This window comes from Allobosea sp. CS1GBMeth4 (genome assembly GCF_900185715.1).
Lineage (GTDB): Bacteria > Pseudomonadota > Alphaproteobacteria > Rhizobiales > Beijerinckiaceae > Allobosea.
On the sequence record NZ_FYAS01000053.1, the window covers coordinates 1 to 53,194 of the forward strand.

The 53,194-nt window shown below is 69.4% G+C and carries 56 protein-coding genes and 1 tRNA gene; 32 read left to right on the top strand and 25 right to left on the bottom strand.

Annotation, left to right across the window (positions count from 1 at the left end; all coding sequences use genetic code 11):
- Positions 1-249 precede the first annotated feature (249 nt).
- The 3 genes from CS1GBM4_RS22835 to CS1GBM4_RS22845 all read left to right on the top strand — a co-directional run bounded on the left by CS1GBM4_RS22835 (position 250) and on the right by CS1GBM4_RS22845 (position 1,869).
- The gene (locus CS1GBM4_RS22835) at positions 250-453 is read left to right on the top strand and encodes a hypothetical protein (protein WP_186421063.1); all 204 of its coding nucleotides are present in this window, start codon (positions 250-252) and stop codon (positions 451-453) included.
- Between the two features lie 79 nt (positions 454-532).
- Positions 533-610: transfer RNA gene (locus CS1GBM4_RS22840), tRNA-Pro, on the top strand.
- A 443-nt stretch (positions 611-1,053) separates the two neighbouring features.
- The gene (locus CS1GBM4_RS22845; protein ID WP_186421064.1) at positions 1,054-1,869 is read left to right on the top strand and encodes a methyltransferase domain-containing protein; all 816 of its coding nucleotides are present in this window, start codon (positions 1,054-1,056) and stop codon (positions 1,867-1,869) included.
- Here the strand turns inward: CS1GBM4_RS22845 and CS1GBM4_RS22850 are convergent.
- The gene (locus CS1GBM4_RS22850; protein WP_186421065.1) at positions 1,842-3,086 is read right to left on the bottom strand and encodes an O-antigen ligase family protein; all 1,245 of its coding nucleotides are present in this window, start codon (positions 3,084-3,086) and stop codon (positions 1,842-1,844) included. The two genes, CS1GBM4_RS22845 and CS1GBM4_RS22850, sit on opposite strands and share 28 nt — an antisense overlap.
- Complete coding sequence (locus tag CS1GBM4_RS22855; RefSeq protein WP_186421066.1) at positions 3,083-4,624, bottom strand: undecaprenyl-phosphate glucose phosphotransferase; 1,542 nt, start codon at positions 4,622-4,624, stop codon at positions 3,083-3,085. The genes CS1GBM4_RS22850 and CS1GBM4_RS22855 overlap by 4 nt, the downstream gene beginning before the upstream one ends.
- A 627-nt stretch (positions 4,625-5,251) precedes the next feature.
- On the opposite strand from CS1GBM4_RS22855, the gene CS1GBM4_RS22860 reads away from it, so the two are divergent.
- Both CS1GBM4_RS22860 and mdtI read left to right on the top strand, forming a co-directional pair.
- Positions 5,252-5,608: a multidrug efflux SMR transporter gene (locus tag CS1GBM4_RS22860; protein WP_186421067.1), complete on the top strand. Its 357-nt coding sequence runs from the start codon at positions 5,252-5,254 to the stop codon at positions 5,606-5,608.
- Positions 5,605-5,943 carry a multidrug/spermidine efflux SMR transporter subunit MdtI gene (gene mdtI / locus CS1GBM4_RS22865; protein ID WP_244607366.1) on the top strand — a complete coding sequence of 113 codons (339 nt, stop codon included), beginning with the start codon at positions 5,605-5,607 and terminating at the stop codon, positions 5,941-5,943. Before CS1GBM4_RS22860 ends, mdtI begins: the two co-directional genes overlap by 4 nt.
- 79 nt (positions 5,944-6,022) lie before the next feature.
- Here mdtI and CS1GBM4_RS22870 read toward each other — a convergent pair whose 3' ends face one another.
- Together CS1GBM4_RS22870 and CS1GBM4_RS22875 are read right to left on the bottom strand one after the other, a co-directional pair.
- The gene (locus tag CS1GBM4_RS22870) at positions 6,023-7,186 is read right to left on the bottom strand and encodes a glycosyltransferase (protein WP_186421068.1); all 1,164 of its coding nucleotides are present in this window, start codon (positions 7,184-7,186) and stop codon (positions 6,023-6,025) included.
- 46 nt (positions 7,187-7,232) lie between these two features.
- On the bottom strand, positions 7,233-7,790 hold the full coding sequence (locus CS1GBM4_RS22875; RefSeq protein ID WP_186421069.1) for a polysaccharide biosynthesis/export family protein: 558 nt from the start codon (positions 7,788-7,790) through the stop codon (positions 7,233-7,235).
- A gap of 185 nt (positions 7,791-7,975) precedes the next feature.
- Here CS1GBM4_RS22875 and CS1GBM4_RS22880 point away from each other — a divergent pair, with 185 nt between their 5' ends.
- Positions 7,976-10,162: a GumC family protein gene (locus CS1GBM4_RS22880; RefSeq protein ID WP_186421070.1), complete on the top strand. Its 2,187-nt coding sequence runs from the start codon at positions 7,976-7,978 to the stop codon at positions 10,160-10,162.
- Positions 10,163-10,244: 82 nt separating this feature from the next.
- Here the strand turns inward: CS1GBM4_RS22880 and CS1GBM4_RS22885 are convergent, their stop codons facing one another.
- Positions 10,245-11,480 (bottom strand): GNAT family N-acetyltransferase, encoded by a 1,236-nt coding sequence (locus CS1GBM4_RS22885; RefSeq protein WP_186421071.1) that lies wholly within the window; start codon positions 11,478-11,480, stop codon positions 10,245-10,247.
- Between the two features lie 105 nt (positions 11,481-11,585).
- Between CS1GBM4_RS22885 and CS1GBM4_RS22890 the strand changes: the two genes are divergently transcribed.
- The gene (locus CS1GBM4_RS22890; protein WP_186421072.1) at positions 11,586-12,647 is read left to right on the top strand and encodes a polysaccharide deacetylase family protein; all 1,062 of its coding nucleotides are present in this window, start codon (positions 11,586-11,588) and stop codon (positions 12,645-12,647) included.
- 113 nt (positions 12,648-12,760) lie between these two features.
- Here CS1GBM4_RS22890 and CS1GBM4_RS22895 read toward each other — a convergent pair whose 3' ends face one another.
- The gene (locus tag CS1GBM4_RS22895) at positions 12,761-12,967 is read right to left on the bottom strand and encodes a DUF2842 domain-containing protein (RefSeq protein WP_186421073.1); all 207 of its coding nucleotides are present in this window, start codon (positions 12,965-12,967) and stop codon (positions 12,761-12,763) included.
- Between the two features lie 154 nt (positions 12,968-13,121).
- On the opposite strand from CS1GBM4_RS22895, the gene CS1GBM4_RS22900 reads away from it, so the two are divergent.
- Positions 13,122-14,156, top strand: a complete 1,035-nt coding sequence (locus CS1GBM4_RS22900; protein ID WP_186421127.1) for a COX15/CtaA family protein — start codon at positions 13,122-13,124, stop codon at positions 14,154-14,156.
- Between the two features lie 119 nt (positions 14,157-14,275).
- Here the strand turns inward: CS1GBM4_RS22900 and CS1GBM4_RS22905 are convergent, their stop codons facing one another.
- Both CS1GBM4_RS22905 and CS1GBM4_RS22910 read right to left on the bottom strand, forming a co-directional pair.
- Positions 14,276-15,553, bottom strand: a complete 1,278-nt coding sequence (locus CS1GBM4_RS22905) for an O-acetylhomoserine aminocarboxypropyltransferase (RefSeq protein ID WP_186421074.1) — start codon at positions 15,551-15,553, stop codon at positions 14,276-14,278.
- Positions 15,554-15,896: 343 nt separating this feature from the next.
- Complete coding sequence (locus CS1GBM4_RS22910) at positions 15,897-16,427, bottom strand: CoA-binding protein (RefSeq protein WP_244607367.1); 531 nt, start codon at positions 16,425-16,427, stop codon at positions 15,897-15,899.
- A 154-nt stretch (positions 16,428-16,581) separates the two neighbouring features.
- Here CS1GBM4_RS22910 and CS1GBM4_RS22915 point away from each other — a divergent pair, with 154 nt between their 5' ends.
- Complete coding sequence (locus CS1GBM4_RS22915) at positions 16,582-17,022, top strand: hypothetical protein (protein WP_186421075.1); 441 nt, start codon at positions 16,582-16,584, stop codon at positions 17,020-17,022.
- Positions 17,023-17,197: 175 nt separating this feature from the next.
- On the opposite strand, the gene CS1GBM4_RS22920 is transcribed toward CS1GBM4_RS22915, so the two are convergent.
- Positions 17,198-18,004, bottom strand: coding sequence for an enoyl-CoA hydratase (locus CS1GBM4_RS22920; protein WP_186421076.1), 807 nt, complete (start codon positions 18,002-18,004; stop codon positions 17,198-17,200).
- Between the two features lie 87 nt (positions 18,005-18,091).
- Between CS1GBM4_RS22920 and CS1GBM4_RS22925 the strand changes: the two genes are divergently transcribed.
- The 3 genes from CS1GBM4_RS22925 to rpsI all read left to right on the top strand — a co-directional run bounded on the left by CS1GBM4_RS22925 (position 18,092) and on the right by rpsI (position 19,631).
- Entirely contained in the window at positions 18,092-18,520 is a 429-nt protein-coding gene (locus CS1GBM4_RS22925; protein ID WP_244607368.1) for a PaaI family thioesterase, read from the top strand.
- 167 nt (positions 18,521-18,687) lie between these two features.
- Positions 18,688-19,149, top strand: coding sequence for a 50S ribosomal protein L13 (rplM, locus tag CS1GBM4_RS22930; protein ID WP_186421077.1), 462 nt, complete (start codon positions 18,688-18,690; stop codon positions 19,147-19,149).
- Between the two features lie 2 nt (positions 19,150-19,151).
- Positions 19,152-19,631 (top strand): 30S ribosomal protein S9, encoded by a 480-nt coding sequence (gene rpsI / locus CS1GBM4_RS22935; RefSeq protein ID WP_186421078.1) that lies wholly within the window; start codon positions 19,152-19,154, stop codon positions 19,629-19,631.
- Positions 19,632-19,695: 64 nt separating this feature from the next.
- Here the strand turns inward: rpsI and CS1GBM4_RS22940 are convergent, their stop codons facing one another.
- The gene (locus CS1GBM4_RS22940) at positions 19,696-20,577 is read right to left on the bottom strand and encodes a LysR substrate-binding domain-containing protein (protein ID WP_186421079.1); all 882 of its coding nucleotides are present in this window, start codon (positions 20,575-20,577) and stop codon (positions 19,696-19,698) included.
- A 117-nt stretch (positions 20,578-20,694) separates the two neighbouring features.
- On the opposite strand from CS1GBM4_RS22940, the gene CS1GBM4_RS22945 reads away from it, so the two are divergent.
- Positions 20,695-22,020 (top strand): aminotransferase class I/II-fold pyridoxal phosphate-dependent enzyme, encoded by a 1,326-nt coding sequence (locus tag CS1GBM4_RS22945; protein ID WP_186421080.1) that lies wholly within the window; start codon positions 20,695-20,697, stop codon positions 22,018-22,020.
- Positions 22,021-22,120: 100 nt separating this feature from the next.
- Here the strand turns inward: CS1GBM4_RS22945 and CS1GBM4_RS22950 are convergent, their stop codons facing one another.
- Positions 22,121-23,500, bottom strand: a complete 1,380-nt coding sequence (locus CS1GBM4_RS22950) for a serine hydrolase domain-containing protein (RefSeq protein WP_186421081.1) — start codon at positions 23,498-23,500, stop codon at positions 22,121-22,123.
- A 169-nt stretch (positions 23,501-23,669) separates the two neighbouring features.
- Between CS1GBM4_RS22950 and CS1GBM4_RS22955 the strand changes: the two genes are divergently transcribed.
- Complete coding sequence (locus CS1GBM4_RS22955; RefSeq protein WP_186421082.1) at positions 23,670-23,882, top strand: DUF3126 family protein; 213 nt, start codon at positions 23,670-23,672, stop codon at positions 23,880-23,882.
- 72 nt (positions 23,883-23,954) lie between these two features.
- On the opposite strand, the gene CS1GBM4_RS22960 is transcribed toward CS1GBM4_RS22955, so the two are convergent.
- Positions 23,955-24,674 carry a hypothetical protein gene (locus tag CS1GBM4_RS22960; RefSeq protein WP_186421083.1) on the bottom strand — a complete coding sequence of 240 codons (720 nt, stop codon included), beginning with the start codon at positions 24,672-24,674 and terminating at the stop codon, positions 23,955-23,957.
- Between the two features lie 171 nt (positions 24,675-24,845).
- Between CS1GBM4_RS22960 and CS1GBM4_RS22965 the strand changes: the two genes are divergently transcribed.
- The gene (locus CS1GBM4_RS22965) at positions 24,846-25,175 is read left to right on the top strand and encodes a hypothetical protein (RefSeq protein ID WP_186421084.1); all 330 of its coding nucleotides are present in this window, start codon (positions 24,846-24,848) and stop codon (positions 25,173-25,175) included.
- A gap of 54 nt (positions 25,176-25,229) precedes the next feature.
- Positions 25,230-25,760 (top strand): gamma carbonic anhydrase family protein, encoded by a 531-nt coding sequence (locus CS1GBM4_RS22970; protein WP_186421085.1) that lies wholly within the window; start codon positions 25,230-25,232, stop codon positions 25,758-25,760.
- Positions 25,761-26,048: 288 nt separating this feature from the next.
- On the opposite strand, the gene CS1GBM4_RS22975 is transcribed toward CS1GBM4_RS22970, so the two are convergent.
- The 3 genes from CS1GBM4_RS22975 to CS1GBM4_RS22985 form a co-directional block, all read right to left on the bottom strand.
- Positions 26,049-26,681 carry a transglutaminase-like cysteine peptidase gene (locus tag CS1GBM4_RS22975; protein WP_186421086.1) on the bottom strand — a complete coding sequence of 211 codons (633 nt, stop codon included), beginning with the start codon at positions 26,679-26,681 and terminating at the stop codon, positions 26,049-26,051.
- 447 nt (positions 26,682-27,128) lie between these two features.
- Positions 27,129-27,743 (bottom strand): PilZ domain-containing protein, encoded by a 615-nt coding sequence (locus CS1GBM4_RS22980; protein ID WP_186421087.1) that lies wholly within the window; start codon positions 27,741-27,743, stop codon positions 27,129-27,131.
- 63 nt (positions 27,744-27,806) lie between these two features.
- A complete protein-coding gene (locus CS1GBM4_RS22985; RefSeq protein ID WP_186421088.1) occupies positions 27,807-28,379 on the bottom strand; it encodes a PAS domain-containing protein in 573 nt (190 codons plus the stop codon).
- Between the two features lie 375 nt (positions 28,380-28,754).
- Here CS1GBM4_RS22985 and CS1GBM4_RS22990 point away from each other — a divergent pair, with 375 nt between their 5' ends.
- Positions 28,755-29,573, top strand: a complete 819-nt coding sequence (locus tag CS1GBM4_RS22990) for a rhomboid family intramembrane serine protease (protein ID WP_186421089.1) — start codon at positions 28,755-28,757, stop codon at positions 29,571-29,573.
- A gap of 167 nt (positions 29,574-29,740) precedes the next feature.
- Complete coding sequence (locus CS1GBM4_RS22995; RefSeq protein ID WP_186421090.1) at positions 29,741-30,172, top strand: CBS domain-containing protein; 432 nt, start codon at positions 29,741-29,743, stop codon at positions 30,170-30,172.
- Between the two features lie 152 nt (positions 30,173-30,324).
- On the opposite strand, the gene CS1GBM4_RS23000 is transcribed toward CS1GBM4_RS22995, so the two are convergent.
- The 3 genes from CS1GBM4_RS23000 to folE form a co-directional block, all read right to left on the bottom strand.
- On the bottom strand, positions 30,325-31,284 hold the full coding sequence (locus CS1GBM4_RS23000) for a patatin-like phospholipase family protein (RefSeq protein ID WP_244607369.1): 960 nt from the start codon (positions 31,282-31,284) through the stop codon (positions 30,325-30,327).
- A 206-nt stretch (positions 31,285-31,490) separates the two neighbouring features.
- A complete protein-coding gene (gene hisI / locus CS1GBM4_RS23005; protein WP_186421092.1) occupies positions 31,491-31,892 on the bottom strand; it encodes a phosphoribosyl-AMP cyclohydrolase in 402 nt (133 codons plus the stop codon).
- A 143-nt stretch (positions 31,893-32,035) separates the two neighbouring features.
- On the bottom strand, positions 32,036-32,677 hold the full coding sequence (folE, locus tag CS1GBM4_RS23010) for a GTP cyclohydrolase I FolE (protein WP_186421093.1): 642 nt from the start codon (positions 32,675-32,677) through the stop codon (positions 32,036-32,038).
- Between the two features lie 155 nt (positions 32,678-32,832).
- On the opposite strand from folE, the gene CS1GBM4_RS23015 reads away from it, so the two are divergent.
- Complete coding sequence (locus CS1GBM4_RS23015) at positions 32,833-33,282, top strand: iron-sulfur cluster assembly scaffold protein (RefSeq protein ID WP_186421094.1); 450 nt, start codon at positions 32,833-32,835, stop codon at positions 33,280-33,282.
- Positions 33,283-33,345: 63 nt separating this feature from the next.
- Here the strand turns inward: CS1GBM4_RS23015 and CS1GBM4_RS23020 are convergent, their stop codons facing one another.
- Positions 33,346-34,077 carry a phosphatase PAP2 family protein gene (locus CS1GBM4_RS23020; RefSeq protein WP_186421095.1) on the bottom strand — a complete coding sequence of 244 codons (732 nt, stop codon included), beginning with the start codon at positions 34,075-34,077 and terminating at the stop codon, positions 33,346-33,348.
- Between the two features lie 129 nt (positions 34,078-34,206).
- Between CS1GBM4_RS23020 and yidD the strand changes: the two genes are divergently transcribed.
- Complete coding sequence (yidD, locus tag CS1GBM4_RS23025) at positions 34,207-34,527, top strand: membrane protein insertion efficiency factor YidD (RefSeq protein ID WP_186421130.1); 321 nt, start codon at positions 34,207-34,209, stop codon at positions 34,525-34,527.
- Here yidD and CS1GBM4_RS23030 read toward each other — a convergent pair.
- The gene (locus CS1GBM4_RS23030) at positions 34,509-34,748 is read right to left on the bottom strand and encodes a cysteine rich repeat-containing protein (protein WP_186421096.1); all 240 of its coding nucleotides are present in this window, start codon (positions 34,746-34,748) and stop codon (positions 34,509-34,511) included. The genes yidD and CS1GBM4_RS23030 overlap by 19 nt on opposite strands.
- A gap of 236 nt (positions 34,749-34,984) precedes the next feature.
- Between CS1GBM4_RS23030 and thrS the strand changes: the two genes are divergently transcribed.
- From thrS to CS1GBM4_RS23065, 7 genes are all read left to right on the top strand, one after another.
- Positions 34,985-36,982, top strand: coding sequence for a threonine--tRNA ligase (gene thrS, locus CS1GBM4_RS23035; protein ID WP_186421097.1), 1,998 nt, complete (start codon positions 34,985-34,987; stop codon positions 36,980-36,982).
- Positions 36,983-37,030: 48 nt separating this feature from the next.
- Positions 37,031-38,317: a DUF2157 domain-containing protein gene (locus CS1GBM4_RS23040; protein WP_186421098.1), complete on the top strand. Its 1,287-nt coding sequence runs from the start codon at positions 37,031-37,033 to the stop codon at positions 38,315-38,317.
- Complete coding sequence (locus tag CS1GBM4_RS23045) at positions 38,314-38,937, top strand: GDYXXLXY domain-containing protein (RefSeq protein WP_186421099.1); 624 nt, start codon at positions 38,314-38,316, stop codon at positions 38,935-38,937. The genes CS1GBM4_RS23040 and CS1GBM4_RS23045 overlap by 4 nt, the downstream gene beginning before the upstream one ends.
- A gap of 216 nt (positions 38,938-39,153) precedes the next feature.
- A complete protein-coding gene (gene serS, locus CS1GBM4_RS23050; protein ID WP_186421100.1) occupies positions 39,154-40,713 on the top strand; it encodes a serine--tRNA ligase in 1,560 nt (519 codons plus the stop codon).
- A gap of 4 nt (positions 40,714-40,717) precedes the next feature.
- Positions 40,718-41,479, top strand: coding sequence for a 5'/3'-nucleotidase SurE (surE, locus tag CS1GBM4_RS23055; protein ID WP_186421101.1), 762 nt, complete (start codon positions 40,718-40,720; stop codon positions 41,477-41,479).
- Between the two features lie 11 nt (positions 41,480-41,490).
- Positions 41,491-42,150, top strand: a complete 660-nt coding sequence (locus tag CS1GBM4_RS23060) for a methyltransferase domain-containing protein (protein ID WP_186421102.1) — start codon at positions 41,491-41,493, stop codon at positions 42,148-42,150.
- A gap of 113 nt (positions 42,151-42,263) precedes the next feature.
- Complete coding sequence (locus CS1GBM4_RS23065) at positions 42,264-43,619, top strand: LysM peptidoglycan-binding domain-containing M23 family metallopeptidase (protein ID WP_186421103.1); 1,356 nt, start codon at positions 42,264-42,266, stop codon at positions 43,617-43,619.
- Between the two features lie 308 nt (positions 43,620-43,927).
- Here the strand turns inward: CS1GBM4_RS23065 and CS1GBM4_RS23070 are convergent, their stop codons facing one another.
- Positions 43,928-44,806: an ATP-binding protein gene (locus CS1GBM4_RS23070; protein ID WP_186421104.1), complete on the bottom strand. Its 879-nt coding sequence runs from the start codon at positions 44,804-44,806 to the stop codon at positions 43,928-43,930.
- 291 nt (positions 44,807-45,097) lie between these two features.
- On the opposite strand from CS1GBM4_RS23070, the gene yajC reads away from it, so the two are divergent.
- From yajC to CS1GBM4_RS23095, 5 genes are all read left to right on the top strand, one after another.
- Positions 45,098-45,367 (top strand): preprotein translocase subunit YajC, encoded by a 270-nt coding sequence (gene yajC / locus CS1GBM4_RS23075; protein ID WP_186421131.1) that lies wholly within the window; start codon positions 45,098-45,100, stop codon positions 45,365-45,367.
- Between the two features lie 57 nt (positions 45,368-45,424).
- Complete coding sequence (secD, locus tag CS1GBM4_RS23080; protein WP_186421105.1) at positions 45,425-47,035, top strand: protein translocase subunit SecD; 1,611 nt, start codon at positions 45,425-45,427, stop codon at positions 47,033-47,035.
- 27 nt (positions 47,036-47,062) lie between these two features.
- Positions 47,063-48,004, top strand: a complete 942-nt coding sequence (gene secF, locus CS1GBM4_RS23085) for a protein translocase subunit SecF (RefSeq protein ID WP_186421106.1) — start codon at positions 47,063-47,065, stop codon at positions 48,002-48,004.
- A gap of 90 nt (positions 48,005-48,094) precedes the next feature.
- Positions 48,095-48,475, top strand: coding sequence for an MTH938/NDUFAF3 family protein (locus CS1GBM4_RS23090; RefSeq protein WP_186421107.1), 381 nt, complete (start codon positions 48,095-48,097; stop codon positions 48,473-48,475).
- 110 nt (positions 48,476-48,585) lie between these two features.
- Complete coding sequence (locus tag CS1GBM4_RS23095) at positions 48,586-49,476, top strand: phytoene/squalene synthase family protein (RefSeq protein WP_186421108.1); 891 nt, start codon at positions 48,586-48,588, stop codon at positions 49,474-49,476.
- A 15-nt stretch (positions 49,477-49,491) separates the two neighbouring features.
- Here the strand turns inward: CS1GBM4_RS23095 and trmFO are convergent, their stop codons facing one another.
- The 4 genes from trmFO to CS1GBM4_RS23115 form a co-directional block, all read right to left on the bottom strand.
- A complete protein-coding gene (gene trmFO, locus CS1GBM4_RS23100) occupies positions 49,492-50,904 on the bottom strand; it encodes a methylenetetrahydrofolate--tRNA-(uracil(54)-C(5))-methyltransferase (FADH(2)-oxidizing) TrmFO (protein ID WP_186421109.1) in 1,413 nt (470 codons plus the stop codon).
- Positions 50,905-51,088: 184 nt separating this feature from the next.
- Positions 51,089-51,244, bottom strand: a complete 156-nt coding sequence (locus CS1GBM4_RS23105) for a DUF1127 domain-containing protein (protein WP_186421110.1) — start codon at positions 51,242-51,244, stop codon at positions 51,089-51,091.
- 448 nt (positions 51,245-51,692) lie between these two features.
- The gene (locus CS1GBM4_RS23110; RefSeq protein WP_186421111.1) at positions 51,693-52,193 is read right to left on the bottom strand and encodes an invasion associated locus B family protein; all 501 of its coding nucleotides are present in this window, start codon (positions 52,191-52,193) and stop codon (positions 51,693-51,695) included.
- Between the two features lie 117 nt (positions 52,194-52,310).
- Complete coding sequence (locus CS1GBM4_RS23115; RefSeq protein ID WP_186421112.1) at positions 52,311-52,613, bottom strand: c-type cytochrome; 303 nt, start codon at positions 52,611-52,613, stop codon at positions 52,311-52,313.
- Positions 52,614-53,194: the final 581 nt, after the last annotated feature.

The window sequence follows — 53,194 nt, forward strand, 5'->3', positions numbered from 1 at the left end:
CGGCGCCGGAACCCGCCACCGGCCCGCGGCCGCGCGTGCCGGCGAATCGACGGCGCGGCCGGCGCGGCTCGCGCCCCGCCCCGAAGCGCGGTTCGCGCCAGGCCGGGCACCCCGCCGCGAAGCTGGCTTGACGCTTCGACGCTCCGCCTGGAAAGTCGAGGTCATGATGAGCCGGCTGAACTCTGGATTGGCTACGGCGCAGGGCCTGCCCCTGCCGCCCCGGCCAGTCATGGCCGGGCGGAGGCCGGGATGACCGACCTCGCCCTCATCGCCGCGAGCATCGCCACCCTCGCGCTCTCGGTCTGGCTCGCCTTCGAGAACAGCGCTGCGCTGGCCCTGCCGCTGGTCATCGTCTTCGCCGGCCTGGTGCGGACGCTCGTCCGCCGCTCGGCCCGGCGCGGCATCACGCCGGCCGAGATCCGGCCGCCCTCGCACGAGGACACGCGCTCCTGAGAGCGCCGGCGGCGCTTCCGCCGACTCTCGCAATTGCCGCGTTGCATCGCGACGACGGGCCCTCTATAAGCCGTCGCGTCGGAGCGTAGCGCAGCCCGGTTAGCGCACTTGTCTGGGGGACAAGGGGTCGGAGGTTCGAATCCTCTCGCTCCGACCATTTCTTCATCCATCGCCGGTATCATGCGAGCGGCGGCTTCGCCGCCCGCGCCCGCGCGCCTTGCCCAATACGGATTCAGGCAGCGCCGATCGGGCGGAGCTGATCGCCCATGCTCGACGGAACGGCCGCATGTCTGTCCTGTCCAACAGAATCACGCTCCTCCTGCTGCTCGCCGCCTTCGCACTCTCGGCCTGCGCCGACAACGGGACCCGTCGAGCGACGTGCCATACCCACCGAGCCGGTCATGGCGAACTGACCGAATGCGGCTGATCGGCCGGGAGGCGTCGCGCCCGCGTCCGTGCCCGGCCGGAGGCGGCGAGCCGTCCCGTTTCGGGGCGGGTCACCTCGCCTCGCATTAACTCTCTCTTAAGGCTTCGATTGCGCGGGCCGGGCAGTGGGCGCAGGGTTCGGCCCATCACAGCTGGACAGCGAGGAGTGTCGCGATGTCGATGGCGTTGACCGACCGGCAGCCGCTTCGGCCGCGGGGCGCCGCCATCGCGGCCGGCAAGGGGTCGCTCGAGAGCTTTTTCGCCGGGCTCCGGCCCGATTGGCATTCCGCCTGGGCCTGGGACCATTACGAGGCGACGATCCTGGCGCTGATGCACCAGTTCGGCCTGCAGCGGCTCTGCGAGATCGGCGGCGGCCGCGATCCGCTCTTCACCGCCGAGGAAGCGCGCCGCTACGGGCTCGATCTCGTCGTCAACGACATCGATGCGGGCGAGCTCGCCTTGACGCCGAAAGGGCTGCGCACCGCCCGCTTCGACATCGCCGGCGACCTCTCCGAGCCGGACATCGCACGCGGCGGCTACGACATGATGGTCTCGCGCATGGTGTTCGAGCACGTCCATGACGTCGAGCGGGCCTGGAGCAACATCCACGCCCTGCTCGCGCCGGGCGGAATCGGCCTCGCCTTCGTGCCGACGCTGTGGGCGCCGGTCTTCGCCCTCAACCACATCCTGCCGGAAAAGGCCTCGCGCGCCATCGTCCATGCGCTCTTCCCGGCGCGGCGAGAGGGCGGCGGCGATCCGAAGTTTCCGGCCTTCTACGATTGGTGCCGCGGCAGCGAGGCCAGGCTCGCGCCGATGCTGCGCCGGGCCGGCTTCAGCGACTTGCACATCCAGCCCTTCTGGGGCCATGGCTATTTCGAGCGGATGCCGGGGCTGCGCGAGCTCGACGGCGCGTTCAACCGGCTCGCGGCCAGGGTCGACTGGCGCTTCGTCACGACCTACGCCTATGTGGTCGTCCGCAAGGAGCGCTGAGCGCCCGGCTCCGGCAGCGCCGCCAGCCCCCAGATCAGGCCGAGCATCAGATAGAAGTGGCGCCAATGGTCGGTGTCGATCTGCAGCCCCTGCAGGATCGTGACGAACAGCACCGACCAGAGCACGATCGCATCGCCCTGCCAGGGCCCGCGGCGGAAGACCGCGCGCCAGCCGGCGATGCAGGTCGCGACCGTCAGCGCGAGATAGGCGAAGCCGCCGATCCAGCCATAGGACGCGAAGGCGTTGATGTAGACGTTGTGCGGGTCTTCCGGGAAGGTGAAGCGGAAGCGCAGCGGCCCGAAGCCGTTCGGCAGGTCCAGCAGCATCGGGATCGAGCGCAGCTGGTTGCCGAAGCGGCCGGTGACGCCCTGGTCGTAGTCCTGGTCGAGGCTGGCGCGGATCTCGAAGACGCTGCGGATGCTCTCGAAGGAGAGTGCGATCAAGAGCGCCGCCGCCACCAGCACCAGCGTGACCAGCGTCAGGAAGACGATGCGGGCGCGCTGCGTGGCGCTCGTCGAGGTCAGGAAGGTCAGCCCCGCCATCATCAGCGCCGCGGCGACGAGGTTGCCCCAGGCGCCGCGCGAGAACGACAGGAACAGCGCCAGCAGCGGCACGCTCATCAGCAGCACGCCCCGGGCCAGCCCGATCTTGCCGATCAGCACGGCGTGCAGCAGGTAGATCAGCGGCAGCACCAGGAAGGGGCCGAGCACGTTCGGGTCCTTGAAGGTGCCGGAGGCGCGGCCGCTCAGCGTGAAGATCTCGCCCAGCCCGGCGATGTCGAAATAGCCGGCGATGGCGGCGAAGCCGGCGCACCAGGCGGCGAACAGATAGCCCTTGCGCAGGGTCGCGAGCCGGCCGAGCGGGTCCTCCGCCATGATCGCCGCGAAGAAGATCGCGGTCAGCATGAGGTAGACCGAGACGGCGGTGAAACGGACCGAGGCCGCCTCGTCCATCCAGGGGATCAGCGCGATCACGCCGCCGATATTGTAGAGCAGCAGCAGCAGCGCCATCGGCAGCAGCTTCTGCGAGAAGCGGATGCCGGTCAGCGCGAAGACGAGAAGCGTGACCGGGAAGACGAATTCATAGGGCGAGGGTTCGATCAGGGCGAGGAAGCTCACCGCCGTCAACAGCCACAGCACGCCGCGCTTGATCGCGGCATGGGAGATGGTCAGCCCGCGCCGGGCTCGCCCGTCCCGCCCGTGCGCCAGCGCGCTCAATAGGCGTTCTCGCTCTTGGTCATCAGCGAGAACGGCGTCCTGATCAGGATGTAGAGGTCGAGCAGCACCGACCAGTTCTCGATGTAGTAGAGGTCGTGCTCGACGCGGCGCTGGATCTTGTCCTCCGTGTCGGTCTCGCCGCGCCAGCCATGGATCTGGGCCCAGCCGGTGATGCCGGGCTTCACCTTGTGGCGGGCGAAGTAGCCGTCGACGACCTGTTCATAGGCGCGGTTCTGCATGGTGGCGTGGACCGCGTGCGGCCGCGGGCCGACCAGCGAGAGATTGCCCTTGAACACGACGTTGAGCAGTTGCGGCAATTCGTCGATCGAGGTCTTGCGGATGAAGCGGCCGACGCGCGTGACCCGCGGATCGTCCTTGGTCACCTGCTTGGCGGCGGCGAAGTCGCTCATCTCGTGATAGAGCGAGCGGAATTTCAGCACCTCGATCATCTCGTTGTTGAAGCCGTAGCGCTTTTGCCGGAACAGGATCGGGCCGCGGGAATCGAGCTTGACCGCGATCGCGGTCGCCAGCATCAGCGGCGAGAGGGCGACCAGCGCCAGCGTGCCGACGATCTTGTCGAACAGCCATTTGACGACGATGTCCCAGTCGGCGATCGGCCGGTCGAACACGTCGAGCACCGGGACCGCGCCGATATAGGAATAGGAGCGCGGCCGGAATCTGAGCTTCGACATATGGGCCGAGAGCCTGATGTCGATCGGCAGGACCCAGAGCTTGCGCAGCATGGCGAGCAGCCGCGTCTCGGCCGAGATCGGCAGGGTGAAGATCACGAGGTCGAGCTTGGTGCGGCGTGCGAACTCGACCAGGTCGTCGATCGTGCCGAGCTTGGGATAGCCGGCGACGAGATCGGGCGAGCGGTCGTCGCTGCGGTCGTCGAACACGCCGCAGATGCGCAGCCCGGTGTCGCGCTGGGCCTCGAGCGCCCGGATCAGTTCCTCGCCGGCCTGGCCGCCGCCGACGATGGCGGTGCGCCGCTCCAGCCGTCCCATCCGCGTCAGGCGCAGCACGATCAGCGAAACCGCCAGGCGCTCGACGAACAGCGCCGCCAGGCCGATGCCGTAGAAACCGGCGAACCAGACGCGCGAGACCTGCCCGCCGATCTTGAGGAAGAAGAAGCTCGCCAGCGCGAGCAGGAACAGCAGCGTCCAGCCCGCAGTGATCCGCACCGCCATGCTGACGACGTTGCGCAGCGCTCCGATGTGATAGAGGTGCAGCGCCTGGAAGGCGGCGAGCGCGCCGACGGCCATCAGCGGCACGGTGAGCTGATAGGCCAGGGCGTCCTCAACCTTGCCGGCGACGTAGAAGGCGAAGACCAGCCCGCCGACGCCGAGGATCGCGAGCACGTCGGCGAGACGCACGAGGCCTTCGACCAGCACCGGCGACAGCGTCTGCTTGAGCGGCATCGCGGCGATGCGCTCGGCCAGCGGGTGGAAGGTCCGGGTGCCGCCGGACTCTGCGCTCGCCGGCGCAGGGCCGGCGGAATCCGCCTTGATCAGGTCGCGAACGTCGAAAGCGCCCATCTCGCCAAGTCCTCGCGCGCGGCGGCATCCGCGCCAGCCGCGCTGAAAGCCGTCGTGACCTAGAGCCCGTTCCGATCAGCTTGCACCGCAAGCTGATCGGCAAAACGGTCTCTGAGCCAAAAGTGAGAGACGGATTCACCGATCAGATTGATCCAATCTGATCGGATCCGGCTCTAGCGCAAATTGCTCTCGGAAGACTTAATCGAACGCTGCGGAAGCGAGCGGGATTCGCCGTGACCCCGGCCATCGCGAGGGTCCGGAACCGCATGGCCGGAGCAGGATTTTTCGCGACCTGAGCAAGGTTGATTTTCGCTCGGCCCTTCAAGGTATTAGCGCATGGTTTCGTCGGTCGAGAACAGGTCTCGGCGGCTTCGGAAGTCGTATCCACGTTGACAAAAAGCATAATTTCAGGCACTTAGGCCGCCAGATGAGTGTCTGAGAAGCACATATTTCCTTGGTCTTGCCCGCCGGTATTTCCGGACATTGGGGCAAGGCGGTGTGCTGGCCTCCGGCGAAAGCCAGAGCGCTCCCTTCATCTCGAACATCATCTTGAACGCCAACGATGCGCACCCCGCAGACGCCGCCCCCGCGTCGCCTGCGCCCCGGGCCTGCGTCCCTGTGTGACTTATGTCTTTCCATTGGTTGATCCTGCTCGCGGCCATCGCCGTCGAGCTCGTCGCGACGTCGGCGCTGAAGGCCTTCGTCGCGGCTCCGGTCCTCGTCGCGGTGCTGCCGCTCGCGCTGATCGGCTTGTCCTTCGCCCTGCTCAGCGTCGCCCTGCGCGTCATCCCGATGGCGGTCGCTTATGCGGTCTGGGAAGGCCTCGGCATCGTCGGCATCGCCCTGATCGGGCATGCCTTCTTCGCCGAGCATCTGACGGTCCCGCGCATGCTGGCGCTGGCCCTGATCATCGGCGGCATCGTGCTGCTGGAACGCGGCGTCGGTCACGAGGCCGCCAGGGAGGATGAGCGGAGGCCGGTGTGACCTTCGCTGCCTCCGCGCAGGCCTTCGCTCTGGCCTGGCTGGCGCTCGCCGTCGCCCTCGAGGTGGTCGGCACCAGCCTGCTGAAGATCTCCGACGGGCTGAAGCGCCGGCTGGTCGGTGGCCTCGGCGTCGCCTGCGTCGTCGGCGCCTTCGGTGCGCTGGCCCAGGCCATCCGCGGCATGGACCTCTCGGTCGCCTATGCCGTCTGGGGTGGAGTCGGCCTCGTCCTGACCGCGGTCGTCGGTTCGCTCGCCTTCGGCCAGCGCATCCGGCCGGGCGGCTGGCTCGGCATCGTCCTGGTCGTCGCCGGCGTGGTCGCGCTCAAGCTGCTCTGACCGGCTGCCGACCCCGGCCGAGCCGGGCAGCGGCGTCGGGCTCGCTTGCGCCTCGGGAGGCCGTCTCCAACCGGACGGCTCAGCCGCCGCGCTTCGCCAGCGCGGCGCGATAGGCGTCGAGGACGCCGTCGACCATGGCGTCGAGGCGGAACCTGGCCCGCACATGCCTCGCCAGGTCGGCGGCCTCGGCCAGCCTGTCCGCCGCGGGCTTGGCCAGCGTGGCGCGGATCGTGTCGGCCAGCACGATCGGGTCGTTCGGCGGGATCAGCCGGTCGGCATGCCTCGGGCCGTAGATCTCCTTGATGCCGCCGACATCGGTCGCGATCAGCGGCTGCGCCGCCGCCGCCGCCTCCAGGATGACGTAGGGCAGGGACTCCGCCCGCGAGGGGATCACCATGACATGCGCCTTGGCGAGTGCGGCCCGGATCGGCCCCGGCGGATCGAACACGCATTGCGCGGCGACGTCCTGGTCGACGGTCATCTGCCGCAGCACGGCCTCGTCCGGGCCGGATCCGACGATCAGGACGCGCGGCGTCAGCCGGTCGCGGCGCTTCAGCAGCGCGAGCGACTCGATCAGCGTATCGACGCCCTTGGCGGAGCGCAGCTCGCCGAGATAGACGAGGTCGAACCCCGCCCGGGCATGGTCGATCGGCTCGAATTCGGCCTCGGAGATGCCGTTCAGCACGATGCGGTGGTCGGTGCGCGGCTTGTGACCGATATGGGCCTCGAAGCGGCCGGCGATGAAGGCGCTCTCGAACAGGAACATGTCGGTCGCCGGCTCGAGCAGGCGCTCGACCGCCATATAGACGCGATGTTCGGCGCTGCCGGGCTTGTAGTTGAAGCTGCCGCCATGCGGCGTGTAGGCGGTGACGTAGCTGCGCCCGGGCGAGAGCAGGGCGGGCAACCGCGCGTAGACGCCGCCCTTGGAGCCGTGCGCGTGCACGATCTGCGGCGCGATCCGCCTGCGTGTCGAGACCGCGGCGATCTGGGCGCGCAGATCCGTCAGGCTCGGATAGCGCGACATCGGCACGCGCGTGACGCCGAGCGACAGCTGTGGTCCGAGTTCGGCGAAGACCTCGTCGGCGCGCGGTCCGCCCGTGCTCGCATCGCAGAAGATGCCGACGGCGTGGCCGCGCGCGAGCTGGCCGCGGGCCAGGTCGAGCACATGGCGGAACAGCCCGCCGAGCGGGGCGCGGAAGACGTGCAGGATGCTCAGCGAGGCGGAGCCGGCCGCGACGGACATGATCGGTGCTCCGTGTCTGGACGATTCCGCCCGAATGCGGCGCGATCTAGAACCAGCGTTCCTTGATCACGATCGTATCGCCGGGCCGCACCGGATAGGTGATCGGCACGGTGCCGGTGACGAGCTGGCCGTCCATCAGCCGGGTGACCTCGGCATAGTTGCGCTGGCCGCGCGGGGTGAAGCCGCCGGCGATCGCCACCGCCGTCTGCACGGTCATGCCGTTCACGAACGGGAACTGCCCCGAATTGGTGACCTCGCCGAGCACGAAGAACGGCCGGTAGGCGTCGACCTCGACCGAGACCTTCGGCTCGCGCAGATAGCCGGCGCGCAGGCGCGCCTCGATCGCCCGCTCGAGCTGCTGCGTCGTGCGCCCCTGTGCCTCGACCGCCCCGATCAGCGGCATCGAGATGCGGCCGGAGCCGTCGACGGCGTAGATGTTGGAGAGGTTGTCCTGGCCGAAGACGATGACGCGCAGCCGGTCGCCGCTGGCGAGCTGATAGGGCGCCGCGGTCTCGACCGCGAACTCCGGCGCGACCACGCGCGGCGCACAGCCTGAGGCGGCGAGCGCTACGGCAAGCGCCAGACAGACGGGATGTCTACTCATCATCACCGGCGGACCCATCGAGACATGGCCCCTAGGGATAGGTCGTCATGGTTAACAAAACCTGATCGGGTCCGGATTTCGTCGCGTGCAGGAGGGCGGCTCTTAACTCACCACTAACCTTAATGGGCTCACATGACGCTGCGTTTCTTCGCGGGGCGCGAGAGTTCTGCGTGAATGGAAGCCTCATGACCGCTCGCTACGACACCGTTGCGGCTGCCGGCGAGAGCCGCTCCGACGTGCTCGACCTGCCGGCCCTCTGGGCCGCGATCAAGGCGAGGAAGCTCTGGATCGTCGGGCCGACGCTGGCGGCGCTCGGGCTGTCCTTCGTCGCGGTCAACCTCGTCACGCCGCGCTATACCGGCGAGGCGCGGCTGCTGCTGGAGAGCCGCGACAGCTTCTATACGCGCCCCGGCCAGACGCCGGACGGCGCCGGGCCGCAATTCGATCCGGAAGGCGTGCAGAGCCAGGTCCAGGTGATCATGTCGCGCGATCTCGCCCGCGAGGCGATCAAGCGCATCGGCCTGGTCGGCAATGCCGAGTTCGATTCGGGTGCCGGTGCGCTCGGCGCACTCAAGAAGATCGGTGTCCTGCTCGGCATCGGCGCCCATCCGGCGGACCGTTCGCCCGAGGAGCGCGTCCTGGAGAAATACTACGATCGGCTCCTCGTCTTCCCGGTCGGGCGCTCGCGCATCGTCTCGATCGAGTTCACCTCGCAGGACCCGGCGCTCGCCGCCAGGGCGGCCAACGAGATCGCCGCCGTCTACCTCGAGATGCAGGAGGCGGCCAAGCAGGACACGGCCCGCAGCGCCTCATCCTGGCTCTCGACCACGATCGAGCCGCTGCGCCGGAAGCTGGCGGAGTCGGAGGCGAAGGTCGAGGCGTTCCGCTCCAGCCACGGCCTGCTGGTCGGCACCAACAACACCACCATCACCGCCCAGCAGCTCGCCGACCTGTCGACGCAGCTCACCAACGCCCGCAGCCAGCAGGCGGACGCGCAGGCCAAGGCGGCGATCATCCGCGACGCGATCAAGAGCGGACGCACCTTCGAGATCCCCGACGTCGCCAACAACGAGCTGGTTCGCCGCCTGATCGAGCAGCGCGTCAACCTGCGCGCCCAGCTCGCGCTCGAATCGCGCAACCTGCTGTCGGAGCATCCCCGCATCAAGGAGCTGAACGCCCAGCTCGCCGATCTCGAGGGCCAGATCCGCGCCGCCGCCGAACGGGCCGTGCGCACGCTGGAGAACGAGGCCAGGATCGCCGGCCAGCGCGTCGAAAGCCTCACGGCCGCGCTCGAGGGCCAGAAGAAGACGGCGTCCGGCGCCAATGACGACGAGGTCCAGCTGCGCGCGCTCGAGCGCGACGCGCGCACCCAGCGCGAGCAGCTCGAGCAATACATGCTGCGCTATCGCGAGGCGCTGGCCCGCGACACGCAGAACGCCTCGCCTGCCGATGCGCGCGTCATCTCGCGTGCCGTGGAGCCGACGCAGCCCTCCTTCCCGAAGAAGCTGCCGACCATCCTCGTCGCGACGCTCGCGACCTTCCTGGTCGCGCTGGCGGCCGTGGTCTCGCGCGAGCTCCTGAACGGAGCCGGGCCGATGCCGGCCGATGATCGGCCGCGCCGCAGCGGCCCGGACAGGGCCGAGCCGCTCGTCGGCAAGCCGAAGGACGAGGATGACGGGGAGGGCGGCGAAAAAGACGAGGAGGTCGCGCCGCCGCCGCGCCGCGAGCGCATCGCCGGCCTCCTGACCCATGGCGGGCGCGTCGGCCAGCTCCATCTCGACCTCTCGGATCCCGACGGAGGAGCCGCCGATCTCGCCGCCTGCCTCAACAAGGCGAGTGCCGGCCACGCGCCGCTGCTCGTCGTCCTCGACGGGGCGGAGGGGAATGCCGCGCCGCGGGTCCTGGCCCAGCTGCTCTCCGAGCGCAGCCGCTGCATCCTGGTCGATCTCGCCGGCGATGGCGGCCGCGACCAGGCCGGCTTCTCCGAGCTGCTCGCCGGCGAGGCGATGTTCTCCGACATCATCACCCGCGAGGAGGATTCGCGCCTGCACGAGATCGCGCCGGGGCGGGCCGGGCGCAGCGCCGTGCTGGCGGTTCCCGACATCGTCGACGTCGCGCTCGATGCGCTCTGCGAGACCTATGACTGGGTGCTGGTCGCCGTCGCCTCCACCGACGAGGCGCAGGTGCTGGCGCCGCTGCTGGCGCGCGCCCAGGGAGCGCTGGTCATGGCCGGCCATGCCGGCAACGGCCATGCGGTCGAGGCCGCCTATCGCCTGACCGACCTGACCGGGGCGCCGATCGCCCTGGTCATGGTCGAGACGCCGGAGCGGGTCGTGGCCGCCGCCGAGGAGCAGGAGCCGGTCCCGGCCTGAGCGCCGGGCTGGAACCTGGATCCACTTTCCGGCCGAATCCGGCGCCCGGAAGCAGGGCGGGCCGGCTCGCCAGAAGTTCTGCCTACTCGTCCAGCGCCGCCGGCCTGCGGCGCCTCAGCAGGCCGAGGATGCGCTGCGCCGCCTTCAGCGCCAGGGGCGAGGCCTTGATCCGCCGCTTGAGCGCGCGTTTGGCCCGGCTGTAGCCGGCATAGGCCCGTCCCCTGGCCGTCAGCGGGAAGAAGGTGTCGACGAGCTCGTCGCTGTCGTCGCAGATCGTCGTCTTGTAGCGCGCCTCGCCGACGCCGAGGTCGAACATGGTGAATCCGGCCCGGCATTTGCGCTTGATCAGCTCGACCAGCAGGAGCTCGCCGGGGCTGGTGCGCGCCGCCTCGGCGGCGAGGTCGAAAGCCGTCGCCATGCCGGAGAAGCGCTCGCCCTGCACGGCGCCGACATAGGTCGCGACCGAACGGCCCGCGAGGTCGAGCGAGTAGAGCTCGATCGCCGGCGGGCGGCCGGGCTGCCCGATCGCGCCCTGGCGCAGGAAGGCGCGGGTCGCCGGCGCCGCGAACGGGTCGGGCAGGCCCATCTGGGCGAAGCGGGCCGCCTTCTGCGCCAGAAAGGCGTCGAGCACGCGCGCGATCTCGGCTTCACCATGCGCCTGGATCAGTTCGGACGGGCCGAGCTCCGCGAAGCGGTTGCGCTTCGTCGTCAGTTTCTTGCGGGCGTGCTTGCTCATCGAGCGCCGCAGCGTGCCCTCGCAATCGCCCGGCACGAGCGCGAGCTTGTAGGCCCGGCTCGGGCTCTGCCCGGCGGCGAGCCGCGCAGGCGGGTTCGCGACGCCATGCCAGAGGGATGGCTGGTTGACGAAGAACAGCGCGTCGATCCCGCCCAGCGCCGTGCCGATATCCGCGAGCAGGCTGCGCGTCGCCGCGTCGTCGAGCGCCGCGGCGAAGGCGGGCCGGTAGAGCGCCATGTGATAATTGGCGTGCTTGCCGCCGATGAATTCGGCGAAGCGCGTGCCGAGCCGGCGGGTGATCACCAGCGGGAACAGCGCGAGCAGCCCGCCCTGGCCGTCCTCGACCCTGACGAAGCGGAGCGCCATGCCTTCGGCGCGCCCGATCGTCTCGGCGAAGGGCCGGACCCAGTCATAGCTCTGATAGGGCGTCACCAGGGCATCGGCCTCGAGCGCGCGCCAGTCGGCTTCGAGAGCGGCGATGTCGCTCTCGGCCCGCACCCTGGCGAAGGGGCGCGCCTCCGCGTCCCGGCGCGAGGCAGGGGCGGCCGAGGTGCTTCGTGCGGGCTGGGCGAGGGCGGACATGCCGCCTCCTTAACCCGGCATTGTGAACGGACCTGCCATGATCGCCGGCACCGCGAACGCCATCGCCGAACAGCGTTAGCGAAGGGTTGAATCGATCTCTCGGAGATGTCGGGTATGAGCCTGCGCCACAAGGCTTTTTCGGCCGCCTTCGCGGCGATCGCGGCGACCGGCGCCGATCGCTGGGGCAGGGGCCTCGCCCAGGGCCGGGGCGCGATCCTGACGCTGCACCATGTCCGTCCGGCGGCCTCCGGCGGCTTTCGGCCCAACGGCCTGCTCGAGGTCACGCCCGATTTCCTCGACCGGGCGCTGAGCCTGATCCGCGCCGAGGGCTACGACGTCGTCTCGCTCGACGAGGCGCTGGCGCGGCTGGCCGCCCCCCGGCCCGGCCGCTTCTTCGTCACGCTCACCTTCGACGACGGCTATCGCGACAATCTCGACCACGCCTGGCCCGTGCTGGCGAAGCATGGCGCGCCGTGGACCCTCTATGTCGTGCGCGGCTTCGCCGAGCGCACGGCGCGGCTGTGGTGGCTGGAACTGGAGGAGGCCATCCGGGCGTTGCCGCGCATCGCGCTCGACCTGCCGGGCGGCCGCTTCGACGCCGCGGCCGGAAGCGACGCCGAGAAGCAGCGGGCCTTCGACCAGCTCTACTGGCGCTTGCGCAAAGGGCCGGAAGCGAGTCTGCTCTCGGTGATTTCCGGGCTCGCGGCTCAGGCCGGCATCGACCCCACCGCCCTGGTCGAGCGCGAATGCCTGCCGGCCGAGACGCTGCGCTCGCTCGCCGGCGCGCCCGGGGTCACCATCGGCGCCCACACACTGAGCCATCCGATGCTCGCCAGACATCCGGAGGAGGTCGCGCGGCAGGAGATCGTCGAGAGCAAGGCCTGGCTGGAGACGACGCTGGAAACGCCGATCCGCCACTTCGCCTACCCGGTCGGCGATCCCGGCTCGGCCGGGCCGCGCGAATTCGCCCTGGCGAGGGAGGCCGGCTATGTCAGCGCCGTGACGACGCGACCGGGGCACCTCTTCGCCGAGCACGTCGGGCACCTGCACGCGCTGCCCCGCGTCTCGCTCAACGGGCTGCACCAGAGCGAAGCGGCGCTCAAGGCGCTGCTCTCGGGGCTGCCGTTCCTGCTGTGGAACCGCGGCCGGAAGCTGAGCGTCGGATAGAGTTGCCGTCATGCTCGGGCTCGCCCGAGCATCCCAGGCCGGATGAGGCCCGCAGGGCGCCTCCTCGCCGGGAGATTCTCGGCTCTCCGCTTCGCTGCGGCCGAGAATGACGGCTACCCGTCCTTGCGCTCCATCCATTTGATCAGCGGCAGCAGCGGCAGGATCCAGACCAGCCCCAGCGCGACATAGGCGATCGTCTGGACGAGCTTCGAAGCCTCGGTGATCCGCCCCTGCGCCAGCGCCATGGCGACGAGCGCGTAGACGCAGACGAAGACGATCATCACGACCGTGCCGACGAGCTTGCGATAGGTCTGCCTCATGCGATCCTGGTCCGGGCTGCGGCATTGCGGGCGTTGTTCAGCTCTCGAGGGCGGACTATCTGTCACCCGCCGCCGCGCTTGTGAAGCGTATTCAAGCCTGCTCCCTGCGACCCGAGGTCCCGCCGCCGTGACGATCGCGCTCGATCAGCCTGCCATGCCGGCCGCCGCCAGCCATGCCGGCATCCGCCGGTGGCTCTGGGCCGTCGCAGCCCTCGTCTTCGTCATGGTCGTGGTCGGCGGCGCGACGCGACTGACCGGCTCGGGTCTTTCGATCACCGAATGGCGCCCCGTCACCGGCGCGATCCCGCCGCTTTCCGACGCCTCCTGGGCGCTGGAATTCGAGAAGTACCGGGCGAGCCCGCAATACCAGCTCCTGAATGCGGGCATGGCGCTCGCCGACTTCAAGTTCATCTACTGGTGGGAATGGGGCCACCGCCAGCTCGGCCGCTTCATCGGGCTGGTCTATACCGCCGGCTTCCTCGTCGTCCTGCTGCGGCGGCTGATGCCGTGGCGGCAGACGGCGCTCCTGTTCGGCATGGGCCTCTTGCTCGGCCTGCAGGGCACGATCGGCTGGATCATGGTGGCCTCGGGCCTACAGCCGGGCATGATCGCGGTCGCGCCCGTTAAGTTGACGCTGCATCTCGTCTTCGCCGGCCTCTTCTTCGCCAGCGTCGTCGCCTTCGCCACCTGGCTCACCCCGCTGCGCCGCATCGAGGCGGTCAGGGGCAGGGCGGGCGCCTGGTTCCTGCTCCTGCTGCTCTTCGTCCAGGTCGCGCTCGGCGGCCTCGTCGCCGGCTCCAGGGCCGGCTTCACCTTCAACACCTGGCCGCTGATGGACGGGGCGCTGGTGCCGTCCGCCGCGACGCTGTTCGCCGGCACGCCGGTCTGGGAGAACTTCGTCGACAATGTCGCGCTGGTGCAGTTCAACCACCGCCTCGGCGCCTATGTCCTGCTCGCCTTCGCGCTCTGGCACATGCTGGCCTTGCGCCGCGCCGCGCCGGGTTCCGGCAGCGCCAGGCGCGCCACCGCCATTGCCGGGCTGGTCCTGGCGCAGTCCGCGCTCGGCATCGTGACGCTGCTGCTGGTCGTGCCGCTCTGGGCCGGGCTCGCCCATCAGGCGCTCGGCTTCACCGTGCTGGCGATGGGCGTGGTGCATGTGACGCGTACGCAGCAGGCAGCGCGAGGGTAGCGCGCGTCATGCTCGGGCTTGCCCCGAGCATCTCAGGCCAGAAGGGGCTCCGGCCAGCGCTTTCGCGTCATGAGATTCCCGGGCCGGCGCTTTGCGCCGCCCGAGAATGACGTCGTAGATCAGGCCAGCGCCTGGTCGAGATCCGCGATCAGGTCCTCCGGATCCTCGATGCCGATCGACAGGCGCACCACCTCGGGGCCGGCGCCGGACGCGGTCTTCTGCGCGTCCGAGAGCTGGCGATGCGTGGTCGAGGCCGGGTGGATCACCAGCGAGCGGGTGTCGCCGATATTGGCGAGATGCGAGAACAGCTGCAGCTTCGAAACCAGCTGGACGCCGGCGTCGTAGCCGCCCTTGAGGCCGAGCGTGAACACCGCGCCGGCGCCCTTGGGCGAATAGCGCTTGGCGAGCTCGTGGTACTTGTCGCCGGGCAGGCCGGGATAGCTCACCCAGGCCACCGCCGGGTGCGTGGAGAGATGCGTCGCGACCTTCAGCGCATTGTCGCAATGGCGCTGCATGCGCAGCGGCAGCGTCTCGATGCCGGTCAGGATCATGAAGGCGTTGAAGGGCGAGAGCGCCGGGCCCATGTCGCGCAGGCCGAGCACGCGGGTCGCGATCGCGAAGGCGAAATTGCCGAAGGTCTCGCCCAGCACCATGCCGTTATATTCCGGCCGCGGCTTGGACAGCATCGGATAGCGCTCGTCGCCGACCCAGTTGAACGAGCCGCCGTCGACGATCAGCCCGCCGATCGAGTTGCCATGGCCGCCGAGGAATTTGGTCGCCGAATGCACGACGATGTCGGCGCCGTGCTCGAAGGGGCGGATCAGGTAGGGGCTCGCCATCGTGTTGTCGACGATGAACGGGATGTTGTGCTTCTTCGCGATCTTCGAGATCGCCTGAAGGTCGACGATGACGCCGCCCGGATTGGCGATGGACTCGACGAAGATCGCCTTGGTCTTCGGCGTCACCGCCGCGGCGAAGGCGTCGAGATCGTCCGGATCGGCCCAGATCACGTTCCAGCCGAAGTTCTTGTAGGAATGGTTGAATTGGTTGATCGAGCCGCCATAGAGCTTTTTCGCCGCCACGAACTCGTCGCCCGGCTGCAGCAGCGCATGGAAGGTCAGGAACTCGGCGGCATGGCCGGAGGCCACCGCCAGCGCCGCCGTCCCGCCCTCCAGCGCCGCGACGCGCTCCTCCAGCACCGCGTTAGTCGGGTTGCCGATGCGGGTGTAGATGTTGCCGAAGGCCTGCAGTCCGAACAGCGAGGCGGCGTGGTCGACATCGTCGAAGACGAAGGAGGTCGTCTGGTAGATCGGCGTGGCGCGCGCGCCGGTGGCCGCGTCGGGAGCGGCGCCGGCATGGACGGCGAGCGTGTGGAAACCCGGTGCGCGGTCGGTCATGGCGTGCTCCCTCGGGAAGGTCTTTTCGAACAGGTCTGTTCGATTTAACGAACGCTCGCCGCAGCGTCAATTGCACCGCTCTTCCCTCGGCCCGCCAATGCCCGGCATGCTCGCAAGCCCGCGAGAGGAATGGTGCGGCGCTCGAGAGGGGGCGTGGGCCTTCTCCGTAGGATGGCTCACCATACCGTGGTCATCCCGGACAGGCGGCGAAGCCTCGCCAACCCCGGAGCCATGCCGGAACGGTTCAGGCATGGGGGGCCGGGTCTCCCTTCGGTCGCCCGGAACGACCGGAAGAGAGGAGGCCGACATGGCTGCGATCAAGCGGCTCCGCCGAGCCTCGCCCTCACGTCCCCGGGCGGTCGATCGTCAGCTTCTGGAAGCCCTTGCCGGCCAGCGCCGGCTTCTTTGCCGACAGGATGCGCGAATTGATGCCCTGCCAGCCGATCTCGCCGGAGAGCCGGCCGTACTCGATCTTCGGGCAGCGGTTCATGACCACGGTGACGCCCCTGGCCTCGGCCTTCGCCGCGGCTTCGTCGTTGCGCACCGAGAGCTGCATCCAGATCACCTTGGGCAGCGGCTCGAGACCCAGGGCCTCGTCGGTGATCGGGCCGGCCGCCTCGGAATTGCGGAAGATCTCGACCATGTCGACCGGCCGCGGGATGTCCTTCAGCGAGCCGTAGACGGTCTTGCCGAGCAGCGTCTGCCCGGCGAGCCCGGGATTGACCGGGATCACGTCGTAGCCGCGCTCGAGCAGGTACTTGCTGACGATCCAGCTCGGCCGCGCCTCGTTGGCGGAGGCGCCGACGAGGGCGATGCTCTTGACCTCGCGCAGGATGCGGCGAATGAGCGCATCATCGTAGGAATCATGGTTCAAGGCACGAAAATCCCTGCGAATTGAAACCGTTGCCGAACCGCTCCGGCCGGGCCGCGAAGGCCTGCCGCCGCCGGAACATCGCGCGGCCGAGCTTGTTGCCTCTGTCGGAGAGGGAGAGGCAAATCCCGCTCTTCACCAGTGAGGAGGGCCTGCCATGTGCGACTACAGTCTGCACCATGTGATGTCGACTCCTGCCAAAGTCGGCGACGTCCTCAAGACCACCAGTTTCGCGGGAACGAGCACCAGGGGCTTCTGCGCCGCTGGCGAGCCGAATGTCGCGGTCTGCGTGCTGCCCGGCACGGAGCTGGCGTTCGCGTCGGAGATCGAATGCGACAGGGCGGTCGGCTTCCTGCCGCATCGCCGGCTCGCGGCGACGGTGGCGCGCTTCCGGCAGGTCGACCTCGACAAGCCCTACGCTCATCACGACGCGATCGAACTGCCCAGCGGACAGACCGTGCTGCTGACCAATCTGTCTGAGGGGCAGACGGTGACCGTGCTGCAATTGCCGGCAGAGCCGCAGGGCGAGCGGGCCGCGACGGCCGAGGCCGATCCCGCGCCGGCCGAGCCGGAACCGGTCCGGATCCTCGGCATCTGATCGCGTCACCGGAGGGGCCTGGAGCATGCTGCGAAAAGTGGCAACGGGTCTTGCGCCGAGCATGCTCTAAGCTAGTGGAATCGGTCACGTTGGCTGCATTTGGACGATTCCGTCCAAATGCAGCGTGATCGAGGAGCCATTCGCGACGGCGGCTCGTCTTCGTGGCGAGCCGGCCTCAGCCGTGCCGCCAGTCCGGCTGGCGCTTCTCCATGAAGGCGCCGATGCCCTCCTCGGCGTCGCGGGCCAGCATGTTCTCGACCATCACCGCCGAAGCGTGGTCGTAGGCCGCCTTCAGCCCCATCTCGCGCTGTTCGTAGAAGGTGCGCTTGCCGACCTTCACCGTCGCCGCCGATTTGGAGGCGATGATCCCGGCGAGCCGCCGCGCTTCTCCGAGCGCCTCGCCCGCCGGCACCACCCGGTTGACGAGGCCCATGCGCGCCGCCGTCTCGGCCGGCACCATCTCGCCGAGCAGCAGCATCTCCATCGCATGCTTGGCCGAGAGGTTGCGCGAGAGCGCGACCATCGGCGTCGAGCAGAACAGGCCGATATGGACGCCGGGCGTGCAGAAGCGCGCTCCGTCGCCGGCGACCGCGAGGTCGCAGGTCGCGACGAGCTGGCAGCCGGCGGCGGTCGCCGTGCCCTCGACCGCGGCGATCACCGGCTGGGGCAGGGCGGTGATCTGCTGCATCATCGCCGAGCAGCGCCCGAGGATCTCGGCGAAATAGGCCCGGCCGCGGTCGGGATCGGCGCGCCGGGCGCTCATCTCCTTGAGGTCGTGGCCGGCGGAGAACACCGGGCCGGCCGCCGCCAGCACCACCGCGCGGATGCTGCGGTCGTTGGCGATCGCGACGAGCGTTTCCGACAGGGCCGCCAGCATCGCCTCGCTCAGCGGGTTGCGCGCCTCGGGCCGGTTCAGGGTCAGCGTCGCGATGCCGTCGGCATCCTCGCGCAGCAGAATCTGCGCTCCGGCATGGGCGTTCATGGCAACGGGCCTTTCGCTGTTTGTCCTATTGTCGGAAGCCGGGTGCCGTGCTGCAAGGGGTCTGACAGCCTCTAGGTTTTCCGCACGATGACGATCCGCATGAGCGCCGCCGAGATCGAGGCCTATCTCGATCAGGTCTTCCCGCAGCTCCACTATGGCGGCCGCACCTATGTCGTCGAGGAGGTCGGGCCGCTCTATGCGCGCATGCGCTGCGACTATCACGAGAGGCATTTGCGGCCGGGCGGCACGATCTCCGGGCCGACGATGATGGCGCTCGCCGACCTCGCCCTCTATGTCGCCATCCTCGCCCAGATCGGCCCGGTCGCGCTCGCGGTGACGACGAGCCTCAATTACAATTTCCTGCGCAAGCCCGGGCAGGCCGCGCTGGTCGCGGAAGCGAGGCTGCTCAAGCTCGGCAGGCGGCTCGCCGTCGGCGAGGTCCGCCTGTATTCGCAGGGTGAGACCGAAATGGTCTGCCATGCCACTGGCACCTATTCGATCCCGGCGGAGCGATGAGGCGGTATCCAGATACCGTTTTGCCCAGTCCTCTGAAAACAATGCGTTTTTGGCCAGGGCGCGACATCTTTGCTTGACATCGCCGGGGCGGCCGCCTATCCAGCGCCCACATCGCCGCCGGCCTGCCGGCGGCTTGTCCTTTTTTCCGAAGCTGAAGGGGTGCCGCGATGAAGACCATGTCGCTCAAGCCCGCCGATGTCGAGAAGAAGTGGGTTGTGATCGATGCCTCCGGGCTCGTCGTCGGCCGTCTCGCCTCCCTGGTGGCGATGCGCCTGCGCGGCAAGCACAAGGCCGCCTACACCCCGCATGTCGACTGCGGCGACAACATCATCGTCATCAACGCCGAGAAGGTGGTGCTGACCGGTCGCAAGCGCGACCAGAAGGTCTACTACCACCACACCGGCTTCCCGGGTGGCATCAAGGAGCGGTCGGCCAAGTTCCTGCTCGACGGTCGCTTCCCGGAGCGCGTCGTCGAGAAGGCCGTCGAGCGCATGCTGCCGCGCGGCCCGCTCTTCCGCCAGATCCTCGGTAATCTGCGCGTCTACAAGGGCTCGGAGCACCCGCACGCCGCCCAGTCGCCGGAGGTGCTGGACGTCGCCAAGCTCAACTCCAAGAACGCGAGGGTCTGACGATGGCCGAGGTTCTCCAGTCTCTCGAGCAGCTCGGCCAGGTCGCCAAGGGCACCCAGCCCGAGGCTCCGGTCCACGTCAAGAAGGTCGACGCGCTCGGCCGCGCCTATGCCACCGGCAAGCGCAAGAACGCGATCGCCCGCGTCTGGATCAAGCCGGGCTCCGGCAAGATCACGGTCAACAGCCGCGACCAGGAAGTCTATTTCGCCCGCCCGGTGCTGCGCATGATCCTGCAGCAGCCGCTGCAGCTGGTCGATCGCCTGACCCAGTACGACGTCGTCGTCTCGGTCAAGGGCGGCGGCCTCTCCGGCCAGGCCGGCGCGGTCCGTCACGGCCTCTCCAAGGCCCTGACGCATTACGAGCCGGAGCTGCGCGGCCCCCTCAAGAAGGAAGGCTTCCTGACCCGCGACTCGCGCGTGGTCGAGCGCAAGAAGTTCGGCAAGGCCAAGGCCCGCCGCAGCTTCCAGTTCTCGAAGCGCTGATCTCCTCATCGGCTTCGGCCGGTATCGATCCGAAGGGCGGCTCTCGCGAGCCGCCCTTTTTCGTTCACGCATTGCCTTCCAGCCAGGCGGCCACCTCGGCGCGCCGCGGATGCGGCCTGCCGGCCGGCGGGAACAGCAGCGTCAGCCGGTCGCCGCTCGGGAGTTCGTCGGCGAAGGGGGCGACGAGCCGACCGTCGGCGAGATGCGGCGCCACCAGGCTCCGGCGGCCGATCAGGATGCCGGCGCCGCCGAGCGCGGCGTCGAGCGCCAGCGCATAGAGCGAATAGGACGGGCCGCGGCCGGCATCGATTCCGCTCGCGCCGGCATGGCGCAGCCAGCGCGCCCAGTCGCCACGCCAGACCGCGTCGTGCAGCAGGGTCTGCCCGGTGAGATCGGCAGGGGTCCGCAGGGTGCGGGCGAGCGCCGGGGAGCAGACGGGAAACAGGCTGTCCTCGGCCAGCACCAGCGCGTCAGCGGGCGGCTCGGTGAGATAGAACAGCGCCAGGTCGAAGCTGTCGTGCCGGCCTGCCGGCGGGGTCTCCATCGCGCTGATCGAGATCGGCAGGGCTGGAAAGGCCCGCTGCAGCGCCGGCAGGCGCGGCGACAGCCAGAGCTGCGCGATGCAGGGCAAGGCCGCGATGGCGAGCGCCCGGCCGGCATGGCTCGCCCTGAGCTCCTGCACGGCCAGCGCCAGCGCATCGAAGGCGGCGCTGAGGCGTGGCCGGGCGTCCCGGGCGGCCTCCGTCAGCGCCACGCCCTGGGGCAGGCGCCGGAACAGCGCCAAGCCGAGGAAGGCCTCGAGATGGCGCACCTGCTGGGCGATGGCGCCCTGCGTCACGCCGATCTCCTCGGCCGCCTTCGAGAAGCTGCCGAGCCGGGCCGCGGCCTCGAAGGCGCGCAGCGCGTTGAGCGGCGGCAAGGGCGGGCGGGGCGGTCTGACGGACATCGGCGGCACGAGGTTGCAGGCCTAGATTTTCTAGCCCTGCCGGCGACGATAACTGGTTTGCGCACGCGCCGGCAAATCGCTGCAATGGCCAGACGAAACAGCTCTGCGGGGATGACGATGACGGCGAAATTGGCGCGGCGCGGCTGGGTGCCGACGGCGAGCGAGGATCATGTTCTGCGGATCGCCGGCGAGGTCGCCGGGCAGGACCGCGCGACGCGCGAGGCGAGGCTCGCCGGTCTCGTCGCCGAGAACCGCACCATCCACGAGCGCGACTGCGTCAACCTCAACCCGGCGACCAATGTCATGAACCCGCGTGCCGAGGCGGTGCTGGGCCAGGGGCTCGGCACGCGGCCCTCGCTCGGCTATCCCGGCGACAAATACGAGATGGGCCTCGAGGCGATCGAGCAGATCGAGGTGATGGCGGCCGAGCTCGCGGCCGAGGTCTTCGGCGCCACCCACGCCGAGATCCGCGTCCCCTCGGGCGCGATCGCCAATCTCTACGTCTTCATGGCGGCGGCGAGGCCCGGCGACGTCGTGATCGCGCCGCCGCCCGCGATCGGCGGCCATGTCACCCATCATGGCGCTGGCGCCGCCGGGCTCTACGGTGTCGTTACCCATCCCGCCCCGGTCGATGCCGGCGGCTATACGGTCGATGTCGCCCGGCTGCGCGAGGACGCGCTGCGGCTGCGGCCGAAGGTCATCAGTATCGGCGGCAGCCTCAACCTGTTCCCGCACCCGATCCGGGAGATCCGCGCCATCGCCGACGAGGTCGGGGCGATCGTGCTCTTCGACGCAGCCCATCTCTCCGGCATGATCGCGGGGCACGGCTGGCAGCAGCCTTTGGCGGAAGGCGCTCACGTCATGACGATGAGCACCTATAAGAGCCTGGGCGGCCCGCCCTCCGGACTGATCGTCACCAATGACGCCGGTCTCGCCGAGAAGCTCGACGCCATCGCCTATCCCGGCCTCACCGCCAATTTCGACGCGGCCAAGTCGGCGGCGCTGGCGATCACCCTGATGGACTGGCAGGAATTCGGGCGCGACTACGCCGCGATGATGGCGGCGACGGCGAAGGCGCTGGCCGAAGCCCTGGCGGAGCGGCAGGTCCCCGTCTTCGCGCGCGATCGCGGCATGACGGCCTCGCACCAGTTCGCGATCGAGGCGGGCGGCTATGGCGGCGGGCAGGCCGCGGCGAAGCGGCTGCGCGCCGTCAACATTCTGAGCTGCGGCATCGGCCTGCCGATTGCGGAGGTGGAAGGCGACGTCAACGGCCTCCGGCTCGGCACGCCCGAGATCGTCCGCTTCGGCATGCGGCCCGAGCACATGCCGGAACTCGCCGGCTACATCGCCGACGGGCTCGCGGGCGCGCGCCCGGACGAGGCGATCGCCCGCGACGTCACCGCCTTCCGCCGGCGCTTCGACAGGTTGCATTATGTGAGGTGAGATGGGCAGGCGTCATTCTCGGGCGGAGCGAAGCGCAGACCCGAGAATCTCGCGACGAGAAGGCGCTGATTGGAGCCTCCTCCAGGCGGAGATGCTCGGGTCAAGCCCGAGCATGACGCCGGTCATACCTCTCCAGCATCTCAGCCTTCAGCGCCTCTTCCGCGATCGCCTGTGCGCCGCCGAGCCAGGCCGCCTCGATCTCGCCCGATGCGTTGCGGACGAGGCGGGCCGGCTCGCCCGGGCTGGCGAAGCCCGAGGCCTTGACGATGCGCCCCCGGTCTTCGGCCGCCGGCTCGATCTCGCCGGCGTCGAGGAACGGGTTGAACAGCGCCGGATTGGCGATCAGCACCTTGCCGCCCGCCGGGACGAGGTCGCCGGCGCCCCAGATGGTCCAGAGGCGCTTGCGCCAGCGCTTGGTCGCGGGCGTCGGCCCGCCGTGCTCGGAGAAGGTCCGCAGGATCTGGATCACGCCGTCGAGCCAGGGATGCGCCAGCCCGTCGATCGCGTTGGTCAGCACAGAGACGGTCAGGTCCTGCTCCGGCATGGTCACCGTGCGGGTGATGAAGCCCTGGAAACCGCCGGAATGGCCGACCCAGTCCCAGCCGTCACCGCCGCCCGAGATCGTGCCGAGCCCGTAATGGCGCCCCAGGCTGCTCTCGGCATCAGGCCAGAGCCGGCGCGTCATCTCGCGGCGGCTCAACGGCGAGATGACGCTGCGCTCGGCCCTGGGGGACAGCTGGGCGATGAAACGGGCGATGTCGGCCGCCGTCGCGACGAAGCCGGCGGCCGAGACCATGGCGTTGCCCGGATTGTCGGCCGGGATCACCACGCGCCGGCCGAGCGGCATCGTCCCGCTATGGCCCTTCGCCATCGGCCCGCTCCAGAGCGTGATGTCGGGCCGTGTCTCCCGCAGCCCCGCCGGCGCGACGATCTCGCGGGCGATCCAGTCGGCATAGGCCTCGCCCGTCACCGCCTCGATCACCAGTCCGAGCAGGGCGAAACCGTGATTGGAGTATTTGAAGCGCTGCGAGGCCGGGAAGACCGGAGGCCTGGCGAGGTCGGCCAGCAACTCGTCCCTGCGCAGATAGGGCCTGCGGTCGAAGAACTGGCCGGAATCGGCGCCGTCGCGGCAAAGGCCGGCGCTGTTCGAGAGCAGCTGGGTCAGCGTCGCCGCGGCGACCTCGGGATGCAGGCCCCGGACATGGGCGCCGGCTTCGTCGTCGAGCCGCAGGCGGCCGGCTTCGGTGAGACGCAGGATGCCGGCGGCGGTGAAGCTCTTCGAATGCGAGGCGATGCGGAAGCCGTGGCGCGGCGTCAGCGCTTCGCCGGTCGCAAGGTCGGCGCTCCCGAAGGCGGCCTCGAGCACGATCTCGCCGCCATCGGCGATCGCCACCGCGCAGCCGGGCTGGTCATGGAAACGGCGCTGGAATTCGAGCCAGCTTGCGACGTAATCGAGCGCGGCGGGCAGCCAGGGCTTCATCGGGGAATCCATCGTCGAGCGGAGCGGGAGCGGCAGCTTGGCACGGGTGCCGGCGCGGCGTCAGCGCCGCAGAGCGCGGGAGCCATGCGTTGTTGGCCGTAGCGCCTTCGTCCTTGCCCTCGGCGCCGACGCGTGGCATCCGTCCGCGCAACACATAAGGACCGTCATCGTGGACAAGACCGAACTCGCCAAGCTCGAGGCGTATCTGCGCCGCACCTTCTCGAACCACAACATCAGCGTGCGCGCGCGGCTGAAGAAGACCGACTCGGCCGAGGTCTATCTCGCCGACGAGTTCATCGGCATCATCCATGTCGACGACGAGGACGGCGACCGCTCCTTCAACTTCACCATGGCGATTCTCGACGTCGACCTCGACGATTGAGGCCGGCGCAGAGGCGTCGCTCGCAGTCGATCTCCTCGCGATGAGGCCTTCGGCACGAGGCGGGCGTTCTGCTCAGCGCATCAGCCGGTCGATGGTGCGGCGCACGCCGCCGAGCATCACCTGCCAATCGGCGACGATGGCGCGCGGGAAGCGGATGTTCACATCGACGCCGCGATGGCGGAAGGTCACGCGGCAGGGCTCGTCGAGGCCGCTCTGCGCGGTCTCGACCGGGCAGCGCGCCGCGAAGCCGCGCCCGTCCGGCACCGAGACATAGAGCTCGTCGCCGTCATAGGGTGACCCCTTGCGGAAGCCGCGCACCACCAGCCCGCCCGGGTTGGACCAGACCGTCGGCGTCAGGAAGCGGGCGTAGACGGAGAGCTGCGTCGCCGGCTCGTTGACCTTGTCCGGCGGGCTCAGCGTCACCAGAAGCCGCTGCCTGCTCTCCGGCGTCACCGGCCCGAGGCTCGGCCAGTCGAGGCGCAGGCGCGCCATGCCGACGAGACGGCCTTCCTCGCTGTCGGCGCCGGCCAGATTGGCGGGAATCGCCAGCACCACCTCGCCGACCCGCGCCGGCCGCAGCTCGCTCCCGGCATCGGGCTGCGGGCGGGTTGCGAACAGGGCGAGGCCGGTGCCGGCCGCTCCGAGCGCGAGGATGCCGGCGGCGAGCTGCAGCAGCGCCCGGTCGCCGCGCGGCGGCAGCGGCGCCGGCCGGCGCTTGAGATGGTTGCGGATCAGCGCCGCCACGTCGGTAGCGTGGGCGTGCGGCTGGTCCCGGTCGGCGTAGAGGCTCATCGGATTCGTCCCCGGGCCGATCGCGGCCCTGCCGGGACACTGAACCAGAGCCGCCTTAACGTGTCGTAAACCATGTCCGGGCCGGCGTGGTTAACCATTGGTTAAGGCTTTGCTTCCGCAGCCGGCGCCCTTGCGCCATGCTTCGGCGGCATCCGCTGGGAACCGTCTTCCGTGTCGCTCGATCCATCGGCCGTCGAGGCCCTGAAATCGCTGGTTCTCGGCTTCGCTTTCGCCGGCCTGCTGGCGAGCGCCTTCGAACTGTTCACGCAGAGGCGCGCCGGCTTCGAGCTCCTGCAGGGCGGCGGCGTCGGCGCGGTGGCGAGCGTGCCGGTGGTCGTGTTCAGCGCGCCGTTCCTGATCATCCGCAACACCGTGCGCGGCCGGCGCATCGAGGGGCGGCCCTTCTTCTTCGTCATGGCGGCGAGCATGGTCGCCTCGCTCTGGAGCTTGGTCAGCGGCCGCCTGGTGCTCGACCTGCTCATGGCGCTCGGCGCGGCTTGACGGCCGGGGCGGCAGCCCTGCAATCCTCAGGCTGGACAGCCCGGAGGATACGCCATGCCGCTCTACTCGCTCGACGGAACCGCGCCGGAAACGCCGCCGCAGGGCCATTGGTGGCTCGCGCCGGACGCCCATGTCATCGGCCGGGTCCGGCTCGCGCGCGATGTCGGCATCTGGTTCGGGGCCGTGCTGCGCGGCGACAATGAGTGGATCGAGATCGGCGAGGCCACCAACATCCAGGAAGGCTGCGTGCTCCACACCGACATGGGCGCGCCGCTGAAGGTCGGCGCCGGCTGCACCATCGGCCATCGCGCCATCCTGCATGGCTGCATCATCGGCGAGAACAGCCTGATCGGCATGGGCGCGACCGTGCTCAACCATGTCAGGATCGGCCGCAACTGCCTGGTCGGCGCCAATGCGCTGGTGACCGAGGGCAAGGAGTTCCCCGACAATTCGCTGATAGTCGGTTCGCCTGCCCGGGCCATCCGCAGCCTCGACGAGGCGGCGGCCGCGGGTCTGCGCGCCTCCGCCGCCGGCTATTCCGAGCGCTGGAAGCAGTTCGCCAGGGGCATGCTGCGGATCGACTGACCGCGTTGTCCCGTCCCTGGCCCCGAACGAAGCGGGCCGGCTCCCCGGGGGAGGAGCCGGCCCTGGACGATGCCCGGTCGGGGACGGGTGGGTGGGGACGTGACCGGACTTCGTCGTCCCTGGGGCGGATCCGATCGGGACGAGCCCGCCGGATCCGCCCGACTTCGAGGATGGAGGCCGTCCGGCCGATCGGCTAGCGATGCGAGCGGGTCGGACGGGCTCCGCGAAATCCCTTCGATTCCGCGGTTTTGGACGCGCCGGGTTCCGTCCCGCCCGGCGCCGAGCCGTTCAGCGCAGCGACGCCACGGTCGAGGTCGACAGGCCGCCGAGCGAGGCCCACCCGGTCTGCGCCTGGGATTCGCGCTTGACGTAGGTGTAGCCGGTCTGGCTCCAGGGCAGCACGGCGTTGCGCTTGTTGTCGAGGATGAAGTCGCCGCGATCGGTGCGGATCATCAGCACGGCGTGGCCGGCATTCTCCTCGTCGATCACCACGGTGACGCGCATGGCCCGGCGCGGCACGCCGGCCGCGGCGAGACGCTGGCGCTTCAGCAGGACGAAGTCCTCGCAATCGCCCTTGCCGTCGGTGGGGATGTCCCAGCGGTCGACCACGCCCCAATGGTCCTGGTCGGTGATCGCGACGATGTCGCGATTGACCCGCTGATTGGTTCCGACCAGCAGGCTCCACAGCCGCGGCGTCAATTCGACGGTCTCCGGCTCGCGGGTGTCGACGCTGCACTGAGCCGGCATGCGCTTGCAGAAATCGGTCCAGGCGTAAGGAGCGCGGGCGTCGCCGCCGGCGGTGATCGGCGCGCTGGCGACCGGCAGATTGGCGCTCTGCTGCGCCTGGGCGCCGGCCGCACCTGCGAAGGTGATGACGGCGGCGGCGATGACGTGGCGATAACCCCGGAAACGCGAAAACATGATGTCCCCCTGTCTTGTCCCGGGAATGACCATGCTCTGGGGGGCGTGGAAGTCGCTTGAAGTCAATCCGCGCAATTTTACTGAATTCGACTTCGCAGCGCGCAAAAATACTTACGACGAACCAAGTATAAATTCGTCGGTAAGATTTTTCTGCGTGGGCGTAAGGAATTCTTAACCGAGCGTTTTCTTAACCATGGAGCCGGCCTGCTCGTCAAGCTCCTCGGGCTAGGTTCTGTGAATTGCGGGGGAGGCGCCGGCCGCGGCGGGGTAACTCCAAGGCCGCCGCGCGGCGCCCGCGATCCGGACCGCCGCGGGTCTTCGGGCTATGAAGCGGGCGCAGCGAGGCTGCGAGCCTGCCGGCTGGCGGCGGGCGAAACCGGCCTGCGCCGGCGTCGGCCGGGCGGCGGGAGGTCGGAGGTCTGGATAGGGCGCGACGAGGCGCGCGCTTCAGAGCTCGAGGTTCTCGTCGAGCTCGTCGGCGGAGAGCGGCATGCGGAACTGGGCGGCGTAACCGCCGTCGAAGCGCCGCACGATCATGGCCGGCGTGCTGCCGAGCCGGATCGCCGTGCCCATCTCGAACTGGTGGTCGGTGGCGAAGGCCGCGCCCGACAGCGAGAAGTCGATCAACCGCACCGCGTGCTCGCTGCCGTCCTCGAGGGTCAGGATGCTGCGCGGATTGCGCGGCACGATGCGCTCATGGCGCCGGTCCTCCGGCAGCCCGAGCTCGTCGCGATTGGCGAGCCAGGTCAGCTGCGCGGTGAACTTCTCGCGCTTGCGGCTGGTCGCGGTGATCGTCATCGCGAAGCCCGTCGGCGTGGTGCGCACCGCCGTCCCCTCGATGCGGCCGAGATGTTCGAGGTAGACGATGATGCGGTCGCCGACCGCCGGCTTGGCGGGCGCCACCATATGCAGCCCGCCCGGCGAGATGTCGGTGGTCTGGCAGGGATATTCCATGCGGTTGGGCAGCATGTAGCGTCCGAGCAGGACGACCTTCATGCGCTGATGGCGCCGGCGCTCGACCGGGACCGAGCCCGTCCTCTGATTTTGGGGCGCCGTCAGCATCACAGACCTTGTTCCTAACAGGGTCATGCTACCGGCCTGCCGGTTAAGAGCTGGTTAGTATTCTCAGGCCCTGCCGCCGGGCAGGAGCATCAGCTTCGGCCTGCGCTCCTGGGCCGCGGCCTCGCTGCCGCGCGCCGCGCGGGCGTCGGGCCAGATCATCCGAAGCGAGATGGTGCGCATCGAGGCGAGCGTGTCGAGGCCGAGCCAGTCCGGCGACAGCCCGGGCGACAGCGCGCCGAGAATGCGCGCATGGGTGCGGCCGCGATAGCGCAGCGGAAGCAGCAGCAGCTCGAGATGGACGCTCGCGCCGTTCTGCGTCTGCGCCGACAGGCCGGCGACGGCACCCGCGCTCTCGTCCATCACCGTCTGGACCAGGCGGCGCATGTCGCCTTGCGTCTCGACGTCGGGCCACAGCGCGGCGAAGGCGCGCCCGCGCAATTCCCGCCCGAACAGCGCGCAGAGCCGCGTTCCGGCCAGGCGGAAGACCGGCCCGATCGGCTCGTTCTCGAGCACGAAGGTGTCGGCCAATGCGTGGCGCAGCGCGCCCGGCTCGATCTCGCCCCGCTCCGGAGCGCTCCGCTCGCCGCGCAGCGTGTCCCAGTAGTCGAAAACCAGGCGGGTGCTCGGGTTCTTCATATCCTGTCCAATCCGGTCTGCGCTGTCCCTGTTCGTGCGAAGGCGTTTCAAATCGGAGCGCATTCGTTCGAGGCGGGGACTGCCGTGCCCTTGCGAATCGGCACGACGCAGCACGCATGCCGTCTTGGCACGCGACCCGGGCGGGCGGAGCCTGCGGGGACTGTTAAGGTTAAGCAACGGTTAAACTTGTGGAAGATCCCTAAAATGCAGGATAAAACCGTCATCGGTTTCGAGCTCGTGCGAGCTCGGGGGACGGCAGGGGGACGCGGGGGCGTGACCCGCCGGGGGGAGGAAAGGGGAGGGCGCCCGCTCTCCCCTTTTCTGTTGCCCGCCTTTTCTGTTGCCCGCCTTGGGCTGATGCGCCAGTGAGGCCCGATGTCGGACCATTCAGACGATCTCCGCGGCCCAGCTGTCCGCGAGCCGATCTTCAACCTGCCCGCCGCCGTGGTCTGGCTGATCGCGGCGCTGGTGCTGGTCCAGGGCGCGCGCGAACTGCTCAGCGAGCGTGACGATTTCCTGCTCGTCTCCTGGCTCGCCTTCGTCCCGGCGCGGCTGACCTTGTGGTTCGCGCCGGAGCGCCTGCAGGAGGTCTCGCAGGCCCTGGGCGCGACCGGCGCGCCCGGCTTCGTCCAGAAACTGCAGCTCGTGCGCCTCCTCCTGGCGGATGGCGGCGGCCAGCCCTGGACGCTGCTCAGCTACGGGCTGCTGCACGGTTCCTGGCTTCATCTGATCTCGAACGTCGTCTGGCTGGCGGCCTTCGGCAGCCCGGTGGCGCGCCGGCTCGGGGGCGCGCGCTTCCTGCTGCTGATGGCGCTCTCCACCATCGCCGGCGCCGTGCTGCACTGGTGGTCGCGCGAGCTCGACGTCCTGCCGTTGGTCGGCGCCTCGGCCGGCGTCTCCGGCGCGACGGCGGCGGCGATCCGCTTCGTCTTCTCGCCCGGCGTCCATTTCACCGCGCTCGGCCATGATGCGGCCGTCCGGCGGATTCCGGCCGAGCCGCTCGGCGGGATCTGGCGCAATTCGCGGGCGATGCTGTTCGTCGTGATCTGGTTCGTCACCAACATCCTGTTCGGCGCGGGGCTGATCCCGATCCTCGGCGAGGAGACCAGCATCGCCTGGGAGGCGCATATCGGGGGCTTCGTCGCCGGCCTGCTGCTGTTCCCGCTGCTCGACCGGGGGCCGGTCCGGCGCTGAACGGCGCCGCGACCGCCTTGCCGTCGCCTCAGACTTCGCTCACAGTCGGGACAGTCCAGCGTAGCGTCGCACCGCGGACGAAGACGATCCGCGTTCCGGCGTTGCTCTCGTCGCAACCCATCAATGCGCGCCGGCCAACGGCGCCGCTATCGTCGGAGGAGAAGTCGATGAACGTCGCTCATATTCTCGGCAGCAAGGGGGGAGATGTGGTTTCGGTGCAGCCGCACCGGACGCTCGGCGAGGCAGCGCGCACCCTGGCCGAGAAGCGGATCGGCGCGGTGGTGGTGACCGGGGCCGATGGCGACCTGCTCGGCATCCTGTCCGAGCGCGACATCATCAGGGCGCTGGGCGCGGGCGGCGCCGCCGCGCTGGAGACGCCGGTGTCGCGGGCGATGACCGCCAAGGTCGTGACCTGCCGGCCCGACACCAGCGTCGACGACCTCATGGAGATCATGACTTCGGGCCGGTTCCGGCACGTGCCGGTGCTGGACGGCGGCCGCATCGCCGGCATCGTCTCGATCGGGGACGTGGTCAAGCATCGCGTCGCCGAGATCGAGGCGGAGAGCCGCGCGATGCGCGATTACATCGCCATGGCCTGAGGGGAGAAGGTTGCTCCGCGAAGCCGAGACGGATGAGGGGTCGCGCTGCGCTTGCCGATCGACGTCCTGGTAGGCGAGAGCCGGCGACGTCGCGCGCCTCCTCACCCAACCCTCTCCCGCAAGGTGAGAGCGGGCCGTTGCGCCTGAATCTGTCAGTTCAGCGGCAGGTGGTTGGCGGCGATCATCGCCCCGATCTCGTCGAGCGCACGCTCGGCGGCCTGCCGCCCGAGCGCGATCGCCTCGTCGGCGCGATGGAAGTCGAACAGGCCGACGCGCGCCAGCTTGGGGCCGATCATCACGTCCGGCGGGTCTCCGGCGAGGCGCGAGCGCGAGATGCGGTCCTGCGTGATGTTGAAGGCGTCGACCATCACGCCGGCGAGTCCGGGCTGGTCGTTGTTGGCCTTGCCGACGATGCCGCGCATGCGCTCGCGCATGCCGCCGAACCAGCCGCCGGCCGCGCGCTGTTCCGGCGCCGGCTCGGGATCGGCGTCGGCGCCATAGGATTGGATCACCGTGCCGCGGCCGCTCATGTCGCTGTTGAGGTTGACGCAGAGCACCACGTCGGCGCCGAGCGCGCGCGCCACGGTGACGGGCACCGGGTTGACCAGCGCCCCGTCCATCAGCCAGCGGCCGCCGAGCTTCACCGGGTCGAAGACGCCGGGCAGCGCATAGGAGGCGCGCAGCGCGTCGACCAGCGAGCCGCGGGTCAGCCAGATCTCGTGGCCGGTGCCGAGCTCGGTCGCGACGGCGGCGAAGATCTGCCCGAGCTCGCCGATCTGGAGGCCGGTGAGGTCGCGCTCGAGCAGGCGCTTCAGCCGGCTGCCGGCGATCAGCCCGGCACCGCCGAGATGGAAGTCCATCAGCCCGACGACGCGGCGCTTGGTCAGGCCGAGCGCGAATTCGCGCAGCTGTTCGAGCTTGCCGGCGGCATAGCAGCCGCCCACCACGGCGCCGATCGAGGTGCCGGCGATCACCTCCGGCGCATAGCCGGCCTCGCTCAGCACGTCGAGGACGCCGATATGCGCCCAGCCGCGTGCCGCGCCGCCGCCGAGCGCCAGGCCGATCCGCGGCCTGCCGAAGCGGGTGGCGGGTTCGGAAACGAGATCGTTCATCGCAGCTCCGCCGCCGCCCAATCCGAAAGCCCGTCTGGCGATGTTCTCCAGCATCATCGGCGCGATCCCTCCGCGGGAGGCTCAGGGTCGCGCGGGCCGATGAGCGAAAGATGAACGGCGCCGGGGCCTTGGGCGGCTATCAGTCGCTTTTGAAGGAAACATGAAAGCGTGGTGAAAGGATTGCCAACGAAGCAGGCGCTCCCGGTTCAGAAGGTCAGCGGCCCGTCGGCTGCCGCGCCGACCGGCTTAACCCGATAGAAGCAGCTCCTGCGGCCCGTATGGCAGCAGCCGCCGTCGCCGCCGACCCGGACCTTGATCCAGATCGCGTCCTGATCGCAGTCGAGGCGCATCTCGACGATGGTCTGGATCTGGCCCGAGGTTTCGCCCTTGCGCCAGAGCGCCTTCCGGGAGCGCGACCAGTACCAGGCCTCGCCGGTCTCGATGCTCAGCCGCAGCGACTCCGCGTTCATGTGCGCCACCATCAGCACTTCGCCGCTCGTCGCTTCGGTGGCGACGCAGGTGACGAGGCCGTCGCGGTCGAAGCGGGGGGCGAGCACCGTGCCCTCCTCGATCTCGGCCTTGCTGGAGAGGGTGGGAAAGATGGTCATGTGAGGGTCCAGAGGATTTGCTGCTCGCTATATAGAGCCGGCGACGCCAGCCGTCATCGCGAGCGAAGCGAAGCAATCCGGGGCCGCGGGCGAGCCGTTCGGGATTGCTCCGTCGCTTGCGCGCCTCGCAATGGCGGTCGGTGCTACAGCGCCGGCGACTTCACCATGGTGAAGAAGCGCACCTGCTCGGCCGGGTCGCGGAAGCGGCCGGTGTATTGCGTCGTCATGGTCGACGAGCCCTGCTTCTGCACGCCGCGCATCGACATGCACATATGCTCGGCCTCGACCAGCACGGCGACGCCGCCGGGCTTGAGCGCGCGCTCGATCGCCTGCGCGATCTGCGCCGTCATCGTCTCCTGCGTCTGCAGCCGGCGCGCATAGACCTCGACGACGCGGGCGAGCTTCGACAGGCCGACCACGCCGCGGCTCGGATAGTAGCCGATATGGACCTTGCCGACGAAGGGCACCATGTGGTGCTCGCAATGCGAATAGAACGGGATGTCGCGCACGAGGACCATGTCCTTGTAGCCGTCGACCTCCTCGAAGACGCGCTCGAGCATGTCGTCCGCGTCCTCGTGATAGCCCCTGTAGAATTCGCGATAGGCCTTGGCGACGCGCTGCGGCGTATCGGTCAGCCCTTCCCGCGACGGATCGTCGCCGGCCCAGCGGATCAGCGTGCGCACGGCCTCCTCGGCCTGCTCCTGTGTCGGTCGGGTGATGATGAACTTGTCTGCGGAGGGGCCGCGTGCCCGCTCTACGGACAAGGACTTAACCACATGGTCCATGTGGAGCCTCCCGTTTCGGTTCGCCGGCGGCAAGCCGGCAGGTCAGACAAGTTCGCCCTCTCGTCCAGTGAATTGCACGGCTCTCCCGGAGCACGCGCCGGCACTCTATATTGGTTGCGAAAGCCGGCAACTCCAGTCCCCGGCCGGGACAACCCATGCTGAACGACGTCTATAACAAGCGAATCCTGGAATTGGCAGGAAACATTCCGCTGCTCGAGCGCCTGCCGGCGCCCGACGCGACGGCCACGGCCCATTCGCGCCTGTGCGGCTCGACGGTGACGGTCGACCTCACCATGGACGATGATGTCGTCACCGGCTTCGGCCATGACGTCAGGGCCTGCGCCCTCGGCCAGGCCTCCTCCTCGATCATGGCGCGCCATGTCGTCGGCTCGACCGCGGCGGAACTGCGCGAGATCCGCGAGCGGGCCCGGGCGATCCTCAAGGACGGGGCCGAACCGCCGGACGGCAAATGGGCCGACCTGTCGGTGCTCGTGCCCGTGCGCGACTTCAAGGCCCGGCATGCTTCGACCATGCTGACCTTCGACGCCGTGGTCGACGCCATCGGCAAGATCGAGGCGAAGCGGCGCGAGGCGGTCGCGGGGTAGCCGAACCTCGGCGTCATTCCGGGCCCACGCCTGCGGCGTGCCCGGGAAAGACGGTTCAGGACGTCATTTCAGCCCGAAGGCCTGGCGGATCTCCGGACGCGTCTCGTCGTAGCGGACCTTGAACGCCTTCTCGGCCAGCAGCGCCTTGGCGACGACGCGGCCGATCTTGTCGCCGGCCTCCAGATCGGTCGGGTAATGGAAGCCGCAGACCAGGCGGCTCTCGTCATAGCTCTTGACCCGCTCCTCGAACCTGTCGGCGAGCTCGGGGACGGCGTCGGAGAGCAAGGTGGCATAGAGCGCCGCCGTGGCGGCATGGGCCGACGGGAAGGAGGTGCCGTCCGGCCGCCCGCCGGGGCAGGGCTTGACCCTGACCTTGTTCCACATGGCGAAGGGCCGGATGCGGTTGGTCAGGCGGTTGACGCTCTTCAGCAGGATGGCGAGCTCGACCTGCGCCTCGCGCATCAGCAGGCGCGTTTCGCGATGCGTGCCCTCGACATAGGCGTGGTCCATGCCGGCGAGGAAGGCGTTCAGCGTCTGGTACTGGTCGGCGATCGCCTGCTTCTCGCGCTCGGGCGTGCGGGCCGAGGAGATGGCGAGCACCTTCTCGAACTCGGCCCGATGCTCGGGCGAATTCTGCGCCGGCGGCAGCCCCATGACCTTGGCGACGTCGATTTTGGCGGCGTCGAGCCAGATGAGGTAGGGTCGCTGCTGCGCGGCCGCAGGCGTGGCGAGAGCCAGCGCGACGAGCGGTGCGCAGAGGACGGTGGCGGGGGCGAGGAAGCGAGAGCGCTGCATGTCCGGGATCTGGAAGGACCGACCTGTGCCGGAAGAGGGCGGAATCGAATGACGGGGCGCCGGGATGGGCCCTCCATGTCTTACTTACCTGGACATGCTGAAAAAAGCCTTTCCTGGCGCGGGGCGCTCCTGCACGCGCCGCGTCGCGCCGCGCATCTGCTGATCCGCGGCTACCAGCTCAGTCTCTCCATGCTGATCGGGCGGCAATGCCGGCACTGGCCGAGCTGCTCGGACTACACCGACGAGGCGATCCAGCGTCACGGGCTCTGGGCCGGCGGCTGGGTCGGCTTCGCGCGCATCTGCCGCTGCACGCCGCTCGGCACCTCCGGCATCGACCTGGTCTGCGAGGAGTTGCCGGCCGAAGGCGCCTGGTACCGGCCCTGGGCCTATGGCCGCTGGCGCGGCGTCAACGCGCCGCCGGCCGACGAGGCTCAGCCGTCCGAGCGCTGAGCGCGCATCTGCTCCAGCGTCGTCAGGCAGGCCTGCGAGAACGCGGCGTGTTTCTCCTTCAGACAGGCGGCGAGGCGCCCGCCGCCGGGCTTGATGCCCGGGCAATGCTTCCGGAAATCGGCGGCGCAGGCGCTGCGGACCGCGCCGCGTCCGGGCGACTGCGCGAAGGCCGCCGCGGGGGCGAGGGCGAGGACCAGGGTCAGGGCGAGGGCTCGGGTCATGATCACGGGCTCCGGATGGCGATTCTGCGATCCTGGCGGTGCGGGCGTTGCCGCGGCCTGACCGGAAGATGACGAAACCGAAAGCTTGGGCGATCGCGCCATTCCCGCGATTGCCTGCGCCGTCCGTCTCGTATAGGCCTCGCCGGCGCGTCCGATCCGGCTGCCGGCCGCGCCCACCTTCAAGGCGGCCGGCCTTCTTACGGGGCTCGTATCCCCGAGTGAGCAGGAGCCGGTCGATGACGATCTCCCTGACTTTCCCCGATGGCGCGAAGCGCGAATTCCCGGCCGGTATCACCGGCAAGGACATCGCCGGCGGCATTTCCCCCTCGCTCTTGAAGCGCACTGTCGCGATGGCGCTCGACGGCACGGTCGTCGACCTCGCCGACCCGATCACCGCCGACGCCAGGATCGAGTTCCTCAACCGCGAGGATCCGCGCGCGCTCGAGCTGATCCGGCACGATTGCGCCCATGTCCTCGCCGAAGCGGTGCAGGAGCTCTATCCCGGCACCCAGGTGACGATCGGTCCGGTCATCGAGAACGGCTTCTATTACGACTTCTTCCGCAACGAGCCCTTCACTCCCGAGGATTTCGCGCCGATCGAGAAGAAGATGCGCGAGATCATCGCGCGCGACAAACCCTTCACCAAGGAAGTCTGGAGCCGCGACAAGGCCAAGGCCTTCTTCCGTGACAAGGGCGAGGCCTTCAAGGTCGAGCTGGTCGATGCGATTCCTGACGACCAGACGCTGAAGATGTATGCGCAGGGCGACTGGATCGACCTCTGCCGCGGCCCGCACATGACCTCGGTCGGCAAGGTCGGCGGCGCCTTCAAGCTGACCAAGGTCGCCGGGGCCTACTGGCGCGGCGACAGCAGCAAGCCGATGCTGACCCGCATCTACGGAACGGCCTTCGCCAGGCAGGAGGATCTCGACGCCTATCTCAAGCAGCTCGAGGAGGCGGAGAAGCGCGACCACCGCCGGCTCGGCCGCGAGATGGACCTGTTCCACTTCCAGGAGGAGGGGCCGGGCGTCGTCTTCTGGCACTCGAAGGGCTGGCGGCTGTTCCAGGAGGTGCTGACCTATATGCGCCGGCGGCTCGCCGCCGACTATGAGGAGGTCAACGCCCCGCAGGTGCTAGACAAGTCGCTCTGGGAGACCTCGGGCCATTGGGGCTGGTACCAGGACAACATGTTCGCGGTGAAGTCGGCCTCGGCCTTCGAGAATCCGAACGACCAGGAGCGCGACCACAAGGTCTTCGCGCTCAAGCCGATGAACTGCCCCGGCCATGTCCAGATCTTCAAGCACGGGCTGAAGAGCTATCGCGATCTGCCGATCCGCCTGGCCGAATTCGGCAATGTGCACCGCTACGAGCCCTCCGGCGCGCTGCACGGGCTGATGCGGGTGCGCGGCTTCACCCAGGACGACGCCCACATCTTCTGCACCGAGGAGCAGCTCGCCGCCGAGTGCCTGAAGATCAACGACCTGATCCTCTCGGTCTACGAGGATTTCGGCTTCACCGACGATCTCGTCATCAAGCTCTCGACGCGGCCGGACAAGCGCGTCGGTTCCGACGCGCTCTGGGACCATGCCGAGGACGTCATGACCAGGGTGCTCGACCAGATCGCGAAGCAGTCCGGCAACCGGATCAGGACGGCGATCAACCCGGGCGAGGGCGCCTTCTACGGGCCGAAGTTCGAATATGTCCTGCGCGACGCCATCGGCCGCGACTGGCAGTGCGGCACCACGCAGGTCGACTTCAACCTGCCCGAGCGCTTCGGCGCCTTCTATATCGGCTCGGACGGCGAGAAGAAGACGCCGAGCATGGTCCATCGCGCCATCTGCGGCTCGCTGGAGCGCTTCGTCGGCATCCTGATCGAGCACCATGCCGGGCATTTCCCGCTCTGGCTGGCGCCGGAGCAGGTCGTCGTGGCGCCGATCACCTCCGAAGCCGACGCCTATGCCGAGGAGGTCACCATGGCGCTGCTCTCCGCCGGCCTGCGCGCCCGCGCCGACCTGCGCAACGAGAAGATCAGCTACAAGGTGCGCGAGCACTCGCTGGCCAAGGTCCCGGTGATCCTCGCCGTCGGCAAGCGCGAGGCCGAGGAGCGGACCGTGACGCTGCGCCGGCTCGGCAGCCAGCAGCAGAGCGTCGTCGCGCTCGATGCCGTCGTCGCCGCGCTGACCGAGGAGGCGACGCCGCCCGATCTCGCCCGCAAGACGAAGGCGAGGGCGGCCTGAGCCGGCCGCCCTCGCCAAAACTCCTCAGCCCATGCCAAATGGACCGCGATGCTGACGGGTTCCTATCGTAAACGGCTCGAAGCCGATCTCGGTCGCTGGGTGGGCGAGGGGCTGGTCAGCCCCGAGAACGCGGCGACCATCCGCCGTTCGCTGGCGCAGGAGAGCGGCTTCAAGCTGCCCGCCCTGCTCGGCCTGTTCGGCGGCCTCCTGATCGCCTCCAGCGTCTCCGCCTTCGTCGCGGCGAACTGGGACGAAATTCCGCGGCTCGTGAAGCTGGTCATGGTGCTGGTCGGGCTGGCCGGTGCGCTCGGCGTCGCAATCAGGCTGGAAAGCCGGGGCTCGACGGCCGGCGCCGATGCCGCCGCCACCTGTGGCACCCTGATCTTCGCCGCCGGCGTCGCGCTCGTCGGCCAGATGTACCATCTGCCGGCCGATTGGCCGGGCGGCGCGCTCCTGGTCGCGCTCGGAGCGCTGCTCGTCGCCTTCCTGCTGCGCTCGAACGGCGCGCTCGTCATCGCCCTCGTCGCGATCGGCGCCTGGGCCGTGGGGCGCTGGGACGAGGGCGAGCCGCGGGCCCATCTCCTGTTCTGGCTGCCCTTCCTGCCGGCGCTCTGGCTCGCTGCCACCCGGCACAACCGCCTCGTCCATCATGTCGCGGTGCTGGCCCTGCTCGGCTGGTTCGCGACGCTGCCGGGCCAGCCCGCCTTTATCCGCTTCGATTACGGGCTGCTGGCCTATGGGCTCGCCGTCTCGGCGCTGTTCGTCGCGCTCGGCGCGCTCGCGCTCGATCGCGGCGGGCCGGGCCTCCTCACCGCCTTCCTGCCCTGGGGACTGCTCGGGCTGATCCTTTCGCTCGGCGTCGAGCTCGTCCGCATCCTCGAGCCCGCCGAGGCGCGTCCCGGCACGGCGTTGTGGCTGAACTATTTCGTCTATGCGCTGGCGTTGCCGGCGCTGCTCGGGCTCGGCCTGCTGGCGCGCGAGCGCCGCTTCGCCTGGCCGCTGGCGCTCGCGCTCCTCATGGCACTGCTGGTGCCGGTGCTGTTCTGGAGCGGCGGCGGGGTCAGCCTAGCCGGCAAGATCGTCGTCGCGGCGCTGATCCTGGCGATCGCCATCGGCATCGTCGTCGCCGGGGCCGGCGGCGGCGTGCGCCGGCTCGGCATCGCGGGCTCGGCCCTCTTCGCCGTCGCCGTGGTGATCCTGCTCTGGCAGACCATCGGCACGCTGCTCGACCAGTCGCTGTTCTTCCTGGTCGGCGGCGCCGCCCTGATCGGCCTCGCCGGCGGGATGCGCCGGCTCCTCGCCAGGTTCGGCAAGCCGGCGGAGGCAGCGCCGTGATCCGCCTGCCATCCGCCGACAGCTTCACCGGCCGCATCCCGCCGCTCTGGCGCGGGCTTGTCGCCATCGCCTTGCTCTGCGGGCTGGTCCTCGTCCTGGTCGAGTCGCGCGCCGGCATCCTGCGCTCAGGCAGCGAGATCAGGCTGGCGACCGCGCCGGTCGACCCGCGCGACCTGTTCCGCGGCGATTATGTCATTCTCAATTACAGGATCAGCACGCTGGAGCCGGCGGCGCTCGACGGCGACAAGGCGTTCGAGCGCAACCAGGCGGTGTTCGTCCGGGTCGCACCCGGTGCCGACGGGCTGGCCGAGGCGAAGGGGGTCTATCTCGCCCGCCCGCCCGCCGCGGAGGGCGGGACCGTGCTCGCGGGCAAGGTCGCCTCGACCGGCGCCTGCGCGCTCGATGCGAACGGCGCCCCCGATTGCGCGGCCGGCCGCCGCGCGATCCGGGTGAGCTACGGGCTCGAAAGCTATTTCGTGCCGCAGGGCACCGGCCGCGCCATCGAGACCACCGAGCGCAAGCGGCTGGAGATCGTCGCGGCCGTATCGGGCTCGGGCCAGGCGGCGATCAAGCGCCTTCTGATCGACGGCAAGCTCGTCCATCAGGAACCGCCCTACTGAGGGGCGGTCCTCTCCCGTCATGGTCGGGCTGGTCCCGACCATCCACGTCTTCATTCGTCGAGCGCGGTGTTCAAGACGTGGATGCTCGGCACAAGGCCGAGCACGACGGTTAGCGCCTTGTCTCGCTTGCACCTGCGCCACGCCGACGGAACGCTTCCGTGCCGGCGCGCCATGCTCTAGAGCATCAGCCGATTCCACAATGGATCGGCTTGAGCGATGTACGACATCAGATGGATTCGCGAGAACGCCGCGGCGTTCGATCGGGGCTTGCAACGGCGCGGGCTTGAGAAACTGTCGTCGTCGCTGCTGGCGCTCGATGATCAGCGCCGCGCCGCCATCGGCAAGTCGCAGGCCGCTCAGGAGCGCCGCAACGCCCTCTCCAGGGAGATCGGCAAGGCGATGGGCCAGAAGGACCTCGCCTTGGCCGAGCAGCTCAAGGCCGAGGTCGCCGCGCTCAAGGAGCAGGTGCCGGCTCTGGAGGCCGAGGAGCGGATCGCCGTCGAGGCGCTGAACGCGCAGCTCGCCGCCATTCCGAACGCGCCGCTCGACGACGTGCCCGAGGGCGCTGACGAGCACGGCAACGTGCTGCTGCATGCCCATGGCGCGAAGCCCGAGGAGAACGGCCGGCTCGCCGGCGTCAATCGGCCCAAGGAGCATTACGAGCTGGGCGAGGCGCTCGGCCAGATGGATTTCGAGACGGCGGCGAAGCTCTCCGGCTCGCGCTTCGTGGTGCTCGACCGCCAGCTCGCGCGCCTCAACCGCGCCATCGGCCAGTTCATGCTCGACACCCATGTCGACGAGCACGGCTACACCGAGGTCAACCCGCCGCTGATGGTGCGCGACGAGGCGATGTTCGGCACGGCGCAATTGCCGAAATTCGCCGGCGATCAGTTCCATGCCTTCGCCTATGACCTGCCCGATCATCTGAAGCCGCACGGGCCGGCGGCGGAGCTCTGGGAATCGCTGGCCGAGGATTGGACCTCGGCCGAGGGCAGGCGCGAGCAGGCGACCTTCGGCTCGGTCGTGCAGGCGCTGATCGACCAGAAGATGCGCCAGGACGAGATCGACCAGATCGTCGGCTTCTTCGAGCTCCTCAAGCGAGAGCTCGCCATGGCACGCCATGGCAAGGCGCGCGGCGATGTCGTGCTCGATGCGGCGGCGAGCGGGCACTGGCTCATCCCCACCGCCGAGGTGCCGCTGACCAATCTCGTCCGCGAATCGATCCTCTCCGAGGAGGAGCTGCCGCGCCGCTTCACGGCGCTGACACCCTGCTTCCGGGCCGAGGCCGGCTCGGCAGGCCGGGACACCCGCGGCATGCTGCGCCAGCACCAGTTCGAGAAGGTCGAGCTCGTCTCGATCACCGCGCCGGAGAAGTCGCGCGAGGAGCACGAGCGCATGCTCGCCTGCGCCGAGACCGTGCTGAAGAAGCTCGACCTGCACTATCGCGTGATGACGCTGTGCACCGGCGACATGGGTTTCGCCTCGCAGAAGACCTACGACATCGAGGTCTGGCTGCCGGGTCAGAAGACCTATCGCGAGATCTCGTCCTGCTCGGTCTGCGGCGATTTCCAGGCGCGGCGCATGAACGCCCGCTACAGGACCAGGGACGGCAAGGGGCCCTTCTTCGTCCACACCCTCAACGGCTCGGGCACGGCGGTCGGCCGCGCCCTGATCGCGGTGATGGAGAACTACCAGAACGCCGACGGCTCGATCACCGTGCCGGAGGTGCTGGTCCCCTATATGCGCGGGGTCACCCGCATCGAGAAGGCGGCCTGATCCCATGCGCATCCTGGTGACCAATGACGACGGCATCCATGCCGAGGGGCTCTCCGTCCTCGAGCGCATCGCGGCGCAGCTCTCCGACGATGTCTGGGTGGTGGCGCCCGAGACCGACCAGTCCGGCGTCGCCCATTCGCTGTCGCTGTCGAACCCGCTGCGCCTGCGCCAGATCGCGGAGAAGCGCTATGCCGTCCAGGGCACGCCGACCGATTGCGTGATCATGGCGGCGCGCTCGATTCTGGCCGAGACGAAGCCCGATCTCGTGCTGTCCGGCGTCAACCGCGGCCAGAACGTCGCCGAGGACGTGACCTATTCCGGCACCATCGCGGCGGCCATGGAAGGCACGCTGCTCGGCATCCCCTCGATCGCGCTCAGCCAGGCCTATATGCCGGGCGACCGCAGCAGCATCATTTGGGACTGCGCCCTGCAGCACGCCCCCGGCATCGTCCGGCGCCTGCTGGAGGAGGGGATTCCGGACGGCGTCCTGTTCAACCTCAACTTCCCGAACGTGGCGCCGGCCGAGGTCGCGGGCGTCGCCGTCACGGCGCAGGGCCGGCGCGACCAGGAGCTGATGCGCCTGGAGCCGCGGCGCGACGGGCGCGGCAATCCCTATTACTGGATCGCCTTCCAGCGCGGGAAGACCGAGCCGGCCAACGGCACCGATCTGCGCGCGCTCGCCCAGAACAAGATCTCGCTGACGCCGCTCGAGCTCGACCTGACGCATGAGCCGACGATGACGCGCTTCGCGCAGCTCTTCGCCTGAAGGCGGCAGGGATGACCGGGGAGGGCGCCAGCAGCGAGAGCGAACGCACCGTCGCCTTCCTGTTGTCGCTGCGCGCGCGCGGCGTGCGCGACATCGCGCTGCTGCGGGCGATGGAGCGGGTGCCGCGCGAGCATTTCGCGCCGTCGCGCTTCGCCGACCTCGCCCGCCAGGACGTCTCCGTGCCCTTGCCCTGCGGCCAGACGATGACGGCGCCGCACACGGTCGCCGCGCTGGTCGGCGCGCTCGAGATGAAGCCCGACTGCCGCGTGCTCGAGGTTGGTTCCGGCTCGGGCTATGTCGCGGCGCTGCTGGCGGCGATGGGCGGCCAGGTGGTCTCGCTGGAGCGCTACCGGACGCTCGCCCTCGCGGCGCATGAGCGGCTCGCCGGCGGCGGCTTCGCCGACCAGGTCGAGCTCCGCCATGCCGACGGCTTCCAGCCCGACCGCACGCTCGGCCGCTTCGAGCGCATCCTGGTCAATGGCGTGATGCACGCCGTGCCGGAGGCGCTGCTCGCCCGGCTCGGCGTCGGCGGGCGCCTCGTCGGCGCGCTCCGCGTCGAAGGCGCGGCGCGGCTCGTCGTGGTGACGCGCAGCGAGGACGGCTTCGACCATGCCCTCGGCCCGGTCGTGCGCATCCCGCCGCTGGCGCCGGGCCTGTCGCAGGCGCTTTAGGCGCGGGTCTGCTTCAGAAATTTACGTGGCCCGTCAGCGGCGAAACACCTTCTTAACCTAACCGGCTCTTTAATGCGGACCGTTGAGTTGCGTCGTTCGCGAGTGCTGAGTCCATGCGTAAGCAAGTCGAGCTGGCCGTGCCGAAGTCCCTGGTTCGCGTCGTGTCGGTCTGCGCCCTTGCAGCCGGCCTGGGCGCCTGCTCCTCGGACACGCTGCGCTTCACCGAGGCGCCTTTCGACAACCCCTTCAAGACCGCCCATGCCCCGGCGCCGCAGCGCGACCCGGCCACGACCGGCTCGATCGGCAGCAATGGTCCGCGCCAGTCCTACGAGACGGCCTCCGCCGCCGGCAATCCGGGCGTGCGCAGCCAGCCGCTGCCGCCGCCGACATCCTCCGTCGCGCTCCGCACCTCGCCGCCGGCTGCCCCGGCTCCGAGTGCGGCCGGCTCCGCCGCCGGCTGGACCGCGCAGGGCGGCACCCCGATCGTCGTCGCCCATGGCGAGACGCTGGAAGTGATCTCCGGCCGTTACGGCGTGCCGCGCTCCGCGCTGATGCAGGCGAACGGCCTCTCGGGCGAGGTCACGCCCGGCACCCGCATCGTCGTGCCCGTCTACAATGGCGCCGGCAGCCAGACCGCCGCGCGCCAGCCGGCACCGGTCGATCACCGTCCGGAGCAGCCGCGCCTGGCGCCGCCGCCGGCGTCGCGTCCGGTCGCCTCCGCGCCCGCCGTCGCCCCGAAGGCGGCTGCCGTCGACGCCAGGGCGCAGGCCGCCCAGACCAAGGCGCAGGCCGCGGCCGAAGCCAGGGAGAAGGCCGCAGCCGACGCCAGGCGCATGGGCGAGGCCCGCGCCCGCTTCGCCGCCGAGGCCAAGGCCAAGGCTGCCGCCAAGGCCGCCAACCCCGCCGCGGAGACCAAGACCGCCGCGCTGCCGACCCCGGCCGCCCAGCCGGCGAAGCCGAAGGCGGCTGCGCCGGTCGTCGCCAGCGCCCCGGCCGACAAGGTCGCCGTCCAGCCCAAGGCCGTGGCTCCCGCGCCGGAGCCGAAGGCCGAGCCGCAGACCACGGCGAGCCTGCCCAAGGCCGAGGAGCCGGCCTCCTCCGGCGCGGAGTTCCGCTGGCCGGCCCGCGGCCGCGTCATCGCCGGCTATGCCGGCAAGGGCGGCAATGAGGGCATCAACATCGCGGTTCCGGAAGGCACGCCGGTCAAGGCGGCCGAGGGCGGCGTCGTCGCCTATGCCGGCAGCGAGCTCAAGGGCTACGGCAACCTCGTGCTGATCCGCCACCCGAACGGCTACGTCTCGGCCTACGCCCATAATGGCGAGCTCGCGGTCAAGCGCGGCGAGACGGTGAAGCGCGGCCAGGTCGTCGCCAAGTCCGGCCAGACCGGCAACGTCAACTCGCCGCAGCTGCATTTCGAGCTGCGCAAGGGTTCGACCCCCGTCGACCCGATGCCCTATCTCAGCAACTGATCGCGGCAACCCCGGGCGGGCGCGGCTCCGCCCGCAGGCCTCCATTCCTCCACCGGCTCAGGGACGCGAAATCGTTCCGGGCTGTCGCTGGAAAGATTTCGGTTCACACTTCGGCCGGTATTCGCGAGACCCCGCCGGCCGAGACGAGGCGGGGCGGTCCCAGGAAAGGCCGCCCCGTTTTGCTTTTGCGAAGCGCGTCATGGCCGGGCTTGACCCGGCCGTCTCTGGCCGGACGAGGCGCCGGCCGGCCCCTTTCTCGCCGGGAGATTCTCGGATCTGCGCTTCGCTCCGGCCGAGAATGACGCCTCCTAACCCTCCAGCTTCGTCTCCAGCCGCCCGGCCAGGTCCTGGATGTACTGCCAAGCCGTGCGGCCCGAGCGCGAGCCGCGCGTCGTCGCCCATTCCAGCGCCTCCCGGCGCAATTGCTCCGGCTCGATCCTCAGCCCGAAATGGCCGACATAGCCGTCGATCATCGAAAGGTACTCGTCCTGGCTGCATTTGTGGAAGCCGAGCCAGAGCCCGAACCGATCCGACAGCGAGACCTTCTCCTCGACCGCCTCGCCGGGATTGATCGAGGTCGAGCGCTCGTTCTCGACCATCTCGCGCGCCAGCAGATGCCGGCGATTCGAGGTCGCGTAGAACACGACGTTCTCGGGCCGCCCTTCGACGCCGCCGTCGAGCGCCGCCTTCAGAGACTTGTACGAGGTGTCCTGGCCGTCGAAGGAGAGATCGTCGCAGAAGACGATGGCGCGATGCGAATCGGCGCGGAGCAGCCCCATCAGCACGGGCAGGCTCTCGATGTCCTCGCGATGGATCTCGATCAGCTTGAGGGGGAGGGCGCCTTTCGGCAGGCGCTGATTGGTGTCGGCGTGCACCGCCTTGACCAGCGACGACTTGCCCATGCCGCGCGCGCCCCAGAGCAGGACATTGTTCGCCGGCAGGCCGCGGGCGAAGCGCTCGGTGTTCTCGGCGAGGGTGTCGCGCACCCGGTCGACGCCGCGCAGCAGCGCCAGCGCGACGCGGTTCACCTTGGCGACAGGCGAGAGCTCCTGGCCGGCGGCATGCCAGACGAAGGCGTCGGCGGCGGTGAGGTCGGGCTGGCGCTTCGCCGGCGGAGCGAGGCGCTCCAGCGCGTCGGCGATGCGCAGGAGGGTGGCGAGCGTCGGGTCGGGGGCGGTCTCGGTCATCGCTGGCATGTCCGCTAGATACGCGTACCGAACGGTACGGTACGCTCATAGCTCCGCTCGCGCGGCGAAGGCAAGGCCATTGCGCATGGGGCAGGGACAGCTTAGCTGGGGGGTGCTGCCGCAGATCGGCCGCTTCCGATTGATTTCACGACATCGCTGGCTATAGTCCGCGCGATTTTACCAACCCCCGCGCCGGCCGGCCGTCAATCGGCGGCGACGTGAAGGAGCCTTCCCGTGATCACCCCCGCTTTCGCCCAGGGCCTTGGAGGCGCCGGCACCAATGACGTGCTGATGTCGCTGGTCCCCTTCGTCCTGATCTTCATCATCATGTGGTTCCTGATCATCAGGCCGCAGCAGAAGCGGGTGAAGGCGCATCAGGAGCTGATCAAGAACGTCCGCCGCGGCGACACTGTGATCACCTCGGGCGGCATCATCGCCAAGGTCTCCAAGGTGGTCGACGACGTCGAGATCGAGGCCGAGATCGCCGATGGCGTGCGCGTGCGCATCCTCAAGGGCATGATCTCCGACGTGCGCGCCAAGGGCGAGCCGGTCAAGAGCTGAAGGCCGTGAGGCGCGGGGGCCAGAGCGCCCGCGCCCGCTAACAAGGCTTACCCGCAGATGCTTCGTCTCCAGGCCCGCAAGGTCATTCTCGTTCTGCTCGTGCTGGTCTTCGGCTGCGGGCTCGCCGTGCCGAATCTGTTCTCGCCCGAGACCCGCAAGGCGATCGAGCAGGGCGCGCCGGCCTGGATTCCGCGTTTCCTGCTGCCGATCCACGCGATGACGCTCGGCCTCGATCTGCAGGGCGGCTCCCACGTCCTGCTCGAGATCGACCGGGCCGACCTGATCCGCAGCCAGGTCACGCAGCTGCGCGACGACGTCCGCCGCATCCTGCGCGAGGAGCGCGTCGGCCTGCAGGGCGGCATCGGCATGACCCCGCGCGGCGTGCAGTTGCGCGTTCCCGATGCCGGCGACCGCGCCAGGCTGATGCCGAAATTCCGCGAGCTCGCCCAGCCGATCGGCACCCTCGGCGCCTTCGGACCGTCCGGAAACCAGTCGATCGAGGTCGCGGAGAATCCCGACGGGCTGATCCAGCTCAGCGTGACCGAGGCCGGCGCCAACGAGCGCATCCGCCGCGCCGTCGAGCAGGCGATGGAAGTGCTGCGCCGCCGCGTCGACGCGCTCGGCACCACCGAGCCGAACATCCAGCGCCAGGGCCTCGACCGCATTTTGGTGCAGGTGCCTGGCCTGCAGGATCCGCAGCGGCTGAAGCAGATCCTCGGCGAGACGGCCAAGCTCCAGTTCCGCATGGTCGCCGACCAGAACTCCGGCGACGTCGACATGCTGCCCTCTCAGGACGCTGGCGGCCAGCCGATCCCGATCAGCCGCCAGGTCATCGTCGAGGGCGAGGACCTGATCGACGCCCAGCCGGCCTTCGATCAGCGCAGCGGGCAGCCGATCGTCAATTTCCGCTTCAATATCCGCGGCGCCCAGCGCTTCGGCCAGGCGACGACGGAAAATCTCGGCCGCCAGCTCGCCATCGTGCTCGACAACAAGGTGATCTCGGCCCCGGTCATCCAGTCGCCGATCACCGGCGGATCGGGCCAGATCTCCGGCAACTTCACCGTCGAGCAGGTCAACAACCTCGCCATCCTGCTGCGTGCCGGCGCGCTGCCGGCGAAGATGACGATCGTCGAGGAGCGCACCGTCGGCCCCGGCCTCGGCCAGGATTCGATCCAGGCCGGCAAGACGGCGACCCTGATCGCGACCGCGCTGGTCATCCTCTACATGATCGGGAATTACGGCATCTTCGGCATCATCGCGAGCGTCGCGCTGCTGGTCCATGTCTGCCTGATCCTCGGCCTGATGTCGCTGCTGGGCGCGACCATGACCCTGCCGGGCATCGCCGGCATCGTCCTGACCATCGGTACGGCGGTCGATTCCAACGTGCTGATCTACGAGCGCATGCGCGAGGAATCGCATCTGGGCCGCTCGCTCGTCTCGGCGCTGGAGGCCGGTTTCCAGCGCGCTTTCGCGACCATCATCGATTCGAACGTCACCATGCTGATCGCGGCGGTGGCGCTGTTCACGCTCGGCTCCGGCCCGGTGCGCGGCTTCGCCGTGGTCTTCATCCTCGGCATCCTGACCACGGTCATCACCGCGGTGACGCTGACGCGGATGCTGATCGCGCTCTGGTATCGCTGGGCGCGGCCGAAGGCCCTTCCGTTCTGAGCCCGCAGGCCAGGAGTTCATCAGACCATGCGCCTGCTTCGCATCGTACCCGACAACACCCGCTACCGCATCGTCCATTGGCGGCGCCTCGCCTACCCGTTCTCGGCGGCCTACTCGCTGCTGACGGTGGTGCTGTTCCTGACGGTCGGCCTCAATTTCGGCATCGACTTCCGCGGCGGCACGCTGATGGAGATGCAGGCCAAGAGCGGCAGGCCCGACATCGCCCAGGTGCGCCAGACCGCCAACGCCTTCGGTTTCGGCGAGGTCGAGGTTCAGGAGTTCGGCAGTGCCGGCGAGCTCTCCATGCGCTTCGCGCTCCAGCCAGGCGGCGAGGTCGCGCAGCAGGCCGTGGTGACCAGGGCACGCGAGGCCTTCTCGCCGAACTATGAGTTCCGCCGCGTCGAGACCGTCGGCCCGCGCGTCTCCGGCGAACTGGTCCAGGCCGGTACGCTCGGCGTCGTGCTCGCGATCATCGGCGTGCTGGTCTATCTCTGGTTCCGCTTCGAGATGCAGCTCGCGATCGGCGCGATCGTCGGCACCATGCACGACATCGTGCTGACGCTCGGCTTCTTCCTGATCACGCAGCTCGAATTCAACCTGACCTCGATCGCGGCGATCCTGACCATCGTCGGCTACTCGCTGAACGAGACGGTGGTGGTGTTCGACCGGACGCGCGAGCTGCTGCGTCGCTACAAGACCATGCCGATCCCCGAACTGCTCGACCTCTCGGTCAACTCCACTCTGTCGCGCACGGCGATGACGGCGACGACGACCGTGCTCTCGCTGGTCGCGCTCGTGCTGTTCGGCGGCACGGCGATCGAGGGCTTCGCGCTCGTCATGCTGTTCGGCGTCTTCGTCTGCACCTATTCGGCCATGTTTGTCTCGACTCCGGTGCTGCTCTATCTCGACGTCCGCGCCGGCCGTCTCGACCAGGGCGAGGACGCCGCCGAGGCCAGGGCCCGGGTCTGAGGTCCAGCGCCAGGGGCTGGTCATCGCGGGGCCGCCCTCCGGCTGTCCGGGACGGACACGCGCTCTCGCAGCGGTGATGTGAGGACGATCATGGAACGGCGCTTCGACGGCTTCGTCCCCGGCCGGTACCAGATCGACGCCTTCGGTGCCGGCGGCTTCCGCTTCGCCGAGATGAGCCATCGCGGCTCGATCCTGGCGACGCCGTCGGGCGTCCGGATCTGGCCGGTCGCGGCCTTCGCCGAGCTGACCCTCGCCAGCCTGCAACCCGTTCTCGACGAGGCGGAAGCGATCGATTTCCTCATCCTCGGCATTGGCCGCGAGATCGCCTTCCTGCCGCCGTCGCTGCGCGACCCGCTCAGGGCCGCCGGCATCACCGTCGAGGCGATGGCGACGCCCGCCGCGGCGCGCACCTACAACGTCCTCGTCGCCGAGGAGCGGCGCGTCGCCGCAGCGCTGATCGCCGTCGACTGATTTGGCGGCCAGGTCCGATCGGCCATGCCGCTCCCGCGTAGCCAAGCTCGCCGGGCGGGCCTAGACTGCCGGCGCTTCGGCCCGGGCGATCACCGGAGCGGGGAGGGCGCATGACCACGAAGACCGAGGACCGCGCCGGCACCGTACCGGGTCCGCTCTCGCAGGCCTATGCCCATTGCCTGTCGCTCGTGCGCGAGCACGACCCGGACCGCTACATCGCCTCGCTCTACGCGCCGGAGGCGCTGCGGCCCGGCCTGTTCGCCCTCTATGCCTTCAGTCACGAGATCGCTCGCGTGCGCGAGCAGGTCAGCGAGCCGCTGCCGGGCGAGGTCCGCCTGCAATGGTGGCGGGACGTGCTCGAAAGCTGGCCGGACGCGCCCGTGCCGGGCCATCCCGTCGCGCAGGCGCTGCTCGACACCATCAGGCGCTTCCGCCTGCCGATCGCACCGCTCTCGGGCCTGATCGAGGCGCGCGTCTTCGATCTCTATGACGACCCGATGCCGTCGCTTCCGGAGCTCGAAGGCTATGCCGGCGAGACCTCGAGCGCGCTGATCCGCCTCGCCTGCCTGGTGCTCGCCCAGGGCCGCGACCCCGGCGGCGCGACGGCGGCCGGCCATGCCGGCGTCGCCTATGCGCTGGTCGGGCTGATGCGCGCCTTTCCCTGGCACGCAGCGCGGGGGCAGGTCTATCTGCCGGCCGACCTGCTGGCGCGCAACGGCGTCACCCGCGAGGATATCGTGCGCGGGCGCGGCGGGCCGGGGCTCAACTATTCGCTCAAGGAGATGCGGGCGCTGGCGCGCATCCATCTGCGCAAGCTCGGCGATCTCGCCGCCACCGTGCCGGCCTCGGTCAGGCCGGCCTTCCTGCCGGTGGCGCTGGTCGAGCCTTATCTGCGCCGGATGGAGCGGCGCGGCTACGACCCCTATCGCACCATCGTCAGCCTGTCGCCGCTGCGGCGGCAATGGATCTTATGGCGGGCGGCGAGGGCGGGGCGATCGTAGAAGCCCAGGGGCGTTTCACTCCGCCGCCTGCGCGCTGGCCTCGCCGATCCAGCCGTCGAGCTCGACCTTCGCCCGCGCCGTCAGCGCCTGCTTGCGGGCGAGGCTCTTGGCCGGGCCCTTCAGGCGCTTGCCGTCGGGGCCATGCGTCGCGACGCCCTCGATGGGCGGGAACAGGCCGAAATTGATGTTCATCGGCTGGAAGGAGCGCGGCCCCTCGTCGATCGTGACGATGTGCCCGCCGGTGATGTGGTTGACCAGCGCGCCGAGCGCCGTCGTCGCCGGCGGCAGCCCGAGCGGCCGGCCGAGGCGCTCGGCGGCGGCGAGGCGCCCTGTCAGCAGGCCGATGGCGGCGCTCTCGACATAGCCCTCGCAGCCGGTGATCTGCCCGGCGAAGCGCAGGCGCGGATCGGCCTTCAGGCGCAATTGCGCATCGAGCAGCTCCGGCGAGTTGAGATAGGTGTTGCGGTGGATGCCGCCGAGCCGGGCGAACTCGGCGTTCTCCAGGCCGGGGATCATCCGGAAGATCGCGGCCTGCGCAGCGTATTTCAGCTTGGTCTGGAAGCCGGTCATGTTGAACAGCGTGCCGAGCGCATTGTCCTGGCGCAGCTGGACGACGGCATGAGGCTTCACCGTCGGATTGTGCCTGTTGGTCAGCCCGACCGGCTTCATCGGCCCCCAGCGCAAGGTTTCGCGGCCGCGCTCGGCCATCACCTCGATCGGCAGGCAGCCGTCGAAATAGGGCGTGCCCTCCCATTCCTTGAATTCGGTCTTCTCCGCGCCCAGGAGCGCGTCGACGAAGGCTTCGTATTGGTCCCGGCTCAGCGGGCAGTTGATGTAGTCGGCGCCGGTGCCGCCCGGGCCGGCCTTGTCGTAGCGCGACTGGAACCAGGCGACCTCCATGTCGATCGATTCGAAATGGACGATCGGGGCGATGGCGTCGAAGAAGGCGAGCTCGCTTGCCCCGGTCAGGGCGCGCAGGCCCTCCGCCAGCGCCGGCGAGGTGAGGGGGCCGGTCGCGACGATGACCTTGTCCCAGTCGGCCGGCGGCAGGCCGGCGACCTCGCCGCGCGCGATGGTGACGTTGGGATGGGCCGCGAGCGCGGCCGTGACGGCGGCCGAGAAGCCGTCGCGGTCGACCGCGAGCGCCCCGCCCGCCGGCACCTGGTGCGCGTCGCCCTTGGCCATGATCAGCGAGCCGAGCCGGCGCATCTCCCAATGCAGCTGGCCGACGGCGTTGGAGGACGAATCATCCGAGCGGAAGGAGTTGGAGCAGACCAGCTCGGCGAGGCCCTCGGTCTTGTGGGCCTCGGTGCCGCGCGCCGGGCGCATCTCGTGCAGGATGACGGGAACGCCCGCCTCGGCGATCTGCCAGGCGGCTTCCGAACCGGCGAGGCCGCCGCCGACGACATGGATGGGTGCGATGCTCATGGCCGCGATGTGTCCGCGGCGGGGCGCGAGGTCAAGGGCGCCGGTGCGAATCCGGCCTCCGAAACGCAAAATGCCCGCTCGAAAGCGGGCATTCGCTCTTCGACCAGACCCTGAGGGGAGGAACGCGGGGTCCGGGAGAAACTACGGTCGCGAAACTGATCTCGAAAACGCCGGCGGCCGGAAATCAGGCCGTGGCGTGGGTGCGCGCGACGTACTGGATGTCCGAGCGCGACAGGCCGAGATCGTCGAGCTCGCGATCGGTCAGGCGCGACAGCTCGCGGACGGTCTCGCGATAGCGAAGATAGGCGCGGATCTTGGCGGCGATCATGGTCAGGAACATGGTGGTAACCTCTTGGTTTCTTGGGGTTTCCCCCACAGCGATGAATTCGTTGTGCACTGCATATAGAATGGCCAGGCCGCCTATCACAGGGGCGTGGCGTCAGTTCCGTTATGCTCCGGATGCATGTCGAATTAAGGGATCGTTTGTGAAATGGCTCCTGACCCGCGCAGGGCGCTTAACGATTTTGTCGGAACGATGAAAAATCAGCCTAATATTTGGGCTGGTCCTGCGCGGTTCGAACCCGGATCCGGGTTCTGCTGCGATTTGATGCAGAATTGCCCCTCTTCGCCATGCGCTTTGCGCTGCAGCATCGGAATTTCGCCCGCCGACGGCCTCGACGCTGCGCCAGCCAGGCCCTGAAGGGGCGGTGCCGGCGCCCCTCCTGCGGCATCATGTCATGCGTTCGCCCGCGGCGGCGGCTTGCGCTGGCGCGGACGGCGAGCGGCCCTCAGCCGCAGCGCTCCAGCAGCTTCGAGGCCGCGGTCACGCCCTCGAGCGAGAAGGTGTAGCTGGTCTCGTTGCCGCGGGCCGAGCGCGCCGCCAGCACCATCTCGTCGCCGGCCTTCATCGCCGCGAGCAGCTCGCCCTCGCGCTCCAGCCTCTGCAGCCAGGCATTGTTGCCGGAGGTCAGCATCCGGAAGCTGTCCTCGCCGATCGTCACGGTGACGGTCGAATCCTTGGCGAAATCATAGCCGGTCTGGAAGCTCGATTCGGTGCGGGCCGGCGCGTTCGGCGCGGTCTGCACGAAGAAGAACACCTCGCCGTGACGCAGGCTCTCAGGTTTCTCGGTGGTCGGCGAGGAGACGATATAGCAACGCTTGCCGTTCTCGCCGGAATAGGAGGCGGCGTTCCACTGCTTGAACTGGCCGAGCGGCTGCGCCGGGGCGGCGAAAGCCGGAGCCGAGGCGAAAAGAAGGCTGAATGCCGCGGGAAGCGCCAGTCTGATCATCGGGTCATCTCCTGTTTGCGTCGCAGGGATGAAAGTGCCGGGCTTAACAAGGCGTAAACAAGACCCTCACAAAGCCGTGCGACGCAAGGGCGCGGCGGGGGGCGGCGCGGCGCGAGCTCAGCGCGGCGGCAGGCTGGCGTAATAGGCGGCGAGCGCGCCGATCTCCTCCGTCGTCATCAGGCGCGAGAGATAGCGCATCTCCTTGTGCGGCCGCTTGCCGGATTTGAACGCCAGCATCTGGTTGAACAGATAGCGCTCGTTCTGCCCGGCGAGGTGCGGCACCTCGGCGTCGCGGGCGATGCCGTCGGCGCCATGGCAATAGGCGCATTGCTCGATCAGCGGCCCCGGCACCTGGGCCCGCGCCGCGCCCGCCGCGAGCACGAGGCCAAGACCGACACAGGCGACACGCCACCGACTCACCGACACCTCCCTTGGACTGCCGGGCGACTCTACGGGCTCGCCCGCCGGAACGGAACCGGCGGCGCTCCGCCGGCCAGCGGAAGGGCGCACGGCCTCGCCCGCCCGCAGGCCTGCCTGCGGGCGCTTCGAGAATAGGGGGCTGGCGGAGCGCCGCGAGGCGCGTTGGTATCCGCTTCCATTGAGCCGGGAAGCGGCGCGGAAGGATTGAGCCACCCTCCGCACGCCCCGTGGCGCTCCGCCTTCGGCGATTTCAAAACTCCGGGCCGCGCTTCTGCGAAGCCGGCTGCTGGCCGTGTCGCGATGCCGTTGGAAGCCAGTTCCCCTCTTCGGGTCGTCGCTCCCTTCGGCCGTCGCGCTGGTCCGAGCCGGGTTCGGCCGGATTGGATCAATCCGATCGAACCCGTCTCTCACCTCCAGTGAGAGACCGCTTGCTCCGATCGGCGAGCCGATCGGAGCGGGCTCTGTGCAGCCGCTTCATCTAGCGAGCTCCTCGCGCAGGGATCCTAGTGTCCCCAGGTCGGTTCCCGAAGCCTCCCGGGAGCGGGGCGTAACCCCCGCCCGCAGGCGCCGACCCTCACCCA

What these genes read in the sequence shown, in the direction of transcription:
- CS1GBM4_RS23040 (WP_186421098.1), top strand. Translation starts at nt 37,031, where the DNA reads ATGCTGACGGGTTCCTATCGTAAACGGCTCGAAGCCGATCTCGGTCGC.
- CS1GBM4_RS22925 (WP_244607368.1), top strand. Translation starts at nt 18,092, where the DNA reads ATGACGATCCGCATGAGCGCCGCCGAGATCGAGGCCTATCTCGATCAG.
- CS1GBM4_RS22920 (WP_186421076.1), bottom strand. Translation starts at nt 18,004, where the DNA reads ATGAACGCCCATGCCGGAGCGCAGATTCTGCTGCGCGAGGATGCCGAC.
- CS1GBM4_RS22890 (WP_186421072.1), top strand. Translation starts at nt 11,586, where the DNA reads ATGTCGGGTATGAGCCTGCGCCACAAGGCTTTTTCGGCCGCCTTCGCG.
- serS (WP_186421100.1), top strand. Translation starts at nt 39,154, where the DNA reads ATGTACGACATCAGATGGATTCGCGAGAACGCCGCGGCGTTCGATCGG.
- CS1GBM4_RS22990 (WP_186421089.1), top strand. Translation starts at nt 28,755, where the DNA reads ATGTCGGACCATTCAGACGATCTCCGCGGCCCAGCTGTCCGCGAGCCG.
- CS1GBM4_RS22880 (WP_186421070.1), top strand. Translation starts at nt 7,976, where the DNA reads ATGACCGCTCGCTACGACACCGTTGCGGCTGCCGGCGAGAGCCGCTCC.
- rplM (WP_186421077.1), top strand. Translation starts at nt 18,688, where the DNA reads ATGAAGACCATGTCGCTCAAGCCCGCCGATGTCGAGAAGAAGTGGGTT.
- CS1GBM4_RS23020 (WP_186421095.1), bottom strand. Translation starts at nt 34,077, where the DNA reads ATGCAGCGCTCTCGCTTCCTCGCCCCCGCCACCGTCCTCTGCGCACCG.
- CS1GBM4_RS22995 (WP_186421090.1), top strand. Translation starts at nt 29,741, where the DNA reads ATGAACGTCGCTCATATTCTCGGCAGCAAGGGGGGAGATGTGGTTTCG.
- rpsI (WP_186421078.1), top strand. Translation starts at nt 19,152, where the DNA reads ATGGCCGAGGTTCTCCAGTCTCTCGAGCAGCTCGGCCAGGTCGCCAAG.
- secD (WP_186421105.1), top strand. Translation starts at nt 45,425, where the DNA reads ATGCTTCGTCTCCAGGCCCGCAAGGTCATTCTCGTTCTGCTCGTGCTG.
- CS1GBM4_RS22975 (WP_186421086.1), bottom strand. Translation starts at nt 26,681, where the DNA reads ATGTTTTCGCGTTTCCGGGGTTATCGCCACGTCATCGCCGCCGCCGTC.
- CS1GBM4_RS22900 (WP_186421127.1), top strand. Translation starts at nt 13,122, where the DNA reads ATGCCGGCCGCCGCCAGCCATGCCGGCATCCGCCGGTGGCTCTGGGCC.
- CS1GBM4_RS22905 (WP_186421074.1), bottom strand. Translation starts at nt 15,553, where the DNA reads ATGACCGACCGCGCACCGGGTTTCCACACGCTCGCCGTCCATGCCGGC.
- CS1GBM4_RS23015 (WP_186421094.1), top strand. Translation starts at nt 32,833, where the DNA reads ATGCTGAACGACGTCTATAACAAGCGAATCCTGGAATTGGCAGGAAAC.
- CS1GBM4_RS23105 (WP_186421110.1), bottom strand. Translation starts at nt 51,244, where the DNA reads ATGTTCCTGACCATGATCGCCGCCAAGATCCGCGCCTATCTTCGCTAT.
- CS1GBM4_RS22945 (WP_186421080.1), top strand. Translation starts at nt 20,695, where the DNA reads ATGACGGCGAAATTGGCGCGGCGCGGCTGGGTGCCGACGGCGAGCGAG.
- CS1GBM4_RS22870 (WP_186421068.1), bottom strand. Translation starts at nt 7,186, where the DNA reads ATGTCCGTCGCGGCCGGCTCCGCCTCGCTGAGCATCCTGCACGTCTTC.
- hisI (WP_186421092.1), bottom strand. Translation starts at nt 31,892, where the DNA reads ATGACCATCTTTCCCACCCTCTCCAGCAAGGCCGAGATCGAGGAGGGC.
- CS1GBM4_RS23065 (WP_186421103.1), top strand. Translation starts at nt 42,264, where the DNA reads ATGCGTAAGCAAGTCGAGCTGGCCGTGCCGAAGTCCCTGGTTCGCGTC.
- CS1GBM4_RS23000 (WP_244607369.1), bottom strand. Translation starts at nt 31,284, where the DNA reads ATGAACGATCTCGTTTCCGAACCCGCCACCCGCTTCGGCAGGCCGCGG.
- CS1GBM4_RS22855 (WP_186421066.1), bottom strand. Translation starts at nt 4,624, where the DNA reads ATGGGCGCTTTCGACGTTCGCGACCTGATCAAGGCGGATTCCGCCGGC.
- folE (WP_186421093.1), bottom strand. Translation starts at nt 32,677, where the DNA reads ATGGACCATGTGGTTAAGTCCTTGTCCGTAGAGCGGGCACGCGGCCCC.
- CS1GBM4_RS23060 (WP_186421102.1), top strand. Translation starts at nt 41,491, where the DNA reads ATGACCGGGGAGGGCGCCAGCAGCGAGAGCGAACGCACCGTCGCCTTC.
- CS1GBM4_RS23090 (WP_186421107.1), top strand. Translation starts at nt 48,095, where the DNA reads ATGGAACGGCGCTTCGACGGCTTCGTCCCCGGCCGGTACCAGATCGAC.
- surE (WP_186421101.1), top strand. Translation starts at nt 40,718, where the DNA reads ATGCGCATCCTGGTGACCAATGACGACGGCATCCATGCCGAGGGGCTC.
- CS1GBM4_RS22860 (WP_186421067.1), top strand. Translation starts at nt 5,252, where the DNA reads ATGTCTTTCCATTGGTTGATCCTGCTCGCGGCCATCGCCGTCGAGCTC.
- CS1GBM4_RS23095 (WP_186421108.1), top strand. Translation starts at nt 48,586, where the DNA reads ATGACCACGAAGACCGAGGACCGCGCCGGCACCGTACCGGGTCCGCTC.
- CS1GBM4_RS22875 (WP_186421069.1), bottom strand. Translation starts at nt 7,790, where the DNA reads ATGAGTAGACATCCCGTCTGTCTGGCGCTTGCCGTAGCGCTCGCCGCC.
- thrS (WP_186421097.1), top strand. Translation starts at nt 34,985, where the DNA reads ATGACGATCTCCCTGACTTTCCCCGATGGCGCGAAGCGCGAATTCCCG.
- CS1GBM4_RS22980 (WP_186421087.1), bottom strand. Translation starts at nt 27,743, where the DNA reads ATGCTGACGGCGCCCCAAAATCAGAGGACGGGCTCGGTCCCGGTCGAG.
- secF (WP_186421106.1), top strand. Translation starts at nt 47,063, where the DNA reads ATGCGCCTGCTTCGCATCGTACCCGACAACACCCGCTACCGCATCGTC.
- yajC (WP_186421131.1), top strand. Translation starts at nt 45,098, where the DNA reads ATGTCGCTGGTCCCCTTCGTCCTGATCTTCATCATCATGTGGTTCCTG.
- CS1GBM4_RS22950 (WP_186421081.1), bottom strand. Translation starts at nt 23,500, where the DNA reads ATGAAGCCCTGGCTGCCCGCCGCGCTCGATTACGTCGCAAGCTGGCTC.
- trmFO (WP_186421109.1), bottom strand. Translation starts at nt 50,904, where the DNA reads ATGAGCATCGCACCCATCCATGTCGTCGGCGGCGGCCTCGCCGGTTCG.
- CS1GBM4_RS22835 (WP_186421063.1), top strand. Translation starts at nt 250, where the DNA reads ATGACCGACCTCGCCCTCATCGCCGCGAGCATCGCCACCCTCGCGCTC.
- CS1GBM4_RS22885 (WP_186421071.1), bottom strand. Translation starts at nt 11,480, where the DNA reads ATGTCCGCCCTCGCCCAGCCCGCACGAAGCACCTCGGCCGCCCCTGCC.
- CS1GBM4_RS22960 (WP_186421083.1), bottom strand. Translation starts at nt 24,674, where the DNA reads ATGAGCCTCTACGCCGACCGGGACCAGCCGCACGCCCACGCTACCGAC.
- CS1GBM4_RS22915 (WP_186421075.1), top strand. Translation starts at nt 16,582, where the DNA reads ATGTGCGACTACAGTCTGCACCATGTGATGTCGACTCCTGCCAAAGTC.
- CS1GBM4_RS22940 (WP_186421079.1), bottom strand. Translation starts at nt 20,577, where the DNA reads ATGTCCGTCAGACCGCCCCGCCCGCCCTTGCCGCCGCTCAACGCGCTG.
- CS1GBM4_RS22970 (WP_186421085.1), top strand. Translation starts at nt 25,230, where the DNA reads ATGCCGCTCTACTCGCTCGACGGAACCGCGCCGGAAACGCCGCCGCAG.
- CS1GBM4_RS22895 (WP_186421073.1), bottom strand. Translation starts at nt 12,967, where the DNA reads ATGAGGCAGACCTATCGCAAGCTCGTCGGCACGGTCGTGATGATCGTC.
- CS1GBM4_RS23030 (WP_186421096.1), bottom strand. Translation starts at nt 34,748, where the DNA reads ATGACCCGAGCCCTCGCCCTGACCCTGGTCCTCGCCCTCGCCCCCGCG.
- CS1GBM4_RS22845 (WP_186421064.1), top strand. Translation starts at nt 1,054, where the DNA reads ATGTCGATGGCGTTGACCGACCGGCAGCCGCTTCGGCCGCGGGGCGCC.
- CS1GBM4_RS23110 (WP_186421111.1), bottom strand. Translation starts at nt 52,193, where the DNA reads ATGATCAGACTGGCGCTTCCCGCGGCATTCAGCCTTCTTTTCGCCTCG.
- CS1GBM4_RS23070 (WP_186421104.1), bottom strand. Translation starts at nt 44,806, where the DNA reads ATGACCGAGACCGCCCCCGACCCGACGCTCGCCACCCTCCTGCGCATC.
- CS1GBM4_RS22985 (WP_186421088.1), bottom strand. Translation starts at nt 28,379, where the DNA reads ATGAAGAACCCGAGCACCCGCCTGGTTTTCGACTACTGGGACACGCTG.